Consider the following 49,698-nt stretch of genomic DNA (forward strand, 5'->3'; position numbering starts at 1 on the left):
ACCCCGCCCACCTGGAGGACAATGTGAAGGCGGGCTTCGGACGGCTCCCTGATGAGAAGCTGCGCGCGCGGATGGTGAAGCTCTTCGAGTCTTGATCCGCGCGGACTACAGGTCGGGAGACGGCGAGTAGCGCAGCTCGCCGCCCGGCTCCAGCACCAGCCCGGTGCCGGGCTCGCCGGCCTCGTCGTCGCGCCCCACCTCCAGCACGCCGTCCTCCGCGTCCCACTGGCCCAGGTAGTACTCGCCACCCGCCGCCATGCACGCGCGCCCTTCGGACACCACCGTCTCCACCACTTCCTTCTTGTCGCTGGTGAGGCGGTAGAGCGTCCACGTCTTGCCGTCCTCGCGGAAGCCCTTCACCAGGTCCGCCAGCTCCTCGTCGCGAGGCGTGCCGCCCGCCTTCTCCTCGCGCGCCCACTCGCGCGGCTCCTTCGCGGGCTGCGTCTTCTGCCACGCCCGCGCCAGCTCCAGCAGCTTCTGCTGGGCGGCGTCCTGGAGCGCGTGCATCGCGTCCGGCAGCTCAATCTCCTCCAGCGCCAGCAGGGCCGTCTCCAGCTGCAGCGCCTTCAGGCTCCACTCGTTCCACGCGGTCTTCAGCATCCGTGTCGCTCCCGGCCGTCGCGCCTCGTTCCGAAAGACGAAACAAGCGAGTGGGCCCGGCACGCCCCCTATCACACGCCCGGCTGCCGGGGTGCCGACCCGGCGGTGCGGACGATGTTCGCTGCCCGGCCGCTGCCTACCTTCAACCGCCAAGGGAGGCGAGCACATGACGACGACGAAGAGTCCGCAGGACGTGGTGGAGCACCTGGGCAAGCTCATCCACGGCATCAAGGTCGCGATGATGACGACCGTGGACGCCGACGGCAGCCTGCGCAGCCGGCCGATGTGGACCTACGACAAGGACTTCGACGGGGAGCTGTGGTTCTTCACCAACGACCACACCCACAAGGTGGACGAGGTGCAGAAGGACCACCACGTCAGCCTCGCCTACTCAGACCCCACCCGGGACCGGTACGTGTCCGTCAGCGGCCGCTGCGCGCTGATCCACGACAAGGCCAAGGCCAAGGAGCTGTGGAACCCCGCCCTCAAGGCCTGGTTCCCCCAGGGTCTGGATGATCCGAACCTGGCCCTGCTGCGCGTCTCCGTCGAGAAGGCCGAGTACTGGGACACGCCCAACAGCAAGATGGTCCAGCTGGTCGGGTTCGTGAAAGCCGTCCTCACCGGCGATAAGTACCACCCGGGCGACAACCAGAAGCTCGACCGGGGCGCCCCCCGCCACAACTGACGGGAACCCGAACGGGGCCGCCGGAAGGCCGGTGGTTCCCACGCTCTCAAATCCTGACACGTGTGTCAGGGGGTGTGTGAAAGCAGGACAGCCTCAGACCTGACGCACCTGGACCCACCCGGCGAGCGCCCCCAGGGAGCTCGCCGTGGTGGGTGAGACTTTTGCCCCATGGTTGCTGTTTCTCTGACAGCGCCGTTCGTCCTGGCTTGTAGCGAGGCCCCGGCCCGAGTCATGCAGCCGAGCGCCGCCGTGGTACGAGCCGCAAACCGTCCGCACATCACGTTGAAGTGACAGACGGTTTAGAGTATCAACCATCCGCTTTCGAGATTTTCCACCTTCCGTCCGGCATTTTTGCCGGCGCCGGATGGAACGGACTCGGAGACGCTCATTGGGCGGAGCGATTTCCCGCCATTCGAAGGAATCAGGACGATGGAGAATAAGAAGAAGGTCGCGAAGCCCGAGGGCAAGCTGGCGGTGCTCATCCCGGGCCTGGGCGCGGTTTCCACCACGCTGATGGCGGGTGTGGAGCTGGCGCGGCAGGGCAAGGGCGCCCCCATTGGCTCGCTCACGCAGATGGGCACGGCCCGCCTGGGCAAGCGCACCGACGGCCGCACCGTGAAGCTCAACGAGCTGGTGCCGCTGGCCACGCTGGACGACGTCGTCTTCGGCGCGTGGGACATCATCAGCGAGGACGCCTACCAGGTGGCCGTGCGCTCGGGCGTGCTGACCGACAAGCACCTGGAGCAGGTGAAGCCCTTCCTCCAGGGCATCAAGCCGAAGCCGGGCGTGCATGATCCGGAGTTCGTGCGCCGTATCGCGGCCAACCACATCAAGGCCACGAAGACGCACCGCGAGAGCATCGAGGCCATCCGCCAGGACATCCGGGACTTCAAGAAGGAGCTCAACGCCAAGCGCGCCGTGATGGTGGTGTGCAGCAGCGTGGAGACCTTCCGCCCGCTGCCGGAGGCCTTCCAGACGCTGGCCAACTTCGAGAAGGCGCTGGACGCCAACAGCCCGGACATCAACCCCACGGCGCTCTACACCTACGCGGCCATCAAGGAAGGCGTGCCGTTCGCCAACGGGACGCCGAACGCCTCCGTGGACACGCCGGCGCTGCAGGAGATGGCCAAGCTGGAGGGCGTGCCCGTCGCGGGCCGTGACCTCAAGAGCGGCCAGACGATGATGAAGACGGTCATCGCGCCCGCGCTCAAGGCGCGCATGCTGGGCCTGGAGGGGTGGTTCTCCACCAACATCCTGGGCAACCGTGACGGCGAGGTGCTGGATGATCCCCAGGCCTTCAAGGCCAAGGAAGTGACCAAGTCGAGCGTGCTCGACACCATCCTGCAGCCGGACCTGTACCCGGAGCTGTACAACAAGTACTCGCACAAGGTGTCGATCCACTACTACCCGCCCCGCGGCGACGCGAAGGAGGGTTGGGACAACATCGACATCACCGGGTGGCTGGGCTACCCGATGCAGATCAAGGTCAACTTCCTCTGCCGCGACTCCATCCTGGCGGCGCCGCTGGTGCTGGACATCGCGCTGTTCCTGGACCTGGCGAAGCGGATGGAGTGGCGGGGCATCCAGGAGTGGATGTCCTTCTACTTCAAGAGCCCCATGGCCCACCCGGGTCTGCCGGTGGAGCACGACCTGTTCATCCAGCTGACCAAGCTGAAGAACACGCTGCGCGTCGTCGCGGGCGAAGAGCCCATCACCCACCTGGGGCTGGACTACTACGGGGATGACCTCCCGCTCGCCCGCTAAGAACGACTCCGCGTTCAAGTGGCTCGTCACCGTCATGGCGGCGGGCCACTTCACGTTGGTGGTCTCCACCGGCCGCGTCCGGTGGGAGCACGTCGCGGCGGACCTGCTGCTGGTGGTGCTGGCCTGGGCCGGCGCCGGCCCGCGGCGGTTCCTCCGCGGCGCGTTCCCGCTGTGGCTCACCGGTATGATCCTGGACAGCCAAGCGCTGTGGCTGGGGGTGCGCGGCACCATCCACACCGGCGACCTGTGGAACCTGGAGAAGCTGCTGTTCCCCGCCCCGGGCGGAACGCACTGGCCCGAGTGGTGGTCGCGTCACCCCAACACACCGTTGGACCTGCTGTGCGGCTGGGCCTACGCGGCCTACCTCTACGAGGTCTTCCTCGTGGCGCTGTTGTTCTTCTTCAAGAAGGACGTGCGCTTCGAACAGCTGTGCTGGGCCTTCTTCGTGGTGAACGCCATTGGCGTGGTCACCTACGTGATCTACCCCGCGGCTCCCCCCTGGTACGTGCTGAAGTACGGGCCGGGACTCGCGGACCTGTCGGCGCCGCCCAGTCCGGCGGGCACCGCGCGCTTCGATGCCTTCTTCGGCATCCACTACTTCGCGAACTTCTACGCCAAGAACCCCAACGTCTTCGGGGCCATGCCGTCGCTGCACGCGGCCTACCCGCTGATGATGGTGCTCGTCCTCTGGCACAAGGGCCCCGCGTGGCGGGTGGGCACCATCCTGTTCGCGCTGCTCGTCGCTTTTTCCGCCGTGTATCTCACGCACCACTATGTCCTCGACGTGCTCGCGGGAAGCATCGCGGCGGTCGTGGCCTTCGTCGTCGTGAGGGCTGTCTTCGCAAGACGGGCCATGGAAGCGCCAGGAGTGGCGCCCTTGACCCTGCCGTCTGGAGGGAACACCCGTGCATGACAACATGCTGGCCTTGCTGAGTGGCGACCTGTCCCCTTCGGCGCGCATCTGGACCGCGCTGGCGCCCGCGCTGTTCGCGGTCGCGTACTTCCTCGTGGGCCTGGTGCTCTTCTGTATCCGCTGTGCCATCAAGGGCATCCCGCGAGACGAGGAGACACTGACGCGCGGCAAGTCGGTGCTGGTGGGCTTCTTCCTGCGCCACTACTTCTTCTGGGTCATCCAGCCGCTGTGGCGGGTGCTGCTGCGCTCGGGCCTTCCGGCCAACGCGCTGTCCATGCTGTCGGGCCTGCTGGGCGTGTCGTCCGGCGTGGCGGTGGCGGCGGGCCGGTTCGCGCTGGGCGGCTGGCTGTTCCTGCTGGCGGGCGTGCTGGACGTGATGGACGGCCGCGTGGCGCGCACCCGCAAGGAGGCCAACCCCGCGGGCGCGGCGCTGGACTCCGTGCTGGACCGGTACGTGGACTCCGCCATCCTGATGGGCCTGGCCTGGTACTACCGGGACACCTGGGTGCTGCTGCCCGCGCTGGGTGCGCTGATGGGCTCCTCGCTGGTGCCGTACGTGCGCGCCAAGGGTGAAGGCCTGGGCGTGAGCGTGCGCGACGGCGCGATGCAGCGGCTGGAGCGGGTGCTGTTCCTGGGCGTGGGAACGGCGCTGTCGCCCATCCTGGAGGCGCTGTTCTGGCCGACGGAGAAGCACCCCATGCACTGGCTGGCGGTGGCGGGCCTGGTGTTCGTGGCAGTCCTGAGCAACGTCACGGCGCTGGCGCGCTTCCGCACGCTGGTGCGGGCCCTGACGCCCAAGAAGCCGGTGAAGCAGCGCTCGGGCGTGGCGCTGTTCGGCTTCAACGCGGCGGCGGGCGCCATCGCCACGGCGGTGGACTTCGTGGCGGTGCTGGGCATGGTGGAGTGGGGAGGCATCTCCCCGGTGTGGGCCACGGTGGCCGGCTGCGTGCTGGGCGGAGTGGTGAACTACTCCATCAACCGGGTCATCACCTTCCGCAGCCAGGGTGCGGTGGCGCCGCAGCTGGCGCGCTACACGCTGGTGAGCGCGACCAGCGCGCTGCTCAACGCGGGCGGCGTGGCGCTGCTCACGCTGCACCCGCAGCTGGCGTACACGCTGGGTTGGTGGCTGGTGCGCGGCGTCGTGTACTTCGCGTGGAACCTGCCGCTGCAGCGCGACTACGTCTTCAACGACAACTCGGACGAGCTCCTGGAGCAGCGGCCCCATGCGGCGTGACACGCGCGCCCGCGGCTTGAGGGCCCTGCTGGTGGGGGCCCTGCTTTCGCTTCCGGGGGTGGCGGCGGCGGGCGGCGTGCTGGGGTTGTCCTTCGACTCCAGCGACCGGTACGGAGAGAGCTTCACCTTCGTGGCGGATGCGGACGACGGCACCTATGTGACAGTGAACCTGTCGGTGACGAACATTGGCCCGGGGTCGCGCACGGGCATCTGCCGCGCCACCGTGCTGCGGCCGGGCAAGCCTGCCTGGTCGCCGCAGACGCGCATGGGGGCGAAGGAGTGGGGCTACACGCCCGACACGGACACGCTCAAGTTGGGCACGTGCACGGCCCAGGCGACGGACGCGGGCCTGACGGTGGACGCGGCGTTGGACAACGGGCGGGTGACGCTGGAGTACGCGAAGAAGCCCGAGCCGTGGTCGCCGGAGGGCTCCGTGGTGGAGAACGGCAAGGACCGCTACCGCCACGAGGTGCTGCTGGGCGCGAGCCCCGTGAAGCTGACGCTCCAGGTGCCCAAGTCCGCGGCGGTGACGCTGGCGGGCGGCGGGTACGTGGACCACTCGCGCAGCACGGTGGCGCCGGCGAAGCTGGCGAAGCGCTGGGTGCGCTTCCGCGCGATGAAGGGTCCGCAGCACATGGTGGTGCTGGCGCGCGAGGGGCAGGAGGGCGACTACGCGCCTGTCTACGTCTGGGAGGGCAAGGGGGCCGCGCGGCTCCTGGAGTCCTTCACGGTCACGCAGACGGGCACGAAGGAGAAGAGCACGTGGCGGGCGGAGCTCACCGACCGCGACGGCAAGCCGGCGCTGACTTTGCGCGGCACCTCCCTGCTTCAGCGCAGTGCACCGGTGGAGTCGCTGGGAGTGCTGAGTGGGCTGGTGCGGCCCGTGGTGGGCTCGCCGGTGACGTACCTGCTGCGGGGCGTGATGGAGCGCCCGGGCAAGGCGCCGGTGGAAGGGTTGATGGAAGTGTCGGTGGAAGGCGAGTAGCCGGCAGGGGTCTTCAAGCGTGAGCGAGTCGTTGCTGCGGTCGGTGCATCACGTCCCCGGGGTCCGGGGGTTCGTGCGCAAGCAGGTGCTGCGGGTGGTGGCGCGCGGGGTGGAGTGGACCACCAAGCTGCCCGGCAAGCGCGCCCTCAACGTGTCCCAGGTGAACCCGTGGCTGCACGTGGGCGGCGGCGTGTCCCGCGCGCGCTACGGCGAGCTGAAGGCCCGGGGCATCACCTGCGTCATCGACCTGCGCGCGGAGCGCTGTGACGACCGCGAGGCGCTGGCGGCGCTGGGCATCGAGCTGCTCAGCCTGCCGGTGACGGACCGCTACCCGCCATCCGTGGAGCAGCTGTCGCAAGGGGTGCGCTGGGCGCTGCCCCGGCTGGACGCGGGCGGAGTGCTGTACGCGCACTGCGAGCACGGCGTGGGGCGCGGGCCGCTGATGGGCCTGGCGGTGATGGTGGCGCGCGGCTGGGACGCGCCGGAGGCGTACCGGGCGGTGCGCCACGCGCGCTGGCAGGCGACGCTCAACGACCGGCAGTTGCGCGGTCTGGCGGACTTCGTGGCGGCTTGGACGGGCGTTCCGGAGAAGGCGGCCTAGGCAGCGGGGCCTGCCGTCCGCCGCTCCCCATCAGCATGTCCATCCACCGGTTGCTGATGCCGAAGTTGCGGTCCGGCGTCGCGAAGTGGTGCGCCATGTGGTGCGCGCGCAGCGCCTTCCCCCAGGCCGTTTTCGGCGTGCGGTGGTGCGTGGCCCAGTGGAGGGTGTCGTAGGTCACGTAGCCCCAGACGATGCCCACGAAGTACGGGAGCATCTGCGCCGGGCGCCCCACCATCCACAGCAGCCCGCCGATGAGCGAGGACAGCGGGATGGTGACGATGAGCGGCATCACCAGGCGCTGTGAGTCGTCCGGGTACTTGTGGTGGTAGCCATGGGCAATCTCATGCACCCGCTGGGTGAGCCGGCCTTTGCCCTCCCAGTGGAAGAAGAACCGGTGGATGCAGTACTCCATGAGGATCCATGTCAGCAGGCCCAGCGGGATGAACAGCAGGACCCGCCCCACGGACGTCCGTCCCCCTGACAGGCCCCACCCGAGCAGGCCCAGCGTGAGCGGGATGTAGAGGAGGACCGGCACCGCGGGGTGCAGCTTCGAGGCCGCCTCCATGAAGGCGTTCTCGAACATCCGGCCGGATTGATACCTGAAGTATGAGCGCCCCATACAAGACGAAGTTTGGGTCGGAGACTCCCAGGCGCCCGTGCCCGTTCGTCCCTCCGCAGTGTCGCCTGGCGGAACGGCCCCGGCCCCTCCGGACGCAATGAAAAAGGCCCCGGCGGCAATGCCGGGGCCTCCTTGCCTGCATGGATTGGCTTCGCGCGGATCAGCTCTCCGCGGGGCGCTCGGTTCCGTCGTCGCCGGACGCCGGGGTCGACGTGGCGCTGCTGTGCTTGTTGCGCCAGCGGTCCACCAGCAGCAGGAGCGCCGGGAAGCCCACCAGCACGATGACCATGTTCACCGCGAAGCCCAGGTTGGCCAGGTCACCAATGGAGTTGAGGCCCGGGTGCTTGGCGAACACCAGCGCCAGGAAGCCGATGGCGCTCGTCAGCAGGCCGCCCGTGATGGCCCGGCCCGTCTCCGCGTACACCGTGGTGAAGTCCGCGCCCGGCTCGCCCAGGCGCTCAATCAGGTGCACGCCCGCGTCCACCGTCGTGCCGATGAGCACCGGGATGACCACGATGTTCAGGTAGTTGAACTGCAGGCCCATGATGGCCATCAGGCCCACCAGCGCCGCGATGGACAGCAGCGTGGGCAGCATGCAGATGACCGCGTTGCGCAAGGAGCCCAGCGTCAGCCACATGGCCAGGAAGACGCTGACCACCGCGGCCACCAGGATGCGCGGCCCCTCGGAGGCCACCATGTCCAGGATGTCCGCCAGGATGAGCGCCTCGCCCGCCGCGGACACCTGGCTGCCGTCTGGCATCTGGAGGTTGCGCACCTCCTTGGTGAAGCGCCGCGTGCCCACGCCGTCCGACAGGCTCACGTTCGCGTAGACCAACACCACGCCGCCCTTCTGGCCGGCAGCGGGCTCGAACTGGCGGCGCAGGCCCACCGGCAGGTCCTCGCGCACGAAGGGCTTCGCGGACGTCATCTTCACCGCGCGCAGCAGGTCGTCGCGCTGGGCCTTCTCCACGCGCTCCGGGTCGATGCGCTGGAGCTTCTTGTGGATGGCCTGGAGCAGCGCGTGCTTCTCCTCCTGATGCTGCGGCACCAGGTCCTCCAGCGCGCCCACGAAGTCGATGGTGGAGTCCTTGCCGAACTTCTCCTTGCGAGCCTGGAGCTGCTTCACCACCTCGCGCTCCATCCCCTCCGTGTCCGTCAGCACCACCACCGGCGTCGCGGAGTAACCCAGGATGTGGTCGATGCGCTTGTCCAGCCGCACGCTGGGCAGCGACACGTCATCCAGCTTCGTGGAGTCGTAGTTGAAGCTCACCCGGTACGCCTGGCTGATGAGCCCCACCAGCGCCACGCCAATCACGACCACCACCGCGCGGTAACGGCGCGGCAGGAAGCGCGCGAGCATCGCCATGGGCCCGGACTGCGACTGGTGCTCGCGAGGCACCCAGCCCCAGCGCGACACCAGCCCCAGCAGCGCCGGCAGGATGAGCAGGTACGACGCCACGCTCACCATCATGCCCACCGCCGCGATGACGCCGAACTCGTGGAACGCCCTGAACTCCGACCACGACAGGCTCAGGAACGTGAGCGCCGCCACCAGCGCGGAGATGAGCGCGGAGAAGCCCGTGTGCCGGAACGTCTCCCGCACCGCCTCTTCCGACGTCATGCCCTCCGAGCGCAGCGTGCCCCACCGCCCCAACAGGTGGATGCCGTGCTCCACGCCCAGGCCGCCCAGCACCGCCGCGAGGAAGCCCGTGAGCAGATTCACCTGCCCGTACGCGATGCCCACGAAGCCGTAGGTCCACGTCAGGCCCGCGATGACCGGCACCATGGTGAGGCCCACGGACAGCCCGCTGCGGAAGTGGAAGATGAGGTAGGCCAGCAGCAGCACCAGGGCCAGCGTGGACGCGCGCGCCAGGTCGCCGGTGATGACCGCCTGCTGGTCGATCTTCTTCTTGAACGTGCCGGTGATCTCCGTGCGGAAGCCGGGGCCGTACTTCGACAGGTCCTGCTTCGCCAGGTAGTCCTCCACCTGGGTGATGACCGTCTTGGAGTAGCCCAGGTCCGCGGAGGAGCCCTTGGCCTTGAGGAGCATCACCACCATGCGCTCCTGCGGATCCAGGTAGTACAGGCCGCCCTGCCCCGCGAGCCGCATGTTCGCGCCGCCGGTGTACTTCTTCTGGATGTCGCTGAAGTCCAGCGACGGAGGCGCCTCTTCCTCCAGCCGCACGAAGAGCGGGTTGGCCTGCTCCTTCTCCCACGCGAAGCGCGCGTCGATGCGCTCCTCGATGGTCTTCAGGTCCGGCAGGTCCACGTAGTAGAGGCCGTGCTCGTCGAAGAACTGGCTGGGCCGCTGCGCGTTGACGAAGCGGATCTCCGACAGCGTCGCCAGCTTCGGCGCCATGTCGTCCACGAACTGCTTGAGCTGTTCAGGCTCCGCGCCGATGCCGGCCACCACCACGTTGCCCATGCCGCCGAAGCGCGTGCGCAGCTTCTCCAGGTCCTGCACGGACTGGAACGACTTGGGCAGCAGGTTCGCCAGGTCCGCGTTGAGGCGCAGGTCGCGTGCGAAGAAGGTGCCCAGACCCGTGAGGACCAGCGTCACGAACAACGCCACCCAGGGCCTCTGGTGGCTGCGGGCCGCCAGGGAGCCCATCGCCGCCTCGAACCGTCCGGACCACCGCGTGTCACTCATGGATGTGATTTCCTGCTGAAAGCCCGCGCCGTGACGGCCCGGGGACAACCTTGAGCCCGAACGAACCGGGCTGCTCTCGCGTATATGCCCCGAGCCACCGTGCGTCCAGGCATCGACCCGGGGCCTCCACTGGCCGCATGCCTGGCCCGGGGAACAAAGACAGCCGGGCCTGGGCCGCGCCATGTATGCCGCCCCGGCGCGCGTCATGCCAGGGGATCGGCTTCTCCTCTGAAAGTTGAGGCATTTTGCCCCACCCGTTCCGGTGTCGGCGGACGGGCGGAGCAGCCCCTCGCGCCGTCGTGCTGACGGTCTGTGACATGGCCAGCTTTTGCCTCGATACGGGCCCTGCCAGGAGGCAGGCGCCGCATGGAGGCATGGTCGATGGCCTCGAACCCGTCTTCAGCAGCGGAAAGCACGTGGATGCACCGGGTGGAGCGCACGATGGGTGCGCTGGCCGCGCACAACCACCGCCGCCCCTTCACGGCGCTTGTCTGCGCGCTCGTGCTGTCCGTCGTGGGCCTGCTGTCCGCGCGCCACCTGACGCTCAACGCGAACCTGGTGGACCTGCTGCCCCAGTCCTTCGAAAGCGTGGAGGCCATCCACACCCTGGAGCAGCGCTTCGGCGCCCAGGGGTGGGTGGTGGTGGTGGGCGAGGATGGGGACCCGGCGCAGCTCCAGCAGTTCGCGGAGGACGTGGCGCCGAAGCTGGAGGCGCTGCCGGGCATCCGCTATGTGGAGATCACCCGCCCCAGCAGCTTCTTCCGCAGCCACGCGCTCTACTTCCTGTCGCCCGAGGACCTGAAGGAGGTGGAGCGCCGCATCGACACGCGCCTCACCTGGGAGAAGGAGCAGGCCAATCCACTCTACGTGCCGCTGGCTGACGACCCCGCCCCATCGCTGGACTTCTCCGACCTGGAGGAGAAGTACGCCGGCGGCGCGGTGACGCGCCTGTCCAGCCACCCCAGCGACTACTACCTGGACCCCGCCGCGCGCCGCGTGGTGGTGCTGGCCAAGCCAGAGGTGTCGTCCGCGGACCTCACCTTCTCCACGAAGATCGTCGAAGAGGTGCAGGGCGTTCTGCGGCAACAGGACCTGTCGAAGTACGGGCCCGGCTTCCACACGCAAATCACCGGCTCGTTCCAGAAGAAGATGGATCAGCAGGGACAGATTACCCGCGACGTGGCGGTGTCCTCGACGGTGGCCACGGTGCTGGTGCTGCTCTACCTGTTCCTGCACTTCCGCAGCGTGCTCGCGGTGGGGATGGTGTTGGCCCCGGTGGGCGCGGGCCTCGCGTGGACCTACGGTCTGGTGGGCATGGCGTATGGCCGAGTCAACCTGCTCACGGCCTTCCTGGGCGCCATCCTGGGCGGCCTGGGCGTGGAGCACGGCATCCACCTGTTGGGCCGCTACCTCGCGTTGCGCGGAGAGGGGCGGTCCTCCGAGCAGGCCACGCGCGAGTCGTTCACGCACACAGGTGGCGCGGCGCTGGTGTCCGCGGTGGTGGCGGCGCTCACGTTCTTCGTGCTGGGCAGCTCCAAGCTCACGGCGTTCCGCGAGTTCGGCGTCATCGCGGGCGTGGGCATGCTGGTGCTCATCCTCGCGTACGTGCTGGTGCTTCCGGCGGTGCTGGGGCTGGGAGCGCGCTGGGGTTGGAGGCCGCGCGCGAACTCCACGGAGATGACGGAGGCGCCGCTGGGCCGCGTCATCACGCACCGGCGCGGGCTGCTCACCGTCGTGTCCGCGCTCGTGGTGGCGGGCCTGCTCACGCAGATGCCGCGCCTGCGGTTCGACTACGACATCGGCTCCCTGCAGGACCAGCGCCTGGACTCGTTCGTGCTGGACCGTGCCGTCAACCAGCTCATCGGCTATTCGCAGGTCCCGCTGGTGGTGCTCACGAACTCCCGCGAGGAGGAGGCCGCGGTCGTCCGGGAGCTCCAGGCGCGCAAGCGGCAGCAGGGCGCGAACTCCACGGTGGACTTCGTCGCGGCGCTCGCGAGCCTGGTGCCGGAGCGGCAGGCGGAGAAGCAGGCCATCCTGAAGGACATCGGGAAGCTGGTGGAGGACGTGCCCGAAGGCCAGCTCACCCCGAAGCAGCGCGGGCAGTTGGAGGAGCTGCGCAGGCAGGTGCGAGCACAGCCCTTCACCGAGGCGGACCTGCCCTCCAGCGTGCGCCAGCAGTTCGAGGGACGCGACGGTCACGGCACCGGCTTCGTGCTGGTGTATCCGTCCGCGGATCAATCCAACGGCCAGGCCATGCGCCGGATGGCGAAGGAGGTCCGCGGGATGGTGCTGCCGGATGGCCGGCCCGCGGTGGTGGCCGGTGAAGCGATGGTGCAGGCGGACATCGTGAACCTGGTGTCGCACGAGGCGCCGTTCATCCTGCTGGGCTCCACGCTCACGGTGCTGCTGGCCATGTGGCTGACGCTGGGCGGCCTGCGCACCGCGCTCCTGTGCCTGATGCCCACGGTGGTGTCGCTGTTCGCGGTGCTGGGGCTCATGCCGCTGCTGGACATGGAGTTCAACTACCTCAACATCCTGGTCATCCCGGTGCTCATCGGGACGACGGTGGACGCGGGCGTGCACCTCATCACGCGGCTCGCGTCACCGCGCAGCGACTTCGTGCGGGTGTATTCGGAGACAGGCAAGGCCATCTGCGGCGGCCTGCTCACGAGCGCGGTGGGCTTCGGCGCGCTGCTGCTGGCGGACCACCCGGGACTCAACTCGATTGGCGCCCTGGCGAACGTGGGGTTCGGGATGAACCTGCTCATCATGCTGGTGACCTTCCCGGCGCTGTTGCTGGTGCTCTCCGAGCGCAAGCGGCGCCACCGTGCGGTTCCCTCGCGCCGCCGGGGTGAGCACCTCATCAGGGATGGCCAGGGTCCTCACCGGCCCACGCCCTCCCATTAGGCCGAGGCGTCGTCCGTCCGGCCCCACAGCCACAAGGAGCGGAAGCGATGTCTCAGCAATGGATCTGGATGAGCGTGGCGGCGGGCACCCTGGCGCTGGGCACCGCGAACGCGCAGGTGGATCCGAACTCCGCGAGCGCCATCACCACCAGCCAGCCGAACCCGGGGGCCCCGCCGGGCACGCCCGCCCCCATGGGAGGCGCGTTGGACAACCAGGTGACGCAGCCCCTTGGCGACGTCACCAGCGTGGGCGCGGGCGGCAGCGGCACGAGCACGGGCGCGGTGATTCCGCAGCCGTACGGCACCCAGCCGTCCGTCTCCGGCAACACAACGGAGTACGTGCCGCCTGGCCCCGGCAATGCCACCACCGTGACGGGCGGCGGTACGGTGGTCGCGCCCGGTTCGGCCACCACCGTGACAGGGACCGGCGCGGTGCTGGCTCCCGGCACCAGCACCACCGTGGCGGGTTCCACGGGCTCCACCGCCACCACGGGCGCGCTGCTGCCGCCCGCGACGACGACCCCCGGCACCACGCTGCCGGGCGCCTCCATCAGCACCGTCACGCCGGGAACTCCGACGGGCACCATGTCCAGCACGGGCGCGGTGCTACCTCCAGCCACGGGCCTGACGCCACCGGAAATCACCAGCTCACAGCCCACCACGCCGTCGCCAGGAGGCAACCCGCTGACGCCGGACAGCAACACGTCCAGCAACTCCGTGACGCCGCTCGGTGGCGGCAGCGTGCTCCAGCCCCCGAGTCCTTGAGCCCCGTGGGCCGGGCTCCCTGGCTCGCACTCCGAGCCATCGGGCGTGGGGCACGGTGGACAACCCCGTCCCGCGCAACCCTCCCCTCGCGGCCGCCCATGCCGTTCCCCGAGCAAGCAGGCGAATGAGCCACCCCTGCACACATCCCGAGGCCTGCTCACTTTCGGTCGTGCAGGCAGCCACGACCTTTCAAGCAGTCAGAGCTCCTATCGGGGGAATCCACATGAAGAAGTTCCTGAAGACCCAGCTGACGGTGGCGGCGGTTCTCGCGGGTGCGCTCGCGCTCGGTACGGGATGTAAGTCGGATCAATCCGCGACGCGCGGCACCGAGCCGGCCTCCGACTCCACCATGGGCACGGACTCCAGCGGCACGGGGACGGACACGTCCGGCTCCGGCACCACCACCACGCCGCCTCCCAGCAGCGGCGGCTCCGGCTACGACACGGGCAGCACGTCGCCGGACACGACGCTGCCTCCGTCGGACATGGACACCGGCGGCTCCGGCAACACGGATGACTCCACGCTGCCGCCCGCCACGAACGACGGCACCCTGGACCCGGGCACTGGCGGCGCGGGCACCGGTGAGGCCGAGCCCGGCGTGCACGACGGCGAGATGACCGAGCCGGGCACGGGCGGCTCCGGCCTGGATCCGGACGACAGCGCCATCCCGGACGACAGCAGCCTGCCCAACGACTCCACGCTCGACCCGAACAACTCCGGCGCCAAGGGCAACATGACCACGCCGGTGCCGGACTCCACCGGCACGATGGCGCCCAACAACGGCACCACGCGCTAGTCCCCCTCGGGGTGGACATGGAAGCGCCCGTGACCTTCACCGGTCGCGGGCGCTTCGCCGTTTCCAGCGTCCGGCCTTGCACGCGCGAACAACAAGACCCCGCCGACGCGCGAAAGGCGTCAGCGGGGTCATGGAGACAGCGAGACCTGAGATGATCAGGTCACCTTGACGCCTGGCGAGTAGGGCTGGCCCACCGGTTCGATGATGCGCGGGCTCCCGTTGTCACCCGGCCCATTGCCGGGACCCCCACCCGGGTCGAAGGTGGACGGCGTGCGGCGCTCCTGCTGCTCATCCTCTTCCGTCCCGGCTTCGCGCGCCGGCGCGGGAGGCAGCCCCTCCAAGGGAATGTGCAACACGTCTTTCTTGCTCATGACGAACGCCTCCTTTCCCCTCTGAGGTTGGGGCGGACCGGGGGTTTCCGCCACCGGGCGCACCCCCGCCCGCATGCCCCCCGACCTCCAGAATGCGTTTCTCTTGGATGACAGGGAGCAGCCGGGGGCTTATCCAAAGAGGTCCAGGCAGCGCGCACCCGCACCCGAACCGAAAGCGTCCAACGCATGAAGCTGTTGCTGGCAGGCCGACGAGGAGCAAGCGATCCGCTGTTCGCCCCCCCGGAGGCGCCCCTGTCCTGGCTGCAGCGCGTGGAAGCCTGGTTCCAGCAGGTGGCCGCGGACGTGCTGGAGGGGACCCGCATCAAGGAGGGCCCCCAGGGCGCGCCCGTGCTGCGCCTGCGCCTGCACCCGGCCGCGGCGGAGGTGTCACTGCTCGCGACGACCCAGGAGCGCATCGTCGTGTCCGCGGACACCAGCGCCGCGGGGCCCGGCTACCACCGCTATCTGGTGGACCTGCTCAAGGGGTTGGGCGACCTGAACGGCATCTCCTGGGCTCCGCCCGACGAGGACGTGGGCGTGGGTGACGCCACGGGCTACTTCCACACTGGCGACGTGGACCTGGTGGAGAAGCACTTCCTGGGCTGGCTCCAGCACTCGGTGGGGCAGGTGCTGCGCATGCGCAGCCTGGGCAACTCCGGCTTCGCGCTGTCCATGCGCTTCGGCCACACCTTCCAGCACCCGGGCGCGCTGCTCACGCCCCTGGGGCCTCGCGACGAGCGCTGGCTGCGCACCGTGCACGAAGACCCGCGACAGGGCACGGACGTGTTCCCCTGGTGGAACCCCGGCGTGGACGCCCGCGAGCGCTTCACGCGCGCCTTGTGCCGGCTGTGGACGGACGTCGTCTGGCGCCCGCCGCTCCTGGAGGAGGAGCGCCAGCGCCTGCGCGACGTGGCCCGGCTGCTGGAGCAGGCCTGGCGCGAGGACCCTTCGCTCCCCTACCCGTGGCGCGAGTGGCAGGAGGTGCTCGGATACCTGGGCATGGGAGGGACGGTGGCGGAGGAGGTCCACCGCCGCGCCCTGGAGTCGCCCGGCGTGGGGCCGTCCATCGGCTACCGGCGGGGCTCCGTGCAGGTGGCGCTCCCGGAGGGCTGGGAAATTCGCATCCCCGGCTCGCTGGCGGAGTCGCGACTGCAGGACGGCAGCTGGGTGGCCCGCGACCATCGCCGCACCGTGCGCGTGGTGCCCCTGGAGGACTCCGCGGAGGAGCAGCTGGCGCCCACCAGCCCGGAGCGAAAGGCCCTGGAGCTGGAGCACCACGGCGCCCGCGTCAGCGGCCGCGCGTCCCTGCACGTGGGTCCCGGCGAGTGCCGGCTGACGGCCCTGTGCCGCTCCGGCAGCCGCCGCGCCCTCTGCGTCGTGAGCTTCGATGATCCAGACGAGCAGGACTGGGCCCTGGGCACCTGGCGTTCATTGGACCACGCTGTCGCCGCCTGACAGGGCAGGTCGTTTCAGCACCGACCACTTGCCAGAGCGCTGTCCGGTGGACAGTCAGCACACCCGGACGTCTTGCCGCATCGCGCAGTCGCACCCACATTCCGGCGGCGGTTTTCCCCACGGAATCGAGTGAGACGCATGAGCGGCAAGCGGGAGATCTGGCCGGGCAAGCCCTGGCCTCGTGGCGCGACCTTCGACGGCGCGGGAACCAACTTCGCGGTCTATTCGCAGGTGGCCACCCGCGTGGAGGTGTGCCTCTTCGACCGGGCGGACCCGACGAAGGAGATTGAACGCTTCGACCTGCCGACGAGCACGGAGTTCGTCTGGCACGGCTACGTGCCGGACCTGGAGCCCGGGACGCTGTACGGCCTGCGAGTGCACGGCCCCTACGAGCCGGAGAAGGGGCACCGCTGCAACCCGCACAAGCTGCTCGTGGACCCCTACGCCAAGGCGCTGCACGGCGAGGTGAACTGGAAGCAGCCGGTGTTCGGCTACCCCCTGGATCATCCGAAGAAGGACCTGATGCGCGACGAGCGCGACAGCGCGGCCGGCATGCCCAAGGGCGTGGTGGTGAGCGACTTCTTCGACTGGGGCAATGACCGGCGCCTGGACATCCCGTGGCGCAAGACGGTCATCTACGAAGCCCACGTGCGCGGCCTCACCATGCGCCACCCGGGCGTGCCGGAGCACCAGCGCGGCACGTACGCGGGCCTGGGCTCGCCGGCCATCATCGAGCACCTGCAGAAGCTGGGCGTCACCGCGGTGGAGCTGTTGCCGGTGCAGGGGTTCGCGGACGACTCGTTCCTCAACGACAAGGGCCTGTCGAACTACTGGGGCTACAGCACGCTGAACTACTTCGCGCCCGAGCAGCGCTACGCCAGCCGCAAGACGCCGGGCGGCGCGGTGGCGGAGTTCAAGTCGATGGTGAAGTCGCTGCACTCGGCGGGCATCGAGGTGATTCTCGACGTCGTGTACAACCACACGTGCGAGGGCAACCACCTGGGGCCCACGCTGTCGTTCAAGGGCATCGACAACGCGTCGTACTACTGGACCATGCCGGAGGCGCGGCACTACCTGGACTTCACGGGGTGCGGAAACAGCCTCAACGCCTCCAACCCGCAGACGGCGCGCTTCATCGTGGACTCGCTGCGCTACTGGGTGGAGGAGATGCACGTGGACGGGTTCCGCTTCGACCTGGCCACGGTGCTGGGCCGGGTGGGCAAGGGTGGCTACGACCCGAACGCGCCCATCTTCCAGATCATCAACCAGGACCCGGTGCTCTCCCGCGTGAAGCTCATCGCGGAGCCGTGGGACGTGGGGCTCGGCGGCTACCAGGTGGGCGGCTTCCCGTCGCCGTGGCACGAGTGGAACGGCAAGTACCGGGACGCGCTGCGCAAGTACTGGAAGGGCGACGAGAACCAGGCCTCGGAGGTGGGCTACCGGCTCACGGGCAGCGCGGACCTGTTCGCGGCGGCGCGGAGGCGTCCACAGGCGTCCATCAACTTCGTCACCGCGCATGACGGCTTCACGCTGCACGACCTGGTCACGTACAGCAGCAAGCACAACGAGGCCAACGGCGAGCACAACCGCGACGGCGCGGATGACAACCAGGCGTGGAACTGCGGCGTGGAGGGAGAGACGGACAACAAGGACATCATCTCCCTGCGCGAGCGCCAGAAGCGCAACCTGATGGCGTCGCTGTTCCTGTCCACGGGCGTGCCGATGATTGTCGCGGGCGACGAGATGGGCCGCACGCAGCAGGGCAACAACAACGCCTACTGCCAGGACAACGAGCTGTCGTGGGTGGACTGGAACCTGGACAAGACGCGCCAGGACCTCCTGGAGTTCACGCGCAAGCTCATCCAGTTCCGCCACGGGCAGCCGGTGCTGCAGCGCCGCCGCTTCTTCCAGGGCGAGCACCTGTGGGAGTCCGAGCACAAGGACCTGGCGTGGTTCCGGCCAGACGGCACGGAGATGGGCGCGGAGGACTGGCAGAAGCCCTTCGTGCGCTCGCTGGCGTTCCTCCTGGGCGGCGACGCCATCCCCACGCCGGACGAGCGGGGCCAGCGCGTGAACGGCGACTCGCTGCTGGTGCTGCTCAACGCGCACCACGACACGGTGCCGTTCACGGTGCCGCCGCCGGGCGAGGGCGGCGCGTGGCGGCTGGAGCTGTACACGGCGGACGACAAGCGCGGCGATGAAGAGATGAAGCCCGGGAAGTTCGAGATGGCCGGGCGGTCGCTCGCGGTGTTCCGCAAGCCGGGAAGCAACAACACGCCGTGATACGGTGCCCGCGCTGTTGATCAGGAGCGCACGGCATGGCGGACGAAGGGGACGGCGGCAGGAGTGAAGAGGCCGCCGTCGCGCGGGTGTACGGGGAGATCGCCTCCGCCTACGAGGTGCTCTACCCGTCGCTGCACCGGTATGGCGACCGGGTGGAGCGCTTCCTCGCGGACGTGGTGAAGCCGGGGATGCGCGTGCTGGACGTGGGCTGTGGCCCGGGCCTGCACACTCGCGGGTTGGACGCGTCCGTGGACGTGGTGGGCCTGGACCTGGCGCCAGAGATGCTCGAGTTGGCGAAGCGCTCAAGGCCGTCCGGCACGTGGCGCGTGCACAGCTATCTGGATCCGGTGCCGGAGGACCTGGGCACGTTCGATGTCGCGCTGGCCATTGGCTGCCTGGACTTCTGTGATGACCTGCCGCGCGTGCTGGGGCACATGGGCAGGGTGTTGAAGCCGGGCGCGCGGATGCTGTTCACGGTGCTGGAGCGCAGGTCCGGACTGGAGGCGCATGAAGCGTCCACGCGACGGGTGCATACGGCGGACACGGACGTGACGCTGCACCTGTGGAGCGCGGAGGAGACGGCGCGCGCGGTGGAGGCAGCGGGGCTCCGCGTGCGCGAGTACGTGCACGGACCGGGCTGGGAGCTGATGGCCGAGGAGCGTGTGATGTGGTTCGGCTGGTGGGACGTGACGCGCGGCGGCTAGGGGCAATTCGGAAACGCGCAGTGCATCTTGATGTACACGGACGTCGTTCGCCCCTCGTGCACGCCTGTGCCCGGGTCGTCCCCGCTGCACACGTTGTTGCCGTTGCTGTCGTAGGCATGCACTTGCACCCACCAGGCACTCGACTCGTAGACGTAGGGGAGGGTCACGCCCTCGATGACGCCATCCCTCACGTTGAGCGATAGGGGCCCCATTGTCGGGCGCCCATCACCCGACAGCAGGGTCACCGTCGCCGTCACCACGGGGCAGGGATCCTCTCCCATGGAGATCCGCAGCTTCATGGCCCCCAAGCGCCAGCCGGGGTCTTCGTCCCCAGCGCTTTCCTCCCCACAGGCCCCGAGCAGCGCACAGCTCATTCCCAGCATCACGACCCAAACGGCTCGATTCATGTGTCCCCGAAATGGCGCATGGAGCACGCAGCGCTTGGACACCTGAGCCCCAGGGTCTGGGACATGGGCCGTCAGGATTTTCGCACGCCCGCGTCCAGAGGCCCGTCGGCAGCTTCAGGGGGGCGCACGGGGTTGTCCCGAGGCGTCCGGTTCCATGCGGGGGCGCTTTGCGCCGGTGCATGAGACTCGGACGTTCCTCACGGCCATCACCTCCGGGTGTTCCTGCCGCTATCGAAGGCCGTACCGGTCGCACGCCACCGTGAGGCGCGCATGGCTGCCCTTGGCTGGGCAAAAACCCGAACTCGCTCAACGGTAGAGCACGAGACTCAAGATCTCGCATTCGAAGGTTCGACTCCTTCGTTCGCCGGACCCCGTCGTTTCCGCTGGTGCCAACGCGAGTCCACCGCGTCCTCCTCCCCACGCCGCACACTGGCCGGTCGCCAGGGTGTCCAGAGGCTTCCGTGCTGTTCGCGGAACGCTCCGGTCGCCGTCCGTGACCTGCATCCGGTGCGGAGGTTCGGGAGGCTGAACGCGGATCCGGACGGTCTGTTCGCGCGAAGCGCTCGTGGGGCGGCGGGGTCCTTTTCTCCAGCAGCCGGGCTGCACTCTTTTCTTGTCGTCGAGGTGACGTGTCATGGGCATCGGTCGGGTGGAAGTGGCGCAGAACGAGCGGCTGTTCGTGGTGGTGAACGGGAAGGCGGAGCAGTACCTGGGGCCGGGCCGGCACTGGGTGGTGCGTCCGTTCCAGAACGTCCGCTACGAGCGCGTGCCGCTGGAGCCGCCCGTCACCCGGCTGGATGAAGCGAAGCTCGCGTTGGTGCCGGAGAAGGACCTCCAGGTGCTGGAGCTGGGCGCGGACGAGCGCGCGGTGGTCTTCCATCACGGCCAGCCGGTGCGGTGGCTGGGGCGGGGACAGCACCAGGTGTGGACGGCGCAGCGGCTGCCCGGTCGAACCGGTCGGCCCGAGACGCCGACGGTGCGGGTGGAGCGCGTGGACGTGTCCGGGGTGGCGACGGAGCCCCCGCGGGACGAGGTGCGCGCGCTGATTCCGGCCAGTGACTACGTGGAGACCACGGCCACGGAGGGCACGGTGGCGCTGCGGTACGTGAACGGCGTGCTGGACGCGGTGCTGCCGCCGGGCCGGCACGCGGCGTGGACGGTCGCGCACAAAGTGCAGTTCGCGGTCATCGACCTGCGCGAGAAGCTGCTCCACGTCACCGGTCAGGAGGTGATGACCAAGGACCGCGTGACGCTGCGGCTCAACCTGTCCGCGGCGTACCGGGTGGTGGATGCGCGGCGGCTGGCGGTGGTGGCACGGGCGCCGGATGAAATCCTCTACCTGGCGATGCAGCTCGCTGCGCGCGAGGCCGTGTCCACGCGCACGCTGGACGAGTTGCTGGCGGCGCGTGAGGCGGTGTCCACGGAGCTGTACGCGCAGGTGAAGTCAGGGGCGGAGGGCGTGGGTCTGGAGCTGCTGCGCTTCGGCATCAAGGACGTGGTGCTGCCGAAGGAGATGAAGGACCTGCTCAACCGGGTCATCCAGGCGCAGAAGGAGGCGGAGGCCAACGTCATCCTGCGGCGCGAGGAGACGGCGGCGACGCGCTCCATGGCACAGACGGCGAAGGTGCTCGCGGAGAACCCGCTGCTCGTGCGGCTCAAGGAGCTGGAGGCGTACAAGGACCTGGCCGCGAAGGTGGGTCAGGTCCACTTGGTGCTGGGCGAGGGCGCGGTGCCCACGCTCCAGCTCAAGGGCGGCTGAGGTTCCTGTGAAAGTCGAGGCCCTCGGACCGGAAGTGCGGTCCGGGGGCCTTCGTGCGTTCAGCGGGTCTCGTAGCGGTACCGCTATCGGTTGACCCCTCCCCCCGTTTCGGGCGAGCTAGGGCGCATGTACGTGAAAGAGGTCGAACTTTCTAATATCCGGTCCATTGAGTCGCTCAAGTGGGAGCTACCCGGTATACCCATGCCTGGATGGCATGTAGTCATCGGGGACAATGGAGCCGGCAAGAGTTCTTTTCTTCGGTCACTTGCCCTAGCACTAGTTGGGCCTCAAGAAGCCGTCGCACTACGCCAAGAATGGAACGACTGGCTTCGCTCGGGAGCAGACCACGGCCACATCAAGCTCGTTCTTGATTGGGATAAGGATTACGACTGGTTTTCCGGGAAGGGGAAGCCGCCCAAGAACTTTTTCCTGGCTGCAGGTCTCCAGCTTGATCGATCCGCTAGTAATCCCGATCAAGTCCAGCTTTCTCGAATCCCGCTACAGCGCCTCAACCCGGATCGAAACATCTGGGGTGATGGATATGGCTGGTTTTGTGCATCCTATGGTCCTTTTCGCCGCTTCACCGGCGGAGACAAAGACCAGGAAAAACTATTCTACTCTAACCCCAAGCTTGCGCGTCATCTCTCTGTATTTGGCGAATCCGTCGCACTATCCGAGTGCTTGGAGTGGCTCAAACTCCTTCAGTTCAAAAAACTTGAAGGTGATGAAGAGGGTAATTTCCTTGACCCTCTAAAAGACTTCATAAACCAGCCTGATTTTCTTCCCAACGAGGCCCATCTCGAATCCATCTCATCGAGAGGCGTCCGATTCGTCGATGGAAACAACTGTGAAGTGCCTGTTGAGAATTTGAGCGATGGATACCGCTCAATCCTAAGCATGACGTTCGAACTAATTCGCCAACTTGCAAAAACATACGGCGCAGATGCGATTTTTGCACATGAGGACCCAACAACAATAGTCGTCCCAGGCGTTGTACTTATTGACGAAGTGGATACACATCTACACCCGATGTGGCAGCGCCGAGTAGGTCGATGGTTCCGTGAGCATTTTCCAAAAATTCAATTCATTGTGACGACACATAGCCCGCTCATCTGCCAAGCCGCTACCGTGGGTAGCGTGTTCCGCCTTCCCAGACCAGGCAGTGACGAAGCAGCGGGCATGGTCACGGGAGTCGCACTCGACCGTCTCCTTTACGGCAACGTCCTGGACGCCTACAGCACTGGGGCTTTTGGCGACGTGCCACTGCGTTCGCCTGAAGCGATGGAAAAGCTTGAGCGGCTCGCCATCCTTAACCAGAAGGAACTCGCGCAGGGCCTGTCCCCCGAGGAGCAGGCGGAACAACAGCAACTGCGCGCGCAGCTCCCCACTGCATCCAGTGCCCTTCCGTCCGACACGGAGGTGCCGTAGCCTTGATCCACCTCCCGAACCTTCCACTGCCGGAGCCCGCCAACACGCAGCTCAAGGGCTACCAGCAGGAAATTGATTCGCTTCCCGACTACGCGACGCGCGTAGAGCGCGCGAAGGAGCGATTCAGCAGCCTGAACAAGAAGGGCCATCCGACCTTCGACACCATCAAGACAACCCTGTCGAAGATGTGCGTGGGGGTCCAACGCTGCGCATACTGCGAGGACTCGCTGGCCGACGAGGTGGAGCACATCCGTCCCAAGGCCCTGTATCCAGAACTGGCCTTCGCCTGGATGAACTATCTGTATGCCTGCGGCCCCTGCAACGGGCCCAAGAACAGCCGCTTCGCGGTCTTCACCCAGGGAACAGGCGTCCAAACGGACGTGGGTCGCCGCCGCAATGCGCCCGTGGTTCCTCCTATCTCTGGCACGCCCGTGCTGCTGGATCCTCGCGTGGATGATCCCATGGACTTCATGAGCCTGGAGATCCGGCAGACCTTCCTCTTCACCGCCACCGCAGCACCGGGCACAGTGGCGTACCAGCGCGCGAAGTACACCATCCAGCTTCTCGGCCTCAACAGCCGAGAAGTGCTCCCGCGTGCGCGCTATAGCGCCTATCGAGACTTCTACGCGCATCTCAAGGGATACGTCCAAGAGCGCGCCCATGGCCACGCCCCCGAGCATCTCCAGCACCTAGCGCACGACATCAAGACGCGCCAACACGCCACGGTCTGGCGGGAGATGAAGCGTCAGCGCCAGCTCGTCCCGGAGCTGAAGCGCCTGTTCGAAGCGGCTCCCGAAGCCCTCGGCTGGTAGCGCCAGACCCTGTGGCTCGCCAGCCACGGGCCCACGCCCGGACTGTCTCCCAGGGCCCCCACTCATAGCCTTTTCAGAGGGGAACCAGGGTTGGCCCGGGGGCTGCAATGTCCCCGGGCACACCCTGAAACCAAGGTTCCCGACCATGCGAGTCCTGCTCGCCACGCTCTTCGTCTGCCTTCTGGCCGTCCCGGCCTCCGCGCAACCCTGCCCCCCGGCCGCTTCGCCCACCGCGGGCGTCGCCCAGGGCACCCTGGTGGCTCGCTTCCGTGCGCAGCCGCAGCAGGCGGACGACACCGCGTGCCCGAACACCGAGCCGCGCACCTTCAGCCTCAAGCGCACGGAGGTGGACGCGGAGGTCAGTGGCTTCCTCGCTTCCGTCACCGTGACGCAGGTGTTCGAGAACCCCTACACCTCGCCCCTTGAAGCGCTCTACGTCTTCCCGCTGCCGGAGCTGGCCGCCGTGGATGGCATGGAGATGCACATCGGCGAGCGCGTCATCACGGGCGTCATCCAGACCCGTGAGCAGGCTCGCGACACCTACGAGCGCGCCAAGGCCGAGGGCAAGACGGCCGCGCTGCTCGACCAGGAGCGGCCGAACATCTTCACCCAGTCCGTCGCCAACATCCTTCCCGGCGAGACCATCCGCGTTCGCATCCACTACGTGGAGCGCCTCACCTACGACGCTGGCACCTACCGCTTCAGCTTCCCCATGGTCGTGGCCCCCCGCTTCATCGGCGGCACTCCGCTGCCCACGCGCCAGGGCGAAGGCGTGGAGCCCGACACCACCACCGTCCCCGACGCGAGCCGCATCACGCCCCCGGTCCTCACCGACACGCGTAGCGGCCATGACATCCAGCTCACCGTGCGTCTGGACGCGGGCCTCCCGGTCCACTCGCTGCGCTCCACCACCCACCGCGTGGACGTGAAGCGCGATGGCCAGTCCCGCGCCACCGTGAGCCTGGGCCGCGATGACCGCATCCCCAACAAGGACTTCATCCTCGAGTACGTCGTCGCCGACGCGCTCATCCGCCCCGCCGTCCTCATGCACCGCGAGCCCGGCGCGGACCACGGCTACTTCCTGGTGATGCTCAACCCGCAGCTGTCCCCCACCCAGAGGGAGATCGTTCCTCGCGAGCTCTACATGGTGCTCGACACGTCCTGCTCGCAGTCCGGCCTCGCCATCGAGAAGTCCAAGGCCATCACGAAGGAAGTGCTCAACCACCTGATGCCCGAGGACACCTTCCAGGTCCTCAACTTCGACACGCAGGTGACCAAGTTCGCGCCCACCGCCGTCCCCGCCACGCAGGAAAACATCCAGAACGCCCTGCCCTATGTCGCCAACTTCTGGGGCGGTGGCGGCACCGACGTGCGCATCGCCGCCCAGGAGGCCATGGTCCCCCCGAACGACCCCGCCCGCCTGCGCATGGTGCTCTTCATGACGGACGGCCTCATCGGCGGTGACGAGCAGGTCCTCAGCACGCTCCAGGAGCAAATGCGCGAGGAGACGCGCATCTTCTCCGCTGGCGTGGGCTCCAGCACCAACCGCTACCTCATCACCAAGATGGGTGAGCTCGGCCGCGGCGCCTCCACCCTCGTCAACCTCAACCGCCCGGAGGAGGACGTCGCCCGCGAGTTCGAGCAGCGCATGCGCGGCCCCGTCCTTACCTCGGTCGTGGTGGACACCGACGGCCTGCCCGTCAGCGACGTGTATCCGAAGTCCGTGCCGGACCTCTTCGCCGGTCAGCCGCTGTTCCTCGTGGGCAAGTTCACCGGCACCGGTGACGGCGTCCTCCGCATCTCCGGCCGCGTGCGTGGCCAGGTCCGCCGCTTCGATGTGCCCGTGCACTTCCCCGAAGTCGCCCCGGAGCACGACTCCCTCAAGAGCCTCTGGGCCCGCCAGCGCATCGAGGAGTTCACCGTGGAGGGCTACCGCGGCGAGACGCCCGAAGTCGTCCAGGGCATCACCGACACCGCGCTCCAGTACCACCTGATGAGCCGCTACACCTCCTTCGTCGCGGTGGAGCAGGTGGCCCGCACCGCCCCCAACGGCGAGTCGGTCCGCGAGATGGTCCCCGTGCAGCTCCCCGACGGCATGGTCTCCGGCGCGCTCAGCCGCGAGGAGATTCCCCCCGGCGACCCCATCATCTCCGTGCGCGCCCCGCGCAACGCCCGCCGCGTCACCGCCTACTTCCCCTTCGGCCTGGTGAAGCCGCTCACGTTCGACTCGCTCACCCGTTCGTGGCGCGGCCGGTTCCTCGTGCCGCTGGGTGTCTCGGATGGCTACTACACCGTGTTCATCATCGCGGAGCTGGCGGACGGCCGCGTGGAGCGCAGCGAGGTTCGCTACCGCCTGGACTCCCAGGGCAATGACTTCGACGTCGTCCTCTCCCAGAAGGAAGTCTCTCCCGGTGACACGCTGACGTTCGACGTGGACGCGGTGGAGGCCACGCAGGAGGTCAGCGTGTACGGCGACCTCTTCGGTGAGGACCAGCAGCTGCTCGACTCGCAGGACGGCCTGCGCTTCAACAAGTCGCTGGTCATCCCCGAAGGCACGCCCGCCGGTTCCTACGAGCTGGTGTTCGTCGCCCGCGACGCCGCCGGCAATCGCTTCGAGCGTCGGGAGACGCTGCGCGTCATCCACGCTCGGCGTGACTGACCCGCGAATCAATCTCGGATACCCTGGCGGTCCGTTTCTGGCCCCGCGCCTTCACTGGCGCGGGGTTGTTTCATTCGCACCCGGCCGCGAGGAGTCCTTCGATGTCGTCGTCCCTGCACTACACGCCCAACCTCCGCGATATTGAGTTCAACCTCTTCGAGTTCCTGGACATCGGCCATACGTCGCTGGGCAAGGCGCCCTTCGGAGACCTGGACGAGACGGCGGCCCGGCAGACGCTGCAGACGTTCGCGCAGCTGTGCACGCAGGAGCTGGCGAAGAGCTTCGACGAGTCCGAGCACAACCCGCCGAAGTTGGAGAACGGCGAGGTGAAGCTGCCCCCCGGCCTCAAGGCCGCGATGGGCGCCTACTACGACGCGGGCATGCACCTGTTGGAGACCCCCTCGCACCTGGGCGGCCTGGGTGCTCCGCCGTCGCTGGGCTGGGCCGCGTTCGAGCTGATCCTGGGCAGCAACCCCGCGCTGGCGTTCTTCACGCTGGGCAACCTGTTGGCGCGCGTCATCGACAAGCTGGGCACGGAGTCGCAGAAGCAGCGCTTCCTGCCGCACATCCTGGACAAGCGCTGGAGCGGCTCCATGGTGCTGACGGAGCCGGACGCGGGCAGCGACGTGGGCGCCGCGCGCACCAAGGCCCGTCAGGTGGACGGCGACGTCTGGGAGATTGAAGGCGTCAAGCGCTTCATCACCAACGGCGAGTCGGACATCGCGGAGAACATCATCCACATGGTGCTCGCGCGTCCGGACGGCGCGGCGCCGGGCACCAAGGGCCTGTCGCTGTTCGTGGTGCCCAAGTTCTGGGTGAACGAGGACGGCAGCCTGGGCGAGCACAACAACGTCGTGTGCACCAAGCTGGAGAAGAAGATGGGCCTGAAGGGGTCCGTCACGTGCGAGCTGACGTTCGGCGACGGCAAGCCCACGCGCGGCCTGCTGCTGGGTGACGTGCACGACGGCATCCGGCAGATGTTCCACATCATCGAGAACGCGCGCATGGCGGTGGGCCTCAAGTCCATGGCCGCGCTGTCCGCGGGCTACTACCGCGCGCTGTCGTTCGCGAAGGACCGCGTGCAGGGCAGCGACCTGGGGAAGGCGCGCGACAAGACGGCGCCGCGCGTGAACATCCTCCAGCACCCGGACGTGCGCCGCATGCTGATGGCGCAGAAGGCGCACGCGGAAGGTCTGCGCGCGCTGGCCCTGTTCACCGCGTCCGTGCAGGACCAGGTGGAGATCCAGGGAGGCCACCGCTCCACCGCGGCGGGCGAGGCGGACGTGCTCAACGACATGCTGCTTCCGCTGGTGAAGGGATACGGCTCGGAGAAGGCGTACGAGCTCTTGTCCCTGTCGCTCCAGGTGCACGGCGGTTCGGGCTTCCTCACGGACTACCCGGTGGAGCAGTACATCCGGGACCAGAAGATCGACTCGCTCTACGAGGGCACCACGCACATCCAGGCGCTGGACCTGCTGATGCGCAAGGTGGCGCGCGACGGCGGCGCGACGCTGATGGGGCTCTTGGAGCGTGTCCGCGCGACGGCGGATGGCGACGAGGGCGGTCCGGAGCTGAAGACCGAGCGCGCCGCGCTGGGCGAGGCGGTGGGCCACCTGCAGACGATGCTCGGCACGCTGATGGGCAAGCTGGGCGAGTCCGTCTACCACGTGGGCTTCCAGGGCAACCGCGTGCTGTTCGCCGTGGCGGAGGTCATCATCGGCTGGCTGCTGGTGCGCCACGCGGCCGTGTCGCTGGAGCGGATGAAGACCAACCCCGGTGACAAGGCGTTCTACGGCGGCAAGGTGGCCAGCGCCCGCTGGTACTGCCATGAGGTGCTGCCCGGCATCGCGCACGCCGCGCGCATGGTGGAGAACGGCAACCTGGACCTGATGGACCTGTCGGAAGAGTCGTTCTAGGGGCCAGGCGTTGGCGGCGCGCTTCTCGAAAGCGCGCCGCCACGTGGCCAAGATCATCGACAGCGGGTGGGTGCGGCATCGACAATGCCGGGATGATCACCCTGTATGGCTTTGGCCGCGTCCATTCGAAGGTCGTCGGACTCACGCGCGATTTGCGCGTCCTGTGGGCCCTTGAAGAACTGGAGCTGCCCTACCGGGTGCACGGCGTGGACCATCCCGCGGGGGAAACCCGAGGAGACGTGTACCGGCAGCTGAACCCCTTCTGCCAGGTGCCGGTGCTCGATGACGACGGCTTCGTGCTCACCGAGACGGGCGCCATCCTGCTGTACCTGGCGGAGAAGACGGGCCAGTTGATGCCCACGGATTTCCAGGGCCGCGCCCAGGTGATGCGCTGGTGCTTCGCCGCGCTCACCACCGTGGAGCTCCCGATGGCCCAGCTCATCATGGTCGACCTGCTCGGCGACGCCGACCCCACCGGCGCGCAGCGGCGTCCCGGTTTGGTGAAGTACGCCGAGCACCACCTGACCACGCTCGAGGACTGGCTGCGGGAGCGTCCGTATCTCACCGGCGAGGCGTTCACCGTGGCGGACATCCTGATGACCACGGTGCTGCGCGAGGTGCGCAACGCGGGCGTGCTCGAAGGCTTCCCCCGGGTCTCCGCCTATCGCGAGCGCTGTGAGGCACGGCCCGCCTGGCAGCGGACGCTGGATGCCTATGAGCAGCGTCTTGGGGTCCCGGCGGGCAGCGCGCGCTAGCCGCGGGCAGCGTGGCGGGCGCTCAAGGTTCCAGGTCGGTGGCAGAGAAGGTGTAGTCACCCACGCCGTAGGAGAAGAGGAGCCCCGTGGTGAAGAACAGCTCGACCGTATGACGGCCTTCCTGCATCACCTGGAGGTCGAACGTGTCGCTCTTCGGCTTTGTTTCGACCATCGCCGCCTGGTACAGCACCTCGCCCCCGGGGTCGCGCACTCGCATGCCACAGTTGTTGTTGCCGACGCCTCCGCAAACCAACCGGTAGGTGCGGCCCGCGACGACGTCCAGCGCGACGACGTCGACATCGCCGTAGGGTTCGATGTGCCCCGAGACGTTGGTGCCAACGGGCCGACGGGTGGCTTCCGCGAGGGTGTTCCCGAAGTCGTCCGGCCCCCGGTCCACCAGCGAGTATTCGTAGCGGGTGTCGAAAGTGGAGGGGGAGGCGGAGAAGCCCTTCACGCGGGCGTACACGGTGCCATCCTGCGTGGCGAGCACGGCCGCCTGGTAGTACGCAGGCCCCCCTGAGCCCACCGAGCCCGGCAACTTGAGCCCGTCCGCGCCGAGGAGCTCAACCAAGCAGGTCGGCTCGTAGCCTTCGTAGCCTTCATCCAGGTAGCGACGGCAGCTGAATCGGTAGATGCGGCCGGTCTTGATGCGGAACGAGAACAGGTCCACGTCGTCCACGATGTCCAGGTTCGCGTGCATCGATTGGTCGGCGTCCATGAACTCCAAGGGGGTCGCGGCCTCGATGGAGTCCCCATGGTCATCCCCCTTGCGCACGTTCCGCTTGCAGGACATGTCCGCCTGGACGTAGCCCTGGGGGCAGTCGCACACGGCCTGTCCGGAGGACGCATCGCACCGGCCCGGACCGCAGTAGACGACATCGCACGGGTCGGACGGTGCGCAAGCACAGAGGATGGCGAGCGCGAGCGCCATCGCCAGGGAAGAACCCGAACGCAGCATGTCTTGGACTCCAACGGAGGCCCGGCCCCAATCCCCCCGCGCGACCATCGTTCGTGAAGGGTGACAGGGTCAACAGGGCCGCGGGTGCGGCTCCGGGGACACAGGCCGGGCTGGCCCGGGGTTCGCAATGGGGTGGAGCATGATGCTCTCCGCCCTCACCGCGCTGACCCTGGCCGCCACCGTCACCAACACCGAGGCCGTGCACGACCTGGAGCCGTTCGGCGGCCACGTCGTCGCGTGCACCGAAGGCGGCCTGGAGTTGTTCACGCCCGCGGGCCGTCCGGTGCGCGTGCTCACGGTGGAGGACGGGCTGCCCAGTCACTTCTGCCGCGCGCTGGAGTCCACGGGCGACCGGCTCTTCGTCGCCACGGATGAAGGGCTGGTGTCGCTGGACACGCGCTTCCAGGTGACGCCCGTGCTGGACGTGCGCTGGCAGGCGCTGCCTCCCTCCGAGGACGCGAGCACTCCGGACTACGTGAACCGGCTGGAGTCACTGGCCTCGGTGCTGACGCCGGGTGCGACGTACACGGCGTTCTCGCCGCGCTTCGCGGGCACGGCGGAGGGGCGCCTGTTCGAGCTGGGCACCCAGCGCGCGTGGTCACTGCCGGGCCCGGTGCGCTTCATCTCGGACACACGTGACGGCGTGGACGTGGGCACCACCGAGGGCGCGTTCTCCATCAGCGCCAGTGGCCGGCTCTCCGCGCTTCGCGACGTGCCCACCGGGCCGCTGTCATTCACCATGACGGAGCAGGGCGTGCGCATCGTGGGCAGTCACGGTGAGGTGCACGCGTGGGAGACGGAGTCCGTGCCACTTCAGGCCGTGAGCGTTCCCAAGGGCGCCACCGTGTTGCGCGATGGCTGGGCGGGCACACGGACCTCCGGCGTGTTCCTCCAAGGGAAGAAGGGGTGGAGCCGCGTCACGCCCACCGGGCAACTCTGCGGCAATCACATCACCGCGCTCGCCCGGCATCAGGGGCGGCTGGTGGTGGGCACGTTCGACCGGGGCGCCTGCTGGCAGCGCGATGACGGCCGGTGGCAGACCGTCCGCGCGCCCTCGCTTCCCAGCGACCAGGTGCTGGGCATCACCAGCGATGGACCGAACCTCTACGTCGCCACCACGTATGGCCTGGGCTTCCATGACGGGAAGACGTGGACGCAGATTGCCTACGGGTCTCGCAACCCCGTGGCCCTGGGGAAGCTGTCCGTGCTCAACGTGTCCCAGATGGATGAAGGCGTCGCGCTGGTCGACGGCCGGGGCATGTCCCTGGTCACTCCCGGGACGTCTCCCCTGTCGCTCGTGAAACGGCTGCCGCTGCCGAAGGAGTGGAGCAAGCACCCTTCCGTCGGTGAAGCCTCGGGCCGCTTCCTGTGGATGGGCAGCGAGGACCGGGGCCTGCTGCGCTGGGATGGCGCGAAGTGGCAGCGCTTCCACGACGGCCGCGACCTCACCGACAACTGGATCACCGCGCTGTCCACCGACGCGCAAGGACGCGCCGTCGCGGGCACCTGCCAGGACGGCTTCAGCTACTTCGACGGCGCGAAGTGGACTCGCGTGCGCGCCGCTCCCGGCCTGCCCTCCTCCGCCATCGTCTCCGCCGCGCTCGTGCCCGGCGGGGCGCTGGTGGGCACGCTGCTCGGCGCGTCGTACTTCGACGCGGCCACGGGGGAGACGCGGGCCCTGCCGAAGCTGGCGGATCCGCGCATCTACGCGGTGCTCCCCGACGGCGACTCCGCCCTCTTCGGCACCGAGGGCGGACTGTCGAGCGCGGCATGGAAGGCCGTCTCGGCTCCGGCCCTCACCCAGCGCTGAGGCTTCAGGCCGGCTTCGGCGCCGTGCCTCGCGCGGCCAGCTCGCGCTCCACGTACAGCCGCAGGATGTGCATGAAGTCCTGCGCGTTCGTCACCACGCCGAAGGCCTGGTGCGTGCCCCGGTCCTTCAGCTTGCTCACCACGAACTCGGACGAATCCACGCAGATGGTGGGCAACTCCCGCAAGGAGCCGTCCTTCTCCGTCACGAACGCGGGCAGCATGTTCCCCGTCGCGATGGCGTGCAGCGCCGTGGCCACGAGCACCGCCATCGTCGCCTTCACCGCGTGCCTGCGCATCGCGTCCTGCGCCGCCAGGTTGTCCGTCACCACGTCCGGCAACGGCCCGTCATCCCGGATGGACCCCGTCAGCACGAACGGCACCCCGTGCTTCACGCACGCGTGCATGATGCCGTTGGTGATGACGCCCGCCTCCACCGCCTTCGCGATGGAGCCCGCCTGCCTCACCCGGTTGATGGCGCGCATGTGCAGCCCGTGCCCGCCCGACGTCGCCTCGCCCGCGCCGCTCATCCCCAGCGTCGTGCCGTAGATGGACGCCTCGATGTCGTGCACCGCCACCGCGTTGCCCGCGAGCAGCGCCCCCACGAAGCCGTTCTCCACGAACCACGTCATGTCCGCACGCGCCCGCGAGTGCACCAGCGCCGGCCCCGTCACCCAGATGGGATAGCCCCCACGCTCGCGCTCCTCCACCAGCACCCGCGCCATGTGCCCGTAGTCGATGGGCTTCTCGCGCGACACCTCGCTCGTCATGAACTTGAACTCGCCCTCCCCCTCCTCCATCAGGTAGGCCATGTTCACGTAGACGCCTTCGCTGCCGTCCTCCGCCTTCCCCACCACCACCTGCTCGCCCGCGCGCACCCGGCGACCCTCGCGCACCCAGAGCTCGCCGGCCGCGTCCCGCACCAGCGCGCCGTCCATGCGCGGCTCGCGCGGCATCCGCCACCGCCCGTCCACCCTCACATACGTGGGCAGGTTCGTCGTGGTGAAGAAGCCCTCCGGCAGCACGCCGTCCGCCGGAGCCGGGGTGAAGCGCGCGTCCGGGTAGCTGGTGAACCGCGCCGCCGTGAAGTCGGGATGAGCAATGGTCGTCACCCCACCACCATGCGCGGGCCCTCCCACCCGTTCAAGGGTGCAGCACGTCCCCATCCCCTCGGATTGTTTCCCCTTTCATAAGGGCCACCCACCTGGACGCACCCGGTCAAGAGCGCCGCCCGCAACCACCGCGCGAATCCCGGGTTCAACCCTCCAAGGACGAAGCGCTGGCACCGACGCCCGCGCGCATCGAGGAGGACACACCATGAAGCGCAACGGACTGGGGATGCTCGCGGCGGTGCTGGGCCTGACGGTGGCGCTGCCGGCCGTGGCCGCGGAGGCCGACCGGCGCCAGGTGAACCAGCAGCAGCGCATCAACGAAGGCGTGAAGAGCGGCGAGCTCACGGGCCGCGAGGCCGTGCGCCTGGAGCGCCAGCACCGCTCCCTCCAGCGCGAAATCCGCCGCGACCGCCGGGACGACGGCCACCTGGACGCCGCCGAGCGCGCCCGCATCGACGCGAAGCAGGACGCCCTCAGCCGCCGCATCGCTCGCCAGAAGCACGACGCCCAGAGCCGCTAAATCCCCGGAAATTGCGCACCGCGACACGGCTTCCCCGGGCGGCCCACCGGGGGGCCGTGTCGCGGATGCGCGCCCTTTCCAGGGTCGGATTCCGCTCCAGGTACGCCAATTCGCCCACATGTGCGCCAGGAGTGAAAAGCAGGTGGGGGACGCAACACCGGTTCTTGAATGGCGAGAATGGAAACAATCGCAGCCGGTGACCACCTCCGGGTCACTGCTCCCATAGGAGCCCCCCATGAGCTACCGCATCCAATCTGGCGACACCCTGTCGGGTCTGGCGAAGCGCTACGGCACGTCCGTGGACTCGCTGATGAAGGCCAACCCGGACATCCAGAACAAGGACCTCATCTACGCGGGCAAGACGCTGAACATCCCCGGCTCGCGCGACAGCTTCGAGCCCGGCACCCAGGGTCAGGGCGTGCGCGGCGGCGGTTCCGGCGGCTCCAGCGGCGCGGGCAACGTGACGGCGCCTCCGGGCGGCGCGGGCCCGGGCACGCGTGGCCCCGGTGGCAGCCCCTTCGACATCGCGATGTCTCACATGGGCAAGAACGCCGGCTCGCTGAAGCTTGAGCAGACCGGCGTGGGCGCGGACATGGAGGACTGGGTCCCCAACAACGTCAACTGCGCCAACTTCGTCTCCGCGTGCCTGGAGCAGGCCGGGCAGATCAAGGACAGCCAGCACAGCGCGTCCGTGATGACGCTCCAGGGGAACCTGGACCGCGACCCGAACTTCAAGCGCGTGGACCTGAAGGACGCGAAGCCCGGCGACGTCGTCTCCATGAAGGTGGGCGACGGCCAGCACGTGGTGATGTTCGCGGGCTGGAAGGACGGCAAGCCCCAGTTCATCGGCTCCAACAACGTGAACTCGGACGGCTCGCAGCGCATCAGCCTCACGTCCATGAACTACCCCATCATGTCCGTGCACCAGTACCAGGGCTGAACAGACCTGTAGCCCGAGGTCCCCGGTGGGGCCTTCGCCTTCCGCGCTCCTGGCGCCTGGAAGGGGGAGGCCCCATCCGCTTTTCGCGGGGATGGCCTCGGCCGCCTGCCCTCCAAGGCCCCCCGAATGGCGCGGGCCTCACAGTGCCAATGGCCTATCGTCCAGGGCTGGACGTTCCCTGGACACGGGGTCTTTCGGACGGGGCCGGACGGGGGGAGGCTCCCGGAAGCCATGCGAAGCCTCATCCTCCTCGTGGAAGACCATGTCGACAGCCGTGAGATGCTGGAGGAGTTCCTCACGCTGGAAGGGTTCGCCGTGGAGGTCGCCGGCAACGGCCTGCACGCCTGGGAGCGCCTGAGGCGCGGCCCCACGCCGGACGTGATGCTGTTGGATTTGATGATGCCGGTGATGAGCGGCTGGGAGCTGATGGAGCGCGTGCAGAAGGAGCCGCGCCTCGCGAACCTGCCCGTCATCGTCGTGTCGGGCGCGGGCGCCACCCGCCCCGTGCCCCAGGGCATCCGGGCGTCCATCCCCAAGCCGTTGGATTTGGACGACCTGATGCGCGCGTTGGAGCCGTTCCGCTCCTCCACGCAGTCGCAGTTAGCCGCCGCCTACTGAGCCGGCGGCGTCGCGGGCTGCGCCTGTTCACGCGGCAGGAGCACGCGGAAGACGGTGCCTTCCGACGCGCGCGAGCGCACCTCGATGCGGCCTCCGTGGCCCTTCACCACCTGTTCGACGATGTAGAGCCCCAGCCCCAGGCCGCCGTGCGTGTTGCTGCCCGCGCCGCGCCGGAAGGGGTCGAACAGACGCGGCAGCATGTCCGGCGGAATGGGGTCTCCGCCGTTCTGCACCTCCAACACCACGTGCGCGTCCGCGTCCGACAGCGTGAAGCGCACGGATGAGTCCGGCGGGCTGTACTGGAGCGCGTTGCCGCCCAGGTTGCTCACCACCTGCAGCAGCCGGCCCGCGTCCCAGGCGCCGTCGTAGCGGCCCGGGCCCACGTTCAGCGTCAGCGAGCGCTCCGGCCACGCCGCCTCCAGCTCCTCCACCGCCTGGCGCACCACCGCGCGCACGTCGCCGGGCACGCGCTCAATCGGGATGCCGCCGCCCAGCCGGCTGCGGGTGAAGTCGAGCAGCTCCGAAATCATCCGCGCCATGCGCTCACCGGAGCGCGCGATGCGGGACACCGCCTTGCGGTCCCGCTCCTGGAGCGCGTCTCCGTGCATCAGCTTGGTGACGGACAGCTGGATGGCGTTGAGGGGGTTTCGCAGGTCGTGGCTGACGATGGCGATGAGCCGCTCGCCGAACTGCGCCGCCTCCCGCGCCGCTTCTTCCGCGCGGCGGCGCTCGGTGACGTCCACCAGCGTGACGACGCCCGCGACGATGTGGTCGTCCCGGTCGCGCACGGGCGCGCTGGAGCCCAGCAGGTGCGCGGTGGTGCCGTCCGGCCGGCGCACCTGGAGCGGCTCCGCCTGGCGCGTCTCACCGGTGCGCAGCGCGCGGGCCATGGGCCACGCGTCGTCCGCCAGCGGCTGGTTGTCCGCGGTGAACATCTGATGCGACGACTCGTAGTCCGCCAGGCTGGCCGAGGGCCGGAACGGATGCCCCAGCAGCGACTCCAGCGCGCGGTTGCCCAACAGCAGCCGGCCGCTGGGCGCCTCCGCGATGAGCACGCCCGCGGGGAGCTGGTCCAACACCGCCGCCAGCCGCGCGCGCTCCGCCTCGATGGTGGCCAGCAGGCGCTGCCGCTCCGCCTCCGCCTGACGGCGCTGGGTGATGTCCAGCACCGTGGCGGCGCGGCCCACGCGGCGACCCGTGGCGTCCCTCAAGGACGTCACGTGCACGAACGCGGGGAAGCGGCTGCCGTCGCGGCGCAGGTGCAGCGCTTCGTATTCGTGGAACGGCTTGGAGCTGGCGGCGGCCATGTGCCGGGGCAGCGCGCCGCGCGACTCGGGCGCGACCAGGTCCTCCAGCCGCAGGCCCTTGAGCGCTTCCGCGGGTTGCCCGTGCATGCGCGCGAGCGCGGGGTTCGCCGCGACGAAGGTGCTGTCCTCCGCGGCCATCACCGCCACGCCCACGCCCAGGTGCGTGAAGATGTCCTCCCAACGCCGGGGGCCGGACGCGTCCGGGGCGCCCTGCTCGCGCGCCGCTTCCGCGGCCTCGCGCGACGCGAGCATCCGCGCCTGGACATGGGCCTCCAGCGCCGCGGCCTCCACCGCGTCCACGGCGTCGTGGAAGCGCTCCACCTGTTCTTCGTCGCCCGAGCCTCCGCCGCCCCGCTCGCGCCACAGCCGCAGCACCGTGTCGCGCAGGCGCCGGAAGTTGGTCGTCGTGGGGTGCCCGTTGGAGCCCTGCACCAGCAGCGACAGCTCGCGCGCCAGTGAGTCGGAGACGCGCGCGTCCGGGTTCGACATCCGGGCCGCCACCGCGGACAGCCCGTGCGTGAAGGTGTCACCAGAGCCCGGGGCTTCGTGAAGCCACGCGTCCTGCAGGACGTCACGGGACTGGAAGAGGAAGTCGGCCAGGGTCAGGGACACGGTGCGAGGCTCGCGGGCGAAGGGGCCTGGGGTGCATCCGGGGGAAGAGGAGCTCACCTCCGACTTAGGCCCCCGCTTCTCATGCGACAAGGACCGTCTGGCGACGTGTCAGGAGGAAGGCGAACGGACCAGGCCCAGCGGCCACAGGGCGGTCAACCGCAGGAGCCCCGCGCCCGGCTCCACGCGGTAGCGGACCTGGAAGCCGCAGGCGAGCACCGTCGCCCCCTCCCGCCCCGACGGAGTCACCGGCAGACACGGCATCCGGCTGGCGAGTGCCCCCAGCTCCGACTGAAGCCGCTCACGCACCGCGGGCGTACACGCCGTGAGCGTGCGCACCACCGGGGGTTCCAGCTGGCAGCGGTAGGCCATGAGCGCCGCGAAGGGTGCGCATCTACAGCTCAACTGCAAGATGACAGTGGCACGGTGATGCGAGCGGTCAGACGGCGGGCGTCTGGGGGGAACAGTCGTCGGGGCACACTGTCAGACAGGTGACGCTGGGGAGCCCACTAGCCCCTGGGTTCACTTCAAGAAACCAAGGAAAAGCGAGTCAAATGGAGGGATGGCCCTCGGCGTCCACCATCTGTTGCTCGTCGAGGACGATCGGACATGGCGCGAGGGTGTGGGCCGCGCTGCGCGTGAAGCGGGCTTCGTGGTGTCGTCCGTGGCGGACGGCGCGGAGGCGCTGGACTGGCTGCGTCATCGCCCGCGCGCGCAGCACCCGGACCTCATCCTCCTGGACCTGGTGTTGCCCCGGTTGGATGGATGGGAGCTGTACGGCCAATTGCGCACGGACGCGCGGCTGCGGCACCTGACGGTGATGCTGATGTCCTCGGCGAGAGGTGCTCCGGACGTGCCGCTGCACGGGGTGGTGGGCTTCCTGCACAAGCCGCAGCAGCCGGAGGCGCTGGTGCAGGCCCTGGCAGAGCGTCTGCGCGAGCTGCCCGGGCGTCCGAAGGAACCCCCGCGCGTACCGTACGCGCTGCGGCTGACGGACGAGTCGCTCTACGCGCTGCACGCCCTGCCCGCCCCGGTCCGTCACTCGGTGCGCGTGCACCTCTTGCGCGCCTCGGAGCTGGCGGCCTCGGAGCTGCCCCTGGCGTCGTCGTGGTTGATGGCGCTGCACAGCGAGCAGCCCTCGCTGCTGGTGACGGTGGAGGGCGTGCGCGTGGTGCTGGTGGTGGACGACGCCGCCTGCGCGCTGACGGCGACCATCGTCATCGTGCCCAGCCACATGCGCTGGGCCTGACGTCGAGGTTCACACCACCGGCACGCGGTGGACCTCGCCGGAGTGCAGGTCCAGCCACACCACGCGGCCGAGCAGGTCGTGCACGACGCACCAGTCCTCCGTGAGGCGCACGACCTGGGGCGGGGTGCCGGAGAACTCCACCGTCACGCGGGGGTGGTCGGCGACGGTGCGCAGGACAGCCGTGTGCAGCTCGCCCTTCTGGAAGCGCGTCACGCTCCAGGAGGGAGTGAGCACCACGCCCATGCGCTCCCCGTCCTGCCGGGACGGGCGGTGGAAGCGCCGCGCGACGATGGGCGCCACGTAGTAGGGCCAGGGTCCGGGCTCCTCGTCTTCGGTGGGCGCGATGAGCACGCCCATCGCCTCGCCATCGGGCGTGAGCGCGAGGGCGTCCAGTGTCTCCCGCAGGTCCTTCATGTCCGCGCGCCCGCGCAGGACGGGGCCGCCCTCCAGCTCATAGGTCCAGCGCTCCAGCCGTTCGAAGTCCTGGCCCGGGGTGAGGTGCAGCACGAGGAAGGACAGGTGCTTCGCGTCCACGGCCATCTCGAGCACGACGCCTCCCACCTCCGGCACGCGCCACAGGGAGCGCGGCTCGGCGGCGAGCGTGTCCACCATGCTCACGGCGTCGCGCATGGCGGTGAACCACCGCTCCCCGTCGTAGGTGGGGGCCCACGCATCCAGCTCCAGGTCGCACCAGCGCGTGGCCCGGCGCTCCACCAGGTCCAGCCGGGACACGCGCCACAGGTCACCGCGGCGCGCCAGCGCGAGGGCGCGGTTGCCCTGCGCGGACAGGACCAGCGAGAACGCTGGCACGTCGAAGCCCGCGAGCGTGCGTCCGTCCGGGCCCACCAGCCGCGCGCCCGCCTCCCCCAGCGCGAGCAGCACGCGCCGGCCCGGCAGCACCACGGCGTCATGCACGGCGTGGGCGCCCGCGTGGCTCCGGTCCATCCACACGCGCACGTGCGGCAGGTCGTGCGTTTCGGACCAGGGGCTCCGTTGCGAGACATGCGGCGTTGGCAGGTCCGTGCGCAGCGCGGCCAACGCGGGATCCTTCAGGGCGTGCAGTTGCTGGAGGAGACTGGCGTTGGAGGGGAGCTCTTCCACCACCTCGTCGCGCATCAGCGAGCGCACGGTGGAGACAAGGAGCGCGCTCCGGGCATCGGAGGCGTCCGCGCGCAGCAACTCCGTGGCGAAGGCCAGGCGTTCCGGAGCGCGTGTCGGGGTTTCATCCGACAGCAAGGTCTGGATGTCGTCGCGCGCGGCGCCGAAGCCATCCGCGAACTCGAGCGCCAGGCGCGCCAGGAGCTTCGCGCTGCCCGGGCCGCCGGCCTGGATGCCCCGCTCCACCCAGGAGCGTGCGATGTGGCGCGCGGACGACACAGGCCACACGGCATCCACCGCGCGCGACCAGTCTCCGGCCTCCGCGAGCGACTCCGCCCACAGCATGCGCAGGGCCTGTGCTTCGGCGGGATGGGTCTTCTCCAGGCGCAGCACTGCGTCCGCGAACACGCCCGAGCGCCGTGCGATGGCCACCGCGCGCTCCACGTCCTTCGCCAGGAACCAATGGCGCACCACGAGGCCCGGCGGAAGGTTGCGTCCCTCGGCGAGCTCCGCCGCGAGTTGGAAGCGGCCGTGGCGCTCCAGGAAGGACACGGCCTCCTCGGCCGCCTCCAGCAGCTCGGCGAGGACGAAGGCGGCCTCGTCGATGCGGCCTTCGCGCTCCAGGCGGCGGAAGGTCTCGCGGTAGCGCTCGCGCAGCGCCTCGAACACGGCGGGGCCTCCGCCGAACGACTGCGCGGCACCACTCCGGCCGCGGGGTTGGATGCGCAGCTCTTCGCGCGGGCCGGGAACACCGAGCGCGAGCTTCGCGCGTGCGTCCGGGTCCTTGCCCAAGGGGATGGCGTGGCGCAGGGCTTCGTCGAGGTTGCCCTGCTCGAAGAGTTCGAAGAGGTGGCGCAGGTAGTCTCCCTTGCGCCGTCCCACGAGCTGCCCCAGGGGCGTGTTCCGGAGCATCCACTCCTTGAACTGCTCGAGTGCGCCCGGGCCTTCGGGTTCTGCGGGACGTGTGTGGGTGCTGGAGACCTGTGAGGCTTTTGCGGCGTCACCTCCGCGCATTCCAGCGAGCAGCCGTGAGAACCAACCGACCCGTACGCCAGTGCCCATGGCGGAGGTGTGACCCGCGTTCGAGGAGAAGGCGCTCCGCAGACGGTCGAGCCATCCCGCGCGACTCGGGGCCAACGCGTTGCCCGGTGTGCCTTGCGTCTCCGTGCGAAAGGCACGGCGCAACCGTGAGAACAAGCCTTCACGACGGACGGTCAGCAGTGCGTCGCCGGGCCTCCGTGAGAAGGCCCGCCGCAGCCGCGCGAAGAAGCCCTCTCGCACCACCGGGACCTCCCGCCCCGCCATGCGCGCCAGCATGCGCTCCGCTTCGGGCGCGAGCGCGGGCACCTTCGGTCCGAACGTCGCGCGTGTTGGCGGAGGCAGCGGTTCCAGCGCGACCTTCAGGGGCGGAGGCGGCGCACCCAGACCCTTCACCTGGACACGCCGCCATTCCGAGACGTCCAGCCACGCCCCCGGATCCACCTGGCGCAGCGCTCCGGGCCCGTACATCCGTGCGACGCCCTCGTGAACCAGCACGACGGCTCCCGGCGGAGGCGCCAATCGCTCGCGCTCCTTCGGGCTCAGCGGCGCGCTGGTGAGCACTCCGGACTCCAGCACCAGCGGCAATCCGGGTGCGGCCCCCACCGCGCTCTTGCACGGTGTCGCCAGCTTGAGCAGATGGCCTCCCGCCAGCGCCCAGACCGTGGCCCCGGGACTCCAGGCTGCAAGCACGCGGCGGCGTGCCTCGGCCTCTCCCAGCAGTCCGGAGTGGAACCACCAGGCAGCCACCACCACGGTGCCCCGGTGCACCTGGGCGCGAGGACGCACGACTCCGGCCGCGGCGCTCACGACGTGGCCTCCGGGACGGAGCGGTACAACACAGCCTGCTCCATCAGGTCCCACAACACGAACTCTCCCGACGGGAGCAGCCATCCCAACACCGGCTGCCCGTGACTCGCCGCGGCCTGCACCACGGGGCCACTGGCCACCGCGAGCGTCCGGGGCGGCTGGAGCGAGAAGAGGCGGAAGGTGCGCTGATCCGGATCCAATGCAATCAGCCCGGGCAGCGAAGGCGCGGGCGGCTGCACCACGCCCACCACACGGTGCCCCCAGGGAACGGAGAGGGTCGACACATCCGTGCGCTGGAACAGCCGCCAATCCGGTGCCTGGTCACACACCGCGAGCAGCCCCGCGTCCGGATGCCCCCCAAACGGCGAGTAGCCGAAGTGCGCCTCCCCCTCACGCGCGTTGAGCGGAACGATGCGCTCCGGCTCCTCGTCCAGCATCTTGAGCCGTGAGATGACCGCGTGACCTGCTCCCTGGCCCTGGGGCCGCAGCACGCAGACCGGACGCATGTTCACCAACGCCATCGCGGAGACGTCCTCCGCCACCACCTTGATCGCCACGTTCTCCGCACCGGAGGGTGGCGCCAGCGAGAACAGCCGGTCCTTGCCGTCCTTCAACCACAGGTGTTCATGCCCACGCGGATCCAGCCAGCTCAGGAGGTCCAACGGCAGCGCCTCCGGCACGGTATCCGGCCGAATGGAGTCATCCGCCACGTGGTAGCGCGCCTTCCGGTAACCGGTTGGCGTGCGCACGTTCCCGTGCATCACGTACGCCCCCTGGCTCCGCGCGAGCACGAGCAACCCACCCGAATTGCGCCATCCCGCCGCGACCACGCGCTGCCTGGGAGGCACCTGGACGCGCCGGGGCTTGGGCACGGTGGCGCGCGGAGAATGCGGCACGGCCATGGCCTCCACGCCGCCATCCGCGGAGAACAGCAGCACGCGCCGACCGTCCCCGGAGAAGGAGAACTTCGCGATCCGCTGGTCGCTCTTGCGCGACTGCAATGGGGAAGCCGCCTGCCGCGAAGCAAAGGGATTGCGCAACAGCCGCAGACAGTCGTCCGGAGGCGGAAGCTCCAGCACCACCGAACGGGGAACACGGCCCGCGGGCCGCACGTCCACGGTGAGCCGGTGCGCACCGGGCTCCATTGGTTCGGAGACCTCCACGCGGGACATCCCCTCCGCGTCCTCCAGACGCCCCAGGCGCGAGGAGCCCACGAGCCACACGTCCTCAGGCGCGCGTGAAAGGTCCAGGGCTTCGCGCCATGCAGCCAGGTGCTGCGAGGACGCGGGCACGGTGGAGCGGGCTTCGAGCCACGCAAGCAACGACGTGCCGCCCAGGCCCGAATGGGTGGCGTGAGTGGGCTCGGTCTGGAGCGCGCCCCAGGTGAACGCCGCGCCCGCGGCCTCCGCGCGGCGCGCGAGCACGACCAGCAGCGCGAGGTGCGCGATGCGCGGCAGGCCCAGTTGATCCGGTCCCACGTCCAGCAGCACCACGGTGCGCCGAGCCCCCTGCGGCTGACGGAACGAGGGCTTGAGGAACGACAACTCGCCGAACGCCGCGCGGCGCACCAGTTCTTCCGGTGCCTCCAATGCCCAGAGCCACTCACTGACGAGCAGCCGTTCGAAAGGCCCTCGTCGAGAGAGCCCGTCATAGCCTTGAGGCTCACCGCCCTCGGCCTCACCGCGAGGACGCAGCGTTCCGACCGCCGCCGACAGCCGCGCCACGTGCGGTCCCAGGTGCCGCGCCAGGTCCTCCGGAAAGAGGGACAGCTGCGTCGCCCAGGGGCGCAGCGCGGGAGGCAACGCGGTCGTCACGAAGCGGCCTCAGCGGACAGCCACGCGGTCAACGAGGCGCGCGCGACAGGCTTGGCCGCCGCGACGGAGACGAGCACCCCTGACGCAGGCAGCACCGCGAGCGGCGCATCGCCCAGCCCCGCGAGCAGCGCACGCTCCAGCAGCGAAGGAGCCACATCCGGCTCCAGCGCGCAGGGAAGCAGCAGCGCGGGCGCCAGCGGATCACGACCCAGGTACACCGCACCATCGACCCAGGGCAGCGAAGCAGCAGCCCCCAGCAGCACGAGCACGTCCGGTCCCGCGACACCGGTCCACGATGCGAGCGTCGCGTCCTCCGCCCGCGAAGCGCGGTGTCCCAGCGAGAGCGCCACGGGACCAACGCCCGCCACGGCCACGGGCTCCAGCGGCAAGGCCCGGGGGCGCCAGCGCACGGGAAGTCCCGCGACGACCGGCTCCAGAGGCGGCCTCATGACGCCCTGCTCCCGCGCATCCCACGCCCGTTGATCACCCCGGCACTCTAACGAACGGGCGTCAGCGCCAACAGAGGGACCGACACGCGACAGGCCACGGGACTCGAGCTGTACAGCGCCGGAGCGCCTGCCCATGCTCCCGAGCATGAGCACGACCCGGATCCACCACCACCTGAAGGCCCCCCGCTCACGCGTCTACAGCGCCCTGATTGACGCCCGCGCGGTCGCGACATGGATGGTGCCCGACGGCATGACGAGTCAGGTGCACGTCTTCGAACTGCGCGAGGGCGGCGCATTCCGCATCTCGCTCACCTACGACGCGCCCACGGAGACCGGCAAGACGACCGCGCACACGGACACGCATCACGGCCGTTTCGTGAAGCTCGTGCCGGACGAACAGGTCATCGAAACCACCGAGTTCGAGACCTCCGACCCCGCGCTGCAAGGAGAGATGATCATCACGTTCACGCTCACCGACGCGCAAGACGGAGGCACCGACCTGCTCTCCGTTCACGAAGGACTGCCGCCCGGCGTACCGCCCGCCGACAACGAGCTCGGCTGGCGGATGTCCCTGGAGAAGCTCGCGAAGTACGTCGAGCAGAGTCCCTTGGAGTAACGGCACCTTCAGTGCCGTCGGGGCAGGCAACTCCACAGGAGAGGCCACCAGCATCACGCCGCGCGAGTGCTCGCTTCTTCCGCCAGCACCGCAGCCACCGCGCCACGCAACGCACGCAGCGTCTCCGGCAGTGCCTCCGGAGCGAAGCCCGCATCCATCTCGCGAGCCACGCCCTCCAGCTTGAGCCGCCACGCGGCCACCGCGTCCCCGTCCACGGGCCGCGACTCCAGCAACACATGCCCTGCCTGCGCGATGCGCTGGGCCCGAGCCAGAGGCCCCGCGCTCGCCTCCAGCGCCGCGGCCGGCAGCGCCAGGTTCTCCGACGCGGACAGCACGTCGCGCAGCACATCGCGCGCCAGCGCCTGTGCCTCCTTCGTGGGCACCGCGTAGACGAGCGGCCACAGGTCCGCCACGCCCGGCGTCGTCCGCCCCGCCAGCGCCGCGGCGGCAGCCACCAGCCGCTGCACCTTCACCGCGCGCCGGTCCGACAGCGCGATGCCCGCCGCCCGCAACGTCCGCAGCGCCTGCGCCAGGTGCGGCCGCACCGCCCCCAGGTCCGCGCGCCTCGCCGCCTGCGCCACCACGTCCAGGGACTGGAGCGACGCCACTCGCGGCGCCGCGTCCGCCCACAGCGACGCGCCTCCCTCCAGCAGCTCCTCCAACCGAGGATCCGGCACCGGATCCACGAAGATGCGCGCCAGGAACCGGTCCGCGAACGCGGCCAGCGCGTCATCGTCCGGCAGCGCGTTGGACGCGCCCACGCACACCCTCAGCGGACACTGCATGCGCGTGTGGCCACGCCGGAAGGTGCGCTCGTTCAGCAACCCCAGCAGCGTGTTGAGGATGGCGGTGGATCCCAGGAACACCTCGTCCAGGAAGGCCACCTCCGCCTCCGGCAACATGCCCGCCGTCTCCGTCTCCACCAGCCCCTCGCGCAGCTTGCGCAGGTCCACCGGCCCGAAGATTTCAGACGGCTCCGTGAAGCGACCCAGCAGGTATTCGAAGTACGCACCACCCAGGCCGCGCGCCGTCCTGCGCACCGCTTCGCTCTTCGCGGTGCCCGGCGGTCCCACCACGAGCAGGTGCTCGCCCGCCACTGCCGACAGCGCCACCAACTCCACCATCGCCTCGCGCTCGACCAGCCCCCGACTCGCGTCGGTGAGCGCGTCGCGGACCTCGGCCGCCGCGACCTCGAAAGATACGGACATGCCCGCAAGCCTAGCCTCGCCCCCGGTCCGGCATACAGTGGCGGCATGGATACGAAGTGGAAGTGGCTGGCCCTGGCGGGCGTCCTGTGCTCGGGGCCAGCGGTCGCGGACGGGTGGCACGGCTATGCCTCCCTGGGCGCGGGCATCACCCTGGATCATTTCAGCGACTGGCGCGCCAAGGGCCCCGCCCTCCAGGCCTGGCTCGCCGTGGAGACGCCGCCCGGCCTGTCCCTGGGCGTCGTCTTCGAGACCACCCAGACCTGGGGCCAGCAGTTCGCCGAGGCCCAGAACCCCTCCGAGATGAGCCGCGTGCAGCTGGACTACACGGCCGTGGGCCTGGAAGCCCGCCTGCGCTTCCTCGGCGACAAGCCGGTCACACCGTGGGTGGGCGCGCGCCTGGCCAAGAGCTGGTCGCAGCCCTTCACCCCGGACAGCCTGGGCCAGCTGCGCCGCGAGGACTTCGACGTCACCAGCATGGCCTTCCGCGTGGGCCTGGACGGCTGGATCTCCGACCGGTGGGGCATCTCCATCGCCACCGCCATCCAGTTCTGCGACGTGAAGTTCACCAAGGCCGCGGAAGACACCAGCGCCAGCGCGGGCGTCAGCGTGGACATGTGCTCCAAACCGCTCCAGAGCATCGTCGCCGGACCCGTGCTGCGCTTCTAGCGCGGGTACAGTGCGCGCCCATGAACGCGCCGCCCCCCACCCCTGCTCCCCGCTGGCTCTACCTGCACGGCTTCGCCTCCGGCCCCCTCTCCGCCAAGGGCGTCTGGCTGGACGCGCACTGGGCGAAGCAGGGCATTGCCCTGGAGCGCCTCAACCTGCGCGTGCCGTCGCTGGAGCACCTGAGCCTGCACACCATGCTGGACACCGTGCGGGACGCGCTGGGCGCTCCCCATGACCGCGCCGTCCTCATCGGCTCCAGCATGGGCGGGCTCGTCGCCGCGCGCACCGCGGAGCAGGACGCGCGCGTGGGCGCACTGGTGCTGCTGGCCCCCGCCTTCCACTTCGTGGAGCAGCTCCAGCGCCGCCTGGGCCCCCACGCCTGGGCGGAGTGGAAGCGCACGGGCTACCTGGAGACGGATGACCACGCGGAGAAGCGCCGCACGCGCGTGCACCACGGCGTCATGGAGGAGGCCCAGCTCATGGAAACGAAGCGCGGCCCCTGGCCCGATGTGCGCGTGCCCACCCTCATCATCCACGGCCGCCAGGACGACACCTGCGACGTGCGCTATTCGCGCGAGTGGGCCCAGGGCAAGCGCCACGTCCGGCTGGTGGAGGTGGATGACGGCCACGAGCTGACCGCTTCGTTGGAGCTCATCGCGAAGGAGGCGGATGCCTTCCTCACCCCTTGGCGAGGTGTGGAGCAACCCCGGCAGGTGTTCACTGGCGGCTGACCGGTGCGCGTCCGCCCGGCGGTCGTATTCGCGCCGCGAACGCGCCGGGTAAGGTGGCGGCCATGAACCGCGAATACCACCGCTGGCACAGCCCGCGGCTGAACCGGGACATGGAAGTGCTGCTGTACGGGCACTCGGGCGAACCCGTCATCCTGGTGCCCACGAGCAAGGGCCGCTTCTTCCAGGCCGAGGACTTCGGCCTCATCAGCGCCATCGCGGACGGCATCGCCGCGGGCCGCTACGTCGTGGTGTGCGTGGACTCGGTGGATGAGGAGTCCTGGTACAACAAGGACGTCGCCCCCGCCGTGCGCGTGGCCCGCCATGCCCAGTGGGAGGACTACCTGCTGCATGAGGTGGTGCCGCTCGCGAAGGGCCGCGCCGCCGGGGGCCGCCTCACGCTCGCCGGGTGCAGCCTGGGCGGCTTCCACACGTACAACGTGGGCCTGCGCCACCCGGACGTCTTCCAGCGCCTCATCTCCATGGGCGGCAAGTTCGAGACGGAGGACTTCCTCGACGGCCACCACGACGAACAGGTGTACTTCCACACCGCGCCGCAGTGGCTGCCCAACCTGCACGACCTGGGGCGCCTGTCCGCCCTGCGCCGCGTGGAGATGACCCTGGCCGTGGGCGAGCACGACTTCTGCCGCCCCTCCAACGAGAACCTCTCCAAGGTCCTCTGGCAGAAGGACATCGGCAACGACCTGTCCATCTGGGACGGCGGCACCCACGACTGGCCCGTGTGGCGACGGATGATCCGCCAGTACCTGCCGGCCTGAAGTCGCGGCGGATGCCGGACTCGGGACACGACAAAGCCTCCGGTCGGAAGGACCCGGAGGCTTTCGTGATGCGCCACCGTGAGGAGCCGGAGGGCTACTCGATGGGCATGAACACCTTGAAGCCCGAGCGGCCGCTGTTCGTCGTGTTGCGCTCGATGAAGTCGCTGGCGGACGAGTGGCCGTCGCCCAGCGTCACCGCCGTGTGGCCGTAGATGCTGCCCAGGCGCGTGGAGGTGCTCTCCCACGTGAGCACGAGGCCCGGAATCTTCAGCGCGTCTTCCAGGGACATGTCCACCTGGCGGAACTTGTCGCGCGGCAGGTTGTTGTCGATCTGGTTGCCGTTGCCCGACACGCCGATGCCCATGGAGTTGCGGATGGCCCGGCTCACGCCCGTGGCGCACAGGCCCTGGCTGTTGTAGCCGCCCATGCCCATGGCCGCCGCGCGCGCCGCCTCCGCCAGCCGGCGGCCCTTGTCGGTCCCGCCGGTGGGGGCCACGCCCATCGGGCCGCCCACGTCCTGCCCACCGCCCACGCCGCGCCCACCCCGGACGCCCTGACGGCCACCGCCCGCGTCGAAGCTGTCGCGGCTGGAGTGGCCAATGCGCAGCGTCCGACCCGAGAAGATGAGGTCCGGGTTCGAGATGTTGTTGTCGCGCGCCAGCTTCTGCACGGAGGTGCCGAAACGAGCGGCCAGGCCAGAGAGGGTGTCGCCAGGACGGATGCGGTAGTTGGACATGTAGGCTCCTGGGACAATTGTCGGGACTTCCAGATCCAGGTTGCGGCCGTTTCCTAGATTCTTGGAACTTTTCCCTACACTGGAATTTTACACCCCAACAACCCCCATCAGCCCTCCAGGGGCCGGAGGGTGCCCGCGCTGACGCGCCAGAAGCGCCACAGCACGGCGGCGGCCACGGTGATGAGGCCCGCGCACAGGCCCCACCAGATGCCCAGCACGCCCATGCCCAGGTGGAAGCCCAGGAGCAGGGTCAGGGGCAGGCCCACGGCGTAGTGGCCCACGATGTTGGCCACGAAGGTGAAGCGCGTCTGTCCCGCGCCGCGCAGCACGCCCGCGCCCACGCCCTGCACGCCGTCGAAGACCTGGAAGATGGCGCTCACCATCAGCAGGGGCAGCAGCAGCGGCAGCACCTCCGGCGGAGCTCCGGCCAGCGTCGCCAGGCTCCGGGGGAAGAGCGCGAACACGAGCCCGCCGAGCGACATGACCCCCGCGCCGAGGGCGAAGGCCATCAGCCCGCTCCTGCGGGCCTGCGGCGTGTCGTGCGCGCCCACGGCCCAGCCCACCCGCACGCTGCCCGCGTTGCCGATGCCCAGCGCCATGGTGAAGGTGAGGCTGGCGAAGGAGATGGCGATTTGATGCGCGCCCACGCTCTCCGGCCCCAGCTTCGCGGACAGCACGCCCGCCAGCGCGAAGACGCCCACCTCCGCCGCGATGTGCAGGCCAATGGGCAGCCCCACCCGGAACGCCCGCAGCTGATCCGCCTTCACCGGCCTGCGTGACGGCGTGCCCGGCACGGGGATGGCCTGCACCGCCCGCGCGACGATGAGCACCTCCAGCGCCGTGCACAGGAGCGTGGACAGCGCCGCGCCCGCCGCGCCCATGGCCGGCACGTGGGTGAGCGGTCCCGCCCACGCGGGCAACGACTCGCCGCCGAAGACGAACAGCGGCACCAGCATCACGTTGATGATGTTGGCCAGCACGGCGGACACCACCAGCGGCCGGGGCGTCCCGATGGCCTGCAGGTACGCGCGCACCGTGAGGAAGATGAGCATCAGGGGCAGGCTGGGCGCGCGGAAGTGCAGGAAGGCGCGCACCTGGACGATCTGCTCCTCGGCCACGCCCACCCATGGCAGGCCGGACGGCACGGTGATGAGCACCGCCCACAGCACCACGCCCACGAAGGCGGACAACCACACGCCCTGCCAGAGCACGTCCCGAGCGCGGCGCGGGTGGCCGGCGCCAATGGCCTGGGACACCAGCGGGTCCACGCCCATCATCAGCCCCATACCGAAGCTGCTGACGGCGAAGAAGAGGGCGTGGCTCAGGCCCACCGCCGCCAGGGCGGACGTACCGGCCCGGCCGACGATGAAGGTGTCCGTCACGCTCATCAGGGACTGGCCCGCCTGCGCGATGCACAAGGGAATCGCCAGCCGTAGCAGGGCGCGCAGCTCCCCCTTCGCGCCGCGGGCCGGGGGGGAGGACGACACGGAGGGCTCGACGGCTTCGGGCGGCATGACGGGGCCTATAGGGAAGGGATTGCGCTGGTGCAAGCGACGCAATCCCCTACCCC

Annotated in this window: 42 protein-coding genes and 1 tRNA gene; 28 read left to right on the forward strand and 15 right to left on the reverse strand. The window is 69.4% G+C overall.

What is annotated here, in order from left to right; all coding sequences use genetic code 11:
• Positions 1 to 105 precede the first annotated feature (105 nt).
• Positions 106 to 600: a hypothetical protein gene (locus tag D7V77_RS08070; protein WP_120575686.1), complete on the reverse strand. Its 495-nt coding sequence runs from the start codon at positions 598 to 600 to the stop codon at positions 106 to 108.
• 166 nt (positions 601 to 766) lie between these two features.
• On the opposite strand from D7V77_RS08070, the gene D7V77_RS08075 reads away from it, so the two are divergent.
• From D7V77_RS08075 to D7V77_RS08100, 6 genes are all read left to right on the forward strand, one after another.
• Positions 767 to 1,285 carry a pyridoxamine 5'-phosphate oxidase family protein gene (locus tag D7V77_RS08075; protein WP_120575687.1) on the forward strand — a complete coding sequence of 173 codons (519 nt, stop codon included), beginning with the start codon at positions 767 to 769 and terminating at the stop codon, positions 1,283 to 1,285.
• A gap of 429 nt (positions 1,286 to 1,714) precedes the next feature.
• Positions 1,715 to 3,049: an inositol-3-phosphate synthase gene (locus D7V77_RS08080; protein WP_120575688.1), complete on the forward strand. Its 1,335-nt coding sequence runs from the start codon at positions 1,715 to 1,717 to the stop codon at positions 3,047 to 3,049.
• A complete protein-coding gene (locus D7V77_RS08085) occupies positions 3,027 to 3,962 on the forward strand; it encodes a phosphatase PAP2 family protein (RefSeq protein ID WP_120575689.1) in 936 nt (311 codons plus the stop codon). The genes D7V77_RS08080 and D7V77_RS08085 overlap by 23 nt, the downstream gene beginning before the upstream one ends.
• Complete coding sequence (locus D7V77_RS08090; RefSeq protein ID WP_120575690.1) at positions 3,955 to 5,196, forward strand: GtrA family protein; 1,242 nt, start codon at positions 3,955 to 3,957, stop codon at positions 5,194 to 5,196. The genes D7V77_RS08085 and D7V77_RS08090 overlap by 8 nt, the downstream gene beginning before the upstream one ends.
• On the forward strand, positions 5,186 to 6,181 hold the full coding sequence (locus D7V77_RS08095) for a hypothetical protein (RefSeq protein WP_120575691.1): 996 nt from the start codon (positions 5,186 to 5,188) through the stop codon (positions 6,179 to 6,181). Before D7V77_RS08090 ends, D7V77_RS08095 begins: the two co-directional genes overlap by 11 nt.
• A 19-nt stretch (positions 6,182 to 6,200) precedes the next feature.
• Entirely contained in the window at positions 6,201 to 6,782 is a 582-nt protein-coding gene (locus tag D7V77_RS08100; protein ID WP_120575692.1) for a dual specificity protein phosphatase family protein, read from the forward strand.
• Here D7V77_RS08100 and D7V77_RS08105 read toward each other — a convergent pair.
• Positions 6,709 to 7,365, reverse strand: coding sequence for a sterol desaturase family protein (locus tag D7V77_RS08105; protein ID WP_233596758.1), 657 nt, complete (start codon positions 7,363 to 7,365; stop codon positions 6,709 to 6,711). The two genes, D7V77_RS08100 and D7V77_RS08105, sit on opposite strands and share 74 nt — an antisense overlap.
• A gap of 196 nt (positions 7,366 to 7,561) precedes the next feature.
• Positions 7,562 to 10,051 carry an RND family transporter gene (locus D7V77_RS08110; RefSeq protein WP_120575693.1) on the reverse strand — a complete coding sequence of 830 codons (2,490 nt, stop codon included), beginning with the start codon at positions 10,049 to 10,051 and terminating at the stop codon, positions 7,562 to 7,564.
• A gap of 441 nt (positions 10,052 to 10,492) precedes the next feature.
• Between D7V77_RS08110 and D7V77_RS08115 the strand changes: the two genes are divergently transcribed.
• The 3 genes from D7V77_RS08115 (at position 10,493) to D7V77_RS08125 (ending at position 14,518) form a co-directional block, all read left to right on the forward strand.
• Positions 10,493 to 12,958 carry an RND family transporter gene (locus D7V77_RS08115; RefSeq protein ID WP_120575725.1) on the forward strand — a complete coding sequence of 822 codons (2,466 nt, stop codon included), beginning with the start codon at positions 10,493 to 10,495 and terminating at the stop codon, positions 12,956 to 12,958.
• A gap of 47 nt (positions 12,959 to 13,005) precedes the next feature.
• Positions 13,006 to 13,722, forward strand: coding sequence for a hypothetical protein (locus D7V77_RS08120; protein WP_121752247.1), 717 nt, complete (start codon positions 13,006 to 13,008; stop codon positions 13,720 to 13,722).
• Between the two features lie 223 nt (positions 13,723 to 13,945).
• Positions 13,946 to 14,518 carry a hypothetical protein gene (locus D7V77_RS08125; RefSeq protein WP_120575695.1) on the forward strand — a complete coding sequence of 191 codons (573 nt, stop codon included), beginning with the start codon at positions 13,946 to 13,948 and terminating at the stop codon, positions 14,516 to 14,518.
• Between the two features lie 155 nt (positions 14,519 to 14,673).
• Here D7V77_RS08125 and D7V77_RS08130 read toward each other — a convergent pair whose 3' ends face one another.
• On the reverse strand, positions 14,674 to 14,889 hold the full coding sequence (locus D7V77_RS08130; RefSeq protein ID WP_169820352.1) for a hypothetical protein: 216 nt from the start codon (positions 14,887 to 14,889) through the stop codon (positions 14,674 to 14,676).
• Positions 14,890 to 15,075: 186 nt separating this feature from the next.
• Here D7V77_RS08130 and D7V77_RS08135 point away from each other — a divergent pair, with 186 nt between their 5' ends.
• The 3 genes from D7V77_RS08135 (at position 15,076) to D7V77_RS08145 (ending at position 19,331) form a co-directional block, all read left to right on the forward strand.
• A complete protein-coding gene (locus D7V77_RS08135; protein WP_120575697.1) occupies positions 15,076 to 16,344 on the forward strand; it encodes a hypothetical protein in 1,269 nt (422 codons plus the stop codon).
• Between the two features lie 138 nt (positions 16,345 to 16,482).
• The gene (gene glgX, locus D7V77_RS08140; RefSeq protein ID WP_120575698.1) at positions 16,483 to 18,627 is read left to right on the forward strand and encodes a glycogen debranching protein GlgX; all 2,145 of its coding nucleotides are present in this window, start codon (positions 16,483 to 16,485) and stop codon (positions 18,625 to 18,627) included.
• Positions 18,628 to 18,662: 35 nt separating this feature from the next.
• The gene (locus tag D7V77_RS08145; RefSeq protein WP_120575699.1) at positions 18,663 to 19,331 is read left to right on the forward strand and encodes a class I SAM-dependent methyltransferase; all 669 of its coding nucleotides are present in this window, start codon (positions 18,663 to 18,665) and stop codon (positions 19,329 to 19,331) included.
• On the opposite strand, the gene D7V77_RS08150 is transcribed toward D7V77_RS08145, so the two are convergent.
• Positions 19,328 to 19,630, reverse strand: coding sequence for a hypothetical protein (locus tag D7V77_RS08150; RefSeq protein ID WP_147452012.1), 303 nt, complete (start codon positions 19,628 to 19,630; stop codon positions 19,328 to 19,330). The two genes, D7V77_RS08145 and D7V77_RS08150, sit on opposite strands and share 4 nt — an antisense overlap.
• Before the next feature lie 405 nt (positions 19,631 to 20,035).
• Between D7V77_RS08150 and D7V77_RS08155 the strand changes: the two genes are divergently transcribed.
• The 7 genes from D7V77_RS08155 to D7V77_RS08185 all read left to right on the forward strand — a co-directional run bounded on the left by D7V77_RS08155 (position 20,036) and on the right by D7V77_RS08185 (position 29,067).
• Positions 20,036 to 20,105 (forward strand) — tRNA-Leu (locus D7V77_RS08155).
• A 267-nt stretch (positions 20,106 to 20,372) separates the two neighbouring features.
• Positions 20,373 to 21,497, forward strand: a complete 1,125-nt coding sequence (locus D7V77_RS08160; protein WP_120575701.1) for a slipin family protein — start codon at positions 20,373 to 20,375, stop codon at positions 21,495 to 21,497.
• 126 nt (positions 21,498 to 21,623) lie between these two features.
• Positions 21,624 to 22,925 carry an AAA family ATPase gene (locus tag D7V77_RS08165; RefSeq protein ID WP_120575702.1) on the forward strand — a complete coding sequence of 434 codons (1,302 nt, stop codon included), beginning with the start codon at positions 21,624 to 21,626 and terminating at the stop codon, positions 22,923 to 22,925.
• Between the two features lie 2 nt (positions 22,926 to 22,927).
• Positions 22,928 to 23,737: a hypothetical protein gene (locus tag D7V77_RS08170; protein WP_120575703.1), complete on the forward strand. Its 810-nt coding sequence runs from the start codon at positions 22,928 to 22,930 to the stop codon at positions 23,735 to 23,737.
• Between the two features lie 145 nt (positions 23,738 to 23,882).
• Positions 23,883 to 26,396: a VIT domain-containing protein gene (locus D7V77_RS08175; protein ID WP_120575704.1), complete on the forward strand. Its 2,514-nt coding sequence runs from the start codon at positions 23,883 to 23,885 to the stop codon at positions 26,394 to 26,396.
• A 101-nt stretch (positions 26,397 to 26,497) separates the two neighbouring features.
• Positions 26,498 to 28,312: an acyl-CoA dehydrogenase gene (locus tag D7V77_RS08180; protein ID WP_120575705.1), complete on the forward strand. Its 1,815-nt coding sequence runs from the start codon at positions 26,498 to 26,500 to the stop codon at positions 28,310 to 28,312.
• 92 nt (positions 28,313 to 28,404) lie between these two features.
• On the forward strand, positions 28,405 to 29,067 hold the full coding sequence (locus D7V77_RS08185; RefSeq protein WP_120575706.1) for a glutathione S-transferase family protein: 663 nt from the start codon (positions 28,405 to 28,407) through the stop codon (positions 29,065 to 29,067).
• A gap of 22 nt (positions 29,068 to 29,089) precedes the next feature.
• Here D7V77_RS08185 and D7V77_RS08190 read toward each other — a convergent pair whose 3' ends face one another.
• Positions 29,090 to 30,025 carry a hypothetical protein gene (locus tag D7V77_RS08190; RefSeq protein WP_120575707.1) on the reverse strand — a complete coding sequence of 312 codons (936 nt, stop codon included), beginning with the start codon at positions 30,023 to 30,025 and terminating at the stop codon, positions 29,090 to 29,092.
• Between the two features lie 139 nt (positions 30,026 to 30,164).
• Here D7V77_RS08190 and D7V77_RS08195 point away from each other — a divergent pair, with 139 nt between their 5' ends.
• Complete coding sequence (locus D7V77_RS08195; protein ID WP_120575708.1) at positions 30,165 to 31,835, forward strand: hypothetical protein; 1,671 nt, start codon at positions 30,165 to 30,167, stop codon at positions 31,833 to 31,835.
• Between the two features lie 4 nt (positions 31,836 to 31,839).
• Here the strand turns inward: D7V77_RS08195 and D7V77_RS08200 are convergent, their stop codons facing one another.
• Positions 31,840 to 32,943: a hypothetical protein gene (locus D7V77_RS08200; protein ID WP_120575709.1), complete on the reverse strand. Its 1,104-nt coding sequence runs from the start codon at positions 32,941 to 32,943 to the stop codon at positions 31,840 to 31,842.
• Between the two features lie 205 nt (positions 32,944 to 33,148).
• Here D7V77_RS08200 and D7V77_RS08205 point away from each other — a divergent pair, with 205 nt between their 5' ends.
• The 3 genes from D7V77_RS08205 to D7V77_RS08215 all read left to right on the forward strand — a co-directional run bounded on the left by D7V77_RS08205 (position 33,149) and on the right by D7V77_RS08215 (position 35,021).
• Complete coding sequence (locus D7V77_RS08205; protein WP_120575710.1) at positions 33,149 to 33,463, forward strand: hypothetical protein; 315 nt, start codon at positions 33,149 to 33,151, stop codon at positions 33,461 to 33,463.
• A gap of 235 nt (positions 33,464 to 33,698) precedes the next feature.
• Complete coding sequence (locus D7V77_RS08210) at positions 33,699 to 34,403, forward strand: LysM domain-containing protein (protein WP_120575711.1); 705 nt, start codon at positions 33,699 to 33,701, stop codon at positions 34,401 to 34,403.
• A gap of 231 nt (positions 34,404 to 34,634) precedes the next feature.
• Positions 34,635 to 35,021: a response regulator gene (locus D7V77_RS08215; protein WP_120575712.1), complete on the forward strand. Its 387-nt coding sequence runs from the start codon at positions 34,635 to 34,637 to the stop codon at positions 35,019 to 35,021.
• On the opposite strand, the gene D7V77_RS08220 is transcribed toward D7V77_RS08215, so the two are convergent.
• Complete coding sequence (locus D7V77_RS08220; protein ID WP_233596759.1) at positions 35,015 to 36,940, reverse strand: PAS domain-containing sensor histidine kinase; 1,926 nt, start codon at positions 36,938 to 36,940, stop codon at positions 35,015 to 35,017. The genes D7V77_RS08215 and D7V77_RS08220 overlap by 7 nt on opposite strands.
• 108 nt (positions 36,941 to 37,048) lie before the next feature.
• Positions 37,049 to 37,309, reverse strand: a complete 261-nt coding sequence (locus tag D7V77_RS08225; protein ID WP_120575713.1) for a hypothetical protein — start codon at positions 37,307 to 37,309, stop codon at positions 37,049 to 37,051.
• A 190-nt stretch (positions 37,310 to 37,499) separates the two neighbouring features.
• Between D7V77_RS08225 and D7V77_RS08230 the strand changes: the two genes are divergently transcribed.
• Positions 37,500 to 38,186 carry a response regulator gene (locus tag D7V77_RS08230; protein ID WP_120575714.1) on the forward strand — a complete coding sequence of 229 codons (687 nt, stop codon included), beginning with the start codon at positions 37,500 to 37,502 and terminating at the stop codon, positions 38,184 to 38,186.
• 9 nt (positions 38,187 to 38,195) lie between these two features.
• Here the strand turns inward: D7V77_RS08230 and D7V77_RS08235 are convergent, their stop codons facing one another.
• The 3 genes from D7V77_RS08235 to D7V77_RS08245 are packed head-to-tail and all read right to left on the reverse strand — an operon-like array spanning position 38,196 to position 43,395.
• Positions 38,196 to 41,132 carry a bpX6 domain-containing protein gene (locus D7V77_RS08235; protein ID WP_120575715.1) on the reverse strand — a complete coding sequence of 979 codons (2,937 nt, stop codon included), beginning with the start codon at positions 41,130 to 41,132 and terminating at the stop codon, positions 38,196 to 38,198.
• Positions 41,129 to 42,946 carry an LpqB family beta-propeller domain-containing protein gene (locus D7V77_RS08240; protein ID WP_120575716.1) on the reverse strand — a complete coding sequence of 606 codons (1,818 nt, stop codon included), beginning with the start codon at positions 42,944 to 42,946 and terminating at the stop codon, positions 41,129 to 41,131. Before D7V77_RS08240 ends, D7V77_RS08235 begins: the two co-directional genes overlap by 4 nt.
• Complete coding sequence (locus D7V77_RS08245) at positions 42,943 to 43,395, reverse strand: hypothetical protein (RefSeq protein ID WP_120575717.1); 453 nt, start codon at positions 43,393 to 43,395, stop codon at positions 42,943 to 42,945. Before D7V77_RS08245 ends, D7V77_RS08240 begins: the two co-directional genes overlap by 4 nt.
• Positions 43,396 to 43,540: 145 nt before the next feature.
• Here D7V77_RS08245 and D7V77_RS08250 point away from each other — a divergent pair, with 145 nt between their 5' ends.
• Positions 43,541 to 44,011, forward strand: coding sequence for an SRPBCC family protein (locus tag D7V77_RS08250; RefSeq protein WP_233596760.1), 471 nt, complete (start codon positions 43,541 to 43,543; stop codon positions 44,009 to 44,011).
• Between the two features lie 53 nt (positions 44,012 to 44,064).
• Here D7V77_RS08250 and D7V77_RS08255 read toward each other — a convergent pair whose 3' ends face one another.
• Entirely contained in the window at positions 44,065 to 45,219 is a 1,155-nt protein-coding gene (locus D7V77_RS08255; protein ID WP_120575719.1) for an AAA family ATPase, read from the reverse strand.
• 45 nt (positions 45,220 to 45,264) lie between these two features.
• On the opposite strand from D7V77_RS08255, the gene D7V77_RS08260 reads away from it, so the two are divergent.
• The 3 genes from D7V77_RS08260 (at position 45,265) to D7V77_RS08270 (ending at position 47,392) form a co-directional block, all read left to right on the forward strand.
• Positions 45,265 to 45,885, forward strand: coding sequence for a hypothetical protein (locus tag D7V77_RS08260; protein WP_120575720.1), 621 nt, complete (start codon positions 45,265 to 45,267; stop codon positions 45,883 to 45,885).
• Positions 45,886 to 45,905: 20 nt separating this feature from the next.
• On the forward strand, positions 45,906 to 46,616 hold the full coding sequence (locus tag D7V77_RS08265; protein ID WP_120575721.1) for a YqiA/YcfP family alpha/beta fold hydrolase: 711 nt from the start codon (positions 45,906 to 45,908) through the stop codon (positions 46,614 to 46,616).
• A 62-nt stretch (positions 46,617 to 46,678) separates the two neighbouring features.
• Positions 46,679 to 47,392, forward strand: a complete 714-nt coding sequence (locus D7V77_RS08270) for an esterase family protein (RefSeq protein WP_120575722.1) — start codon at positions 46,679 to 46,681, stop codon at positions 47,390 to 47,392.
• Positions 47,393 to 47,486: 94 nt separating this feature from the next.
• Here the strand turns inward: D7V77_RS08270 and D7V77_RS08275 are convergent, their stop codons facing one another.
• Together D7V77_RS08275 and D7V77_RS08280 are read right to left on the reverse strand one after the other, a co-directional pair.
• Positions 47,487 to 48,128, reverse strand: a complete 642-nt coding sequence (locus D7V77_RS08275; RefSeq protein ID WP_169820346.1) for a LysM domain-containing protein — start codon at positions 48,126 to 48,128, stop codon at positions 47,487 to 47,489.
• A gap of 107 nt (positions 48,129 to 48,235) precedes the next feature.
• Positions 48,236 to 49,642, reverse strand: coding sequence for an MATE family efflux transporter (locus tag D7V77_RS08280; protein WP_120575724.1), 1,407 nt, complete (start codon positions 49,640 to 49,642; stop codon positions 48,236 to 48,238).
• Between the last annotated feature and the right edge of the window lie 56 nt (positions 49,643 to 49,698).

It is taken from the genome of Corallococcus sp. CA041A, assembly GCF_003612075.1.
Classification (GTDB): Bacteria; Myxococcota; Myxococcia; order Myxococcales; family Myxococcaceae; genus Corallococcus; species Corallococcus exiguus.

Excerpts from the sequence above, each read along its gene's own strand:
- D7V77_RS08070 (WP_120575686.1), bottom strand. The coding sequence starts at position 600 with ATGCTGAAGACCGCGTGGAACGAGTGGAGCCTGAAGGCGCTGCAGCTG.
- D7V77_RS08075 (WP_120575687.1), top strand. The coding sequence starts at position 767 with ATGACGACGACGAAGAGTCCGCAGGACGTGGTGGAGCACCTGGGCAAG.
- D7V77_RS08080 (WP_120575688.1), top strand. The coding sequence starts at position 1,715 with ATGGAGAATAAGAAGAAGGTCGCGAAGCCCGAGGGCAAGCTGGCGGTG.
- D7V77_RS08085 (WP_120575689.1), top strand. The coding sequence starts at position 3,027 with ATGACCTCCCGCTCGCCCGCTAAGAACGACTCCGCGTTCAAGTGGCTC.
- D7V77_RS08095 (WP_120575691.1), top strand. The coding sequence starts at position 5,186 with ATGCGGCGTGACACGCGCGCCCGCGGCTTGAGGGCCCTGCTGGTGGGG.
- D7V77_RS08105 (WP_233596758.1), bottom strand. The coding sequence starts at position 7,365 with ATGTTCGAGAACGCCTTCATGGAGGCGGCCTCGAAGCTGCACCCCGCG.
- D7V77_RS08110 (WP_120575693.1), bottom strand. The coding sequence starts at position 10,051 with ATGAGTGACACGCGGTGGTCCGGACGGTTCGAGGCGGCGATGGGCTCC.
- D7V77_RS08115 (WP_120575725.1), top strand. The coding sequence starts at position 10,493 with ATGGGTGCGCTGGCCGCGCACAACCACCGCCGCCCCTTCACGGCGCTT.
- D7V77_RS08120 (WP_121752247.1), top strand. The coding sequence starts at position 13,006 with ATGTCTCAGCAATGGATCTGGATGAGCGTGGCGGCGGGCACCCTGGCG.
- D7V77_RS08125 (WP_120575695.1), top strand. The coding sequence starts at position 13,946 with ATGAAGAAGTTCCTGAAGACCCAGCTGACGGTGGCGGCGGTTCTCGCG.
- D7V77_RS08130 (WP_169820352.1), bottom strand. The coding sequence starts at position 14,889 with ATGAGCAAGAAAGACGTGTTGCACATTCCCTTGGAGGGGCTGCCTCCC.
- D7V77_RS08135 (WP_120575697.1), top strand. The coding sequence starts at position 15,076 with ATGAAGCTGTTGCTGGCAGGCCGACGAGGAGCAAGCGATCCGCTGTTC.
- glgX (WP_120575698.1), top strand. The coding sequence starts at position 16,483 with ATGAGCGGCAAGCGGGAGATCTGGCCGGGCAAGCCCTGGCCTCGTGGC.
- D7V77_RS08145 (WP_120575699.1), top strand. The coding sequence starts at position 18,663 with ATGGCGGACGAAGGGGACGGCGGCAGGAGTGAAGAGGCCGCCGTCGCG.
- D7V77_RS08150 (WP_147452012.1), bottom strand. The coding sequence starts at position 19,630 with ATGAAGCTGCGGATCTCCATGGGAGAGGATCCCTGCCCCGTGGTGACG.
- D7V77_RS08160 (WP_120575701.1), top strand. The coding sequence starts at position 20,373 with ATGGGCATCGGTCGGGTGGAAGTGGCGCAGAACGAGCGGCTGTTCGTG.
- D7V77_RS08165 (WP_120575702.1), top strand. The coding sequence starts at position 21,624 with ATGTACGTGAAAGAGGTCGAACTTTCTAATATCCGGTCCATTGAGTCG.
- D7V77_RS08175 (WP_120575704.1), top strand. The coding sequence starts at position 23,883 with ATGCGAGTCCTGCTCGCCACGCTCTTCGTCTGCCTTCTGGCCGTCCCG.
- D7V77_RS08180 (WP_120575705.1), top strand. The coding sequence starts at position 26,498 with ATGTCGTCGTCCCTGCACTACACGCCCAACCTCCGCGATATTGAGTTC.
- D7V77_RS08185 (WP_120575706.1), top strand. The coding sequence starts at position 28,405 with ATGATCACCCTGTATGGCTTTGGCCGCGTCCATTCGAAGGTCGTCGGA.
- D7V77_RS08190 (WP_120575707.1), bottom strand. The coding sequence starts at position 30,025 with ATGCTGCGTTCGGGTTCTTCCCTGGCGATGGCGCTCGCGCTCGCCATC.
- D7V77_RS08195 (WP_120575708.1), top strand. The coding sequence starts at position 30,165 with ATGATGCTCTCCGCCCTCACCGCGCTGACCCTGGCCGCCACCGTCACC.
- D7V77_RS08205 (WP_120575710.1), top strand. The coding sequence starts at position 33,149 with ATGAAGCGCAACGGACTGGGGATGCTCGCGGCGGTGCTGGGCCTGACG.
- D7V77_RS08210 (WP_120575711.1), top strand. The coding sequence starts at position 33,699 with ATGAGCTACCGCATCCAATCTGGCGACACCCTGTCGGGTCTGGCGAAG.
- D7V77_RS08215 (WP_120575712.1), top strand. The coding sequence starts at position 34,635 with ATGCGAAGCCTCATCCTCCTCGTGGAAGACCATGTCGACAGCCGTGAG.
- D7V77_RS08225 (WP_120575713.1), bottom strand. The coding sequence starts at position 37,309 with ATGGCCTACCGCTGCCAGCTGGAACCCCCGGTGGTGCGCACGCTCACG.
- D7V77_RS08230 (WP_120575714.1), top strand. The coding sequence starts at position 37,500 with ATGGCCCTCGGCGTCCACCATCTGTTGCTCGTCGAGGACGATCGGACA.
- D7V77_RS08245 (WP_120575717.1), bottom strand. The coding sequence starts at position 43,395 with ATGAGGCCGCCTCTGGAGCCGGTCGTCGCGGGACTTCCCGTGCGCTGG.
- D7V77_RS08250 (WP_233596760.1), top strand. The coding sequence starts at position 43,541 with ATGAGCACGACCCGGATCCACCACCACCTGAAGGCCCCCCGCTCACGC.
- D7V77_RS08255 (WP_120575719.1), bottom strand. The coding sequence starts at position 45,219 with ATGTCCGTATCTTTCGAGGTCGCGGCGGCCGAGGTCCGCGACGCGCTC.
- D7V77_RS08260 (WP_120575720.1), top strand. The coding sequence starts at position 45,265 with ATGGATACGAAGTGGAAGTGGCTGGCCCTGGCGGGCGTCCTGTGCTCG.
- D7V77_RS08265 (WP_120575721.1), top strand. The coding sequence starts at position 45,906 with ATGAACGCGCCGCCCCCCACCCCTGCTCCCCGCTGGCTCTACCTGCAC.
- D7V77_RS08270 (WP_120575722.1), top strand. The coding sequence starts at position 46,679 with ATGAACCGCGAATACCACCGCTGGCACAGCCCGCGGCTGAACCGGGAC.
- D7V77_RS08275 (WP_169820346.1), bottom strand. The coding sequence starts at position 48,128 with ATGTCCAACTACCGCATCCGTCCTGGCGACACCCTCTCTGGCCTGGCC.
- D7V77_RS08280 (WP_120575724.1), bottom strand. The coding sequence starts at position 49,642 with ATGCCGCCCGAAGCCGTCGAGCCCTCCGTGTCGTCCTCCCCCCCGGCC.